A 57,671-nucleotide genomic window follows, 5' to 3' on the forward strand; every position below is an offset into this window, starting at 1 on the left:
ACCTTCTACCGCCTCTTCAGTTGAACAGCTGCTGCCTTTGAAATCGAATTCGCGCTGACTGTCCAGAATTTCAAAGTCGAATAATTCACGGTCAACTAACTGAGATGGTGAAACATTTTGTAAGGCACCAAAGATGCTGTGCAAACGTTTTGGATGCGCATTGTCCCATTCACGTAACATGTCATTGATAATGGCACGTTGAAGATTTTCCTGAGAGCCACATAAATTACATGGAATAATTGGAAATTGACGCATCTGTGCATATTTGATGATGTCTTTTTCTTCCACATAGGCCAATGGACGAATTAAGATATTCTTTTTGTCAGAAGACAGCAATTTTGGTGGCATGGCTTTCAGGCTGCCCCCATGGAACAGGTTCAGGAAGAATGTTGCCAGAATATCATCACGGTGATGCCCCAGCGCCACTTTAGTCGCCCCAATTTCCTGAGCAAAACCGTACAAAGAACCACGGCGCAGACGTGAGCATACTGCACAGTAAGTCTTGCCTTCCGGTGTCAGTTTTTTAGTAATGCTGTAGGTATCTTTTTCCAAGATGTAATACGGAATGTTATTTTCTTCTAAATAACGCGGTAATACATCTTCCGGGAAACCGGGCTGTTTCTGGTCCAGGTTAACTGCCACTACATCAAAATTGATCGGTGCAATGCGTTTAAACTGAAGCAGGATATCAAGCAAGGTATAACTGTCTTTACCACCAGAAATACACACCATGACCTTGTCGCCGTCTTCAATCATCTTGAAGTCGCGAATGGCATGTCCGACCTGGCGGCGAAGCTTCTTCAACAAACGGTAGTAGGCAGAGCTTGTTGGCAGTTCAGGTTTGAAATTAAATCCTTGCTCGGATTCAACTGGCGAGTACATAGACGAGAATAACCCATAAATAAAAATACCGCGCAATTTTAGCTGATTCGGTTCCGTATCGCATCAAAAGAATTTATTTTCATACAAATGCCATATTAGTTTCATTTTCATGTTTTATTTTGATTGATATATTGAACGATTTAGTTCAATTTTTAGGCGAGATGCTTATCTTTTGGACTTTTCCACAGTTGTCCACAAAAGCTGTGGATAACTTTGTGGATTGAAATGGACTTGACAACTTGTTCACCTCAAAATTTAAGGCTTTTCTTTAAATTGATCATTTTTTGATCAATTTATTTTATTATTAAAATCAATAACTTAAACCTGTCAACCCTAAGGTTTTAAATTAAATAAAAAAAATATTTTAGTGTTCAAAATATTGACAGGCGTTCCTGTTTACATACTCGTTTATAAATGCAGCGTATAAGGCTGTGCATTACGTAATTTTTTGTTAAACTCATCCATGAATTTTTCTAGCTTATTATTTATCAAATATAAACAATGAAAATAAAGACGTATTTCTTGGGGTGTCAACTGATGGGTAGCTTGGTTATGCTGAGCTGTAGTCATTTGGTGTATGCCGGTGAAACCATCTATCAGTTGCGTGATAAAAACGGCAGTACCTTATTGACCAATAAGAAGAGCCGTTATAATCATCTTCAGGTCGAAAAGAAGACTTATTATCCGGATAGCAATATTCATAGCTATAGTAACTGGGGCAGCAGCGAGTCGTCGGTTTTGCCTAGCTATAGCAAGAATAAGAATGCTTTTGATTCGATCATTCGTCAGGCCGCACAGACTTATGGTGTGTCTGAAGGTTTAATTAAAGCAGTCATGCATACTGAATCCGGTTTTAATACCCATGCCCGCTCCCCTGTGGGTGCACAAGGTTTGATGCAGCTGATGCCAGCCACAGCACGTCGCTTTAATGTCAGTAATGCTTATGATCCGCATCAGAATATTATGGCGGGTGCTAAATATCTGGCCTGGTTATTAAAGCGTTTTAATGGCAATACCAGCTTGGCACTGGCGGGCTATAATGCCGGTGAAGGCAATGTCAGTAAATACGGTGGAATCCCGCCTTTCCGGGAAACCCAGGATTATGTGCGCCGTGTGACCAGCCGTTTTCAAAACCTGTATACTCATGGCCTGAGTGCAAGTACAACCACGTCTAACACACCATCCAGTGAAGGCCGCATCATTGCCAGTTCAGCGAACTACTCCAATGATAGCAGCAGCACTTCGCACATTCAGGCAGCCAAGTATCAGCGTCAGATTATTATGAATGCTGATGGCAGTTATACCGATGCACCGATGGGTTCTTATGCAACGGCGAATGCAACAGCAGCAGCTAAAATTTATTTAAGTGAATAAAAAAATCAAAATCATTTGATTCTGAATGGCCTTAGCGAAAATGTAGCAAAAAATAAAGCTGTGTTTTGTGATTTAGGGCCATTTTTTTCTTGAATTTTTAGTCATTTCACCCCATATTGATTTCAATGATTTTCATTTTCTAATCAGATTATTTTTTTATAATAAGAGGATTTCTCAATGATGCGGATTGGTTTGTTCTTGCTAACCAACCTCGCGGTACTGGTTGTAGCTGGCATTATCCTGTCACTCTTCGGTGTCGGTAGTTACCATGGCGCGGGTGGCTTGAATCTAGGCAACCTGTTGGTGATCTGTTTTGTGTTCGGTATGGTGGGATCACTGATTTCCCTTTTCATGTCTAAATGGATGGCGAAAAAAACAACCGGTACTGAACTGATTGACCCAAATGCCCCTCGTAACCAGGCAGAAGCATGGTTATTACAAGAAGTTGCGCAACTTTCTCAGCGCGCTGGCATTAAGATGCCGGAAGTGGGTATTTTCCCATCTTATCAGTCAAATGCTTTTGCAACAGGCTGGAACAAGAACGATGCGCTCGTGTCTGTTTCTACAGGTCTGCTTGAACGCATGAATAAAGATGAACTTCGCGCGGTACTGGCGCATGAGATCGGTCACGTTGCCAATGGCGATATGGTGACACTGGCTTTGATTCAAGGTGTGGTCAACGCATTTGTCATGTTCTTTGCCCGTGTAGTTGGTGATTTCGTAGACCGTACAATCTTCGGCCGTGAAGAAGGTGAAGCACCAGGTATTGGCTATTTTGTGATTACCATTGTGCTGGATATCGTATTTGGTATTATGGCTTCTGCAATCGTATTGTGGTTCTCACGCTACCGTGAGTATCGTGCTGATGAGGCAGGTGCACGTTTGGCAGGCAAACAGGCGATGATTTCAGCGTTATTACGTTTACAGGCTGAATCAGAAATGCCGGATGCTATGCCGAAAGAAATGAAAGCCTTTGCGATTGCAGCTGGTCAGGAACAAGGTTTTAGTCTGGCGGCTCTGTTCCAGACTCACCCAACGATTGAACAACGTGTTGCTGCTTTGCAACAACTCGATTGCCCTTAAGCAATATATTAATTGCTTGATAGAAAAAAGCCTGCGAATGCAGGCTTTTTTATTAAGTTTATATTGATAAACCTTCAGGCTTTAAACCATTGAAAAAGCTGCATTGTGCCCCAGCCAATAGCCATAATTAACAGAATCAAGAAGAAAGTTCCTAAAAGATCTGGCAGATGAATCCAGATCCAGGCCACCACAGGATTACGCCAGAAAGCGGATTGCTGTTGTCTGCGTTCCAGACTTTCATGCAGAAATGGATGCACCACATGATGATCGGTACGGATCTGGTATTCGTCCCGGATATGCTGATGCACAATATCCAGTGCCTTACGGCTAGGACGAATGAAAATATCAAATATTGTTCCCGCTACAGGAATAAAGCCGACCACAGCATCCATGACGGCCATTTTCAGGACTGGCTTTAATTTTTCATTCGATACCCCGATCTGACGGGCTTTATAAATCGCATAACTGGTCAATACAAAACCTGCGATATCTCCTGCTACCGGAATGGTACTCAAAGCAGCATCTGCCCCGACGCCCTGCTTGGTAAATGGAATCCGTACCACCGAATCCATCATATTGGCGAACTTGGCCAGATCCCGCTCCAGCCGAATGACATCCTGTTGGCTCAGTTTATTTTTCTGTCCGGGATCAGGCATAGGTTCTTCCAGAAATGAGACTGATGTAATTGAGCATAAAGTATTTTTTCTATTTAAGCTGTAATTGCTAAGTATTTAAAACAATAATTGAGAGGCAATAAACAAGTAAATAATCACCCCGGTGGCATCACAAATTGAAGTCACCAGAGGTGCTGATGCACTGGCTGGGTCCATTTTCAATTTATTGAGAATAAAGGGTAAACTCATGCCGATTAGACATCCCATCAGTACAATACCTAACATACTTAAAGCGAGTACAACAGCGACCATCCAGTCGCCTCGAATATAACCCAGAATTGATACTGCAATGGCCATCGTTCCACCCAGACATAAGGCAACTAGAGATTCACGACCAAGCAAGCTAAACCAGTCCTTAAACTGCACATCGCCTGTTGCCAAGGCACGCACCATTAGGGTGGCAGATTGTGAGCCAGCATTCCCCCCACTTCCCACCAACAATGGCAAGAAAAATACCAGCACAATATGGGTGGAAATAATATCTTCAAAATGGGCAATCCCGATTCCGGAGAGCAGACTGCCAAACACCAGAATAACCAGCCAGAATACCCGTTTCTGATACAGTCTGAGAATCGGTGCAGTTTTCAGGCTCAGCTCATTCAAAGGCGTCACTGCACCGGATTTTAAAATATCCTCGGTGCTTTCTGCCTCTGCAATATCCATGGCATCATCATAAGTAATAATCCCGACCAGCTTCTGGGTCGCGTCGACCACAGGCAAGGCGATAAAATCATAATAGGCCAAGGTACGGGCGACCTGCTCCTGATCCTCATCTACCGTGGCATAGACTACATCTGTGGTCATGACCTCATTAATAGTGGCATCCGGCCGTGCCTGAATAATTTGTCGCAAGGAAATTACGCCGAGCAGATGCTGTTTTTCATCGACAATATAGATCAGATATAAGGTGTCATGATTCCCCGCAATATCACGTAGCGTTTCAATCGCTTCAGTCATGCTCAACTCGGGAGCAAGCGTGACGAAGTCTGAACTCATTAATGCACCGGCAGTTTCTTCCGGATAAGCATGCAGCTCTCGCAGGGTTTGTAGCGACTGGGTGGATAATTTGCCAAGTAACTGCTGCTGCACTTCACAGGGCATCTGCTTGTATAAATCAATGAAGTCATCGGAATGCATGGCATCCATCAGACTGGCCAGTTGCTCCAGAGGAAATTGATAGGCCAGCTGGATTTGCATGGCCAGTGGCAAGTACTCCAGTACTTCTGCCTGACGTTCCAGCTGCCTGAAATGGTGACAGCGTTCCGCTGGTCCAAGTTCAGACAAAATTCTGGCCTGATCGGCAATATTCAGCTTTTGTAAAAGCTGATGAATATTATTTTCCCCTGTCAGCAGAGTCTCATGTAGTTGCTGTATTTTTTCTTGGTGCTGCATTTCCCTACCATCATTCCATGCAGGTATGAAACATACCCGCCCTAGAGTGAGTATTCCTCATTTTCCTGATTGATTTGTATAACTTTATTTGTTGCTTTGACACGAAACAGGTTTCGGATTAACACATACATAAATGGGATAAAGAATAACACCAGAATAGTCGCAAAAATGACCCCGCCCAAAACGCTGGCACCAATTTCCTGACGGCTGATCGCACTGACCCCAGAAGCGAAAATCAAAGGGATTACTCCCGCAGCAAAAGCAATAGAAGTCATGAGAATAGGCCGCAAGCGTAAACTTGCTCCCTCTAAAGCTGCAGCTATAGCTGTTTTTCCTGCTTTCTCTGCCTGTGCAGCAAACTCCACAATCAAAATGGCATTTTTACAGGACAGACCAATCGTCGTCAGCAAGGCAATATGAAAAAAGATATCATTGGCGAAACCAAAGACCCAGCAAAATAAGATACTGCCGCCTACGCCCAATGGGATGGCACTGATCACGGCCGCAGGAATGGTCCAACTTTCATATAAAGCGGTTAAGCACAGGAAAATAAAGGCAATCGAAATCACATAAAGAAAAATCGCCTGACCGCTGCTGCGCTTTTCTTCCAATGCGGCTCCGCTCCAGGCCAGATTCACACCTTCCTGGGCATCTACCAATGCTTCAACATCCTGCATGGTCTGACTGGAAAACTTGTCCTTTGGAATCCCTGCATAGACTGGAACAGCGTTATAGCCCATATAACGGTTAATACTGTTCGGCCCGCCCTGCCAATTCAGACTACTGAACTGGTTAAATGACAGCATTTCACCTTTTTGATTGCGTACATGCCAGAAGGCCAGATCTTCAGGTTTGGAACGGTATTCTGCCTCACCCTGCATAATCACACGTTTAATCTGCCCGCGATCAATAAAGTCATTGATGTAAGTTCCACCCCATGCTGCAGCCAAAGTACTGTTTACATTTTGCTGAGGAATGGAATGCTTTAACACACGTTCTGCATCAAGTTTGATATTCAGCTCAGCACTTTCTTTAGGTTGATCCAGCTGTAAAAATTCAATCGATGATTTGCCTTGGGCACGCGCTTCAATCTGGCCAAATGCCTCCTGTAAAAATTCAGCCCCTTTATAATCCAGGTCTTGCAACCAGAAATCGACTACACGACCATTACTTGACATGGAAGGTGCCATAAAGAAAATTTGGGCATTGGCATGATTGGCAAAGTGTTTCTGTGCTCGATCGACAATAGCAAAGACCGAATCTTCAGGATTTTTGCGCTCAGCCCAGTCTTTTAATACCACAAAAAGCTGCCCACGATACGGACCTACACCGACATTGTTGCCACTATACCAGACACCTACACTCTGAATGCGTTCCGATTCATGTTTCATCAAATAATCTTGTACTTCACGCCCGACTTGTTCGACTTCTGTACGCGGTGCATTGCCAGGCATGACAATCTGCCCCATAGCAAAACCCATGTCTTCAGTGGGCATCAATCCTTCCGGCAAATACTTATATACCCAGCCGAAGCCCATTATGTACACACCAAACAGTGCCAACATCGTGAATTTCAATTGCATGCTTCGAGCTGAAACTTTTTGGTAACTGGCATTGAGCTGATCCATGCCATGGTTAAAGCGCTGTGCCCAGCGAGCCTGATAAGGTTTGCGTTTGAGGAGTTGTGCCGCAAATGTTGGGGTAATCACCAAGGCCACGAATAAAGACAGCAACATCGCTACCACCAAAGTGATAGAAAATTGACGATAAATCACTCCAGTGATACTGCCAAAGAAAGCCATCGGGATAAATACTGCAGTAAGTACCAGCGTAATACCGACCAGTGCCCCGCTCATTTCCTGCATGGATTTTAAGGCAGCCGCTTTGGCATCCAGATGTTCGTCCTGCATCAGGCGTTCAATGTTTTCCACCACTACAATGGCATCATCGACTAGCAGACCGATGGCCAAGATCAGGGCAAACAAGGTAAAGTTATTCAGAGTCATACCCAAGACATACAGCACAGCAAAGGTTGCCAAAACCACAATCGGAATCGTAACGGCCGGAATAATCGTGGCACGCCAGTTTTGCAGGAAGATAAACATCACCACAATGACCAGAATAATGGCTTCAACTAGAGTTTTAGCTACCTGTTCAATTGAGCTGGTGATAAATGGAGTTTTGTCCATGGTCATTTGCAACTGATAGTGCGGTGGCAAATTGGCCTGAGCGTTTTTTAATACGTCTTGAATCTGTTTGGAAACTGCAATGGCATTACTCCGTGGCGCCAAAGTAATCGATAAAGCTGAAGAGAGCTGTCCGTTGGTATAGTTAATGTGGTTATAACTCTCTGCACCTAGTTCTACCCGTGCCACATCTTTTAAGTACAGCAATGAACCGGAATCCGTGGTTTTAACAATAATATTCTCAAATTCTTTCACGCTGCTTAAACGTGAACCCGCACTGACCTTGGCATTGAGATATTGATCCTGCATCGTCGGCAAACCCCCAATTGCGCCTGAAGCTAGGGGTGCGTTCTGGGTTTCAATGGCATTGCGAATATCGCTTGGCATCAGGTTAAACTGCTGCAACTTATGCGGATTTAGCCAGATCCGCATGGCATAACCTGCACCGTACAGGTCAATTTCCCCCACACCTTCGATACGTGACAAACGCGGTTCCACATGCACCATCAAATAATCTGAAAGTTCGGTGACGCTACTCTGCCCACTCTCATCATATAAACTTAACAGTGCAAACTGGTCATACCCTGATTTATAAACATTGACTCCGCCCTGCTGCGTCTCTTCAGGTAAGCGGCTCAATACGCCATTGACGGCGTTTTGAACCTGTAACTGGGCTTGATCAAGATCGACCCCTTGCTCAAATTGCAGCGTAAGTTGAGCCCGTCCCACCGAACTGCTGGAGTGAAAGGTTTCCAGACCTTCAATGCCTTTTATCGCCTGTTCCAGAATCTGGGTCAACGATTGCTCAACTGTTTCAGCCGATGCACCACGATAACCTGCGGAAACGCCTAAAGCTGGCGTATCCATATTTGGCATATGTTCAATGGGAATTTTTTGAAGTGCAAATACCCCAAGGGCCATCATTAAAATTGCAATGACCGCTGCAAACTTGGGACGATAAATAAAAAAGCGCGACAACATAAATTAGAAATCTCCATCAAATGCATCTTTAGAGTGCACACGCCATGAATAGATGATTTCTATAGCAATTTTTACACCATGCTTAAATATAAGCCAATCTTTAGCTCTTTAATTTCGACAAAAAATCCCCGTCATAACGAGGATTTTTGAGCTCAATATTTTGTATTGATATTAGGTACGTGATTTCTTCGTCGTCATTTGGCGAATTAAAACGTACATAAATGGAATAAAAATCAGTACCAGTATCGTTCCGAAGATCACTCCACCAAAAACACTGATTCCAATCTCACGACGACTGGCTGCACCTGCACCAAAAGCAAAGACCAGTGGCAAAATACCAGCACCAAAGGCCAGAGAGGTCATTAAGATTGGACGCAAGCGTAATGACGCACCCTCAAGTGCAGCTTCAACTACCGATTTACCTTTTTCCTGAGCCAATGCCGCAAACTCTACAATTAAAATTGCATTCTTACAGGACAGACCAATCGTGGTCAGCAAAGCAATCTGGAAGTAAATATCATTCGGAAAATCTGCCAGAAAACTAAAAATGATATTCCCACCAATCCCTAAAGGAATCGCGGACATGACCGCAGTCGGAATCGTCCAGCTTTCATATAAAGCAGCCAAACACAGGAAAATAAAACCGATCGATACCAGATAAAGCCAGATTGCCTGATTACTGGATTGTTTTTCCTCAAAGGATAAACCGCTCCAGACCACGTCAATGCCATCCTGTTCTGCCACCAGATTTTCAACATCTTGCATCGCTTCACCAGAACTGGAACCTTTGACCATATCCGCTTGCATTTGTAGCGAGGTATAGCCCATAAAACGGTTGACTACCTCGGGACCACCACTCCAGTCCACCTGAGCGAAATTACTAAAAGGCACCATCTCGTTCAGGTCATTACGTACATGCCATTGTGTCAGATCTTCAGGTTTGGAACGGAATTCTGCATCACCCTGCATAATCACCCGTTTAATCCGGCCACGATCAATAAAGTCATTAATATAATTACCGCCCCAAGCCGCTGAAAGCGTACTGTTAATTGCGGATTGACTCAGACCATTGGCCATGGCCTGTTTCTGGTCAATATTGACTTTCAGTTCGGCTTTTTCCGGATTAGAGCGCTTATCCAGATTTTCAAAGCTCCTATATTGAGCTGCGCCAGCCTGCATATTCTGGAACTGTTCTTCCAGATACTCACGGCCATTACCGTTAATATCACGAATCCAGAAATCCAGGCCGTCGGTTTGACCTAAACCATTCACTGAAGCCGGCATACTGATATTGACTTGGGCATCGCGGTTACTACGGAAATGCTTCATGGCACGTTCACGAATCGCCTGCGCAGTATTTTCTTCTCCTGAACGGTCATCCCAATGCTTTAAGGCTACAAAACCGGTCGCCAGGTTCTGACCGGTACCTGAGAAGTTACGGCCATAACGTAACATGACCAAGTCGATATTGTCCTTTTCTTCTTCCAGAAAATACTGACGAATCTGTTCACCGACCTGAATGGTGTTTTTCATTGGAGCACCTTCCTGTAGCCGGATCTGCAGATTCAGAATACCCTGATCTTCGCTCGGCAAGAAGCTGGTAGGTAAGGCGCGGTAGAATAAAGCAAATACACAGATCAACCCGGCAAAAAGCACCAGGCTAATGGCCTTATGTTGTAGAGTGACATTAGAAACTTTCAGATAACGATGCTTCAAATCATCCAGTTTCTGGTTAAACCAACTCGCCCACTTGGCAGGTTTTGGATTCGGTTTCAAAATCAGCGCACAAAGTGCAGGTGTCAGAATCAGTGCGACCATCAGCGACAGAGACATCGCTGCCACGAGCGTAATCGAGAACTGACGATAGATCACCCCGGTTGAGCCACCAAAGAACGCCATGGGAATAAAGACCGCGGTTAAAACCAGGGTAATCCCGATCAGTGCTCCGCTGATTTCCTGCATGGATTCCAGTGCTGCTGCTTTGGCTGTAAGTTGCTGCTCATGCATCAGACGTTCAACGTTCTCTACCACCACAATAGCATCATCGACTAGCAAGCCAATCGCCAGTACTAAGGCAAACAAAGTCAGCGTATTAATACTCAGTCCCAAAACATAAAGTACCGCCATGGTTCCGAGTAAAACTACAGGCACAGTTACAGTCGGAATTAAGGTCGCACGCCAGTTTTGCAGGAAGATAAACATCACGATGACGACCAGAATGACCGCCTCGAATAAAGTTTTAACGACTTCTTTAATCGATTCTTTGACAAACGGGGTATTGTCACGCGGATAAGCAATTTTATAGCCTTCCGGCAACTGCTGGGAAAGTCGCTCGATTTCAGCCTTGATCAGACTCGACGTCGCAATTGCATTGGCACCGGAGGCTAGTGAAATGCCCAGACCGGCAGAAGGATAGCCATTGGTAGTGCTATATGACTGATAATTTTCCGCACCCAATTCTACCCGTGCAACATCTTTTAAATAGATAAAGCTCCCGTCCCGGGCAGACTTCACAATAATATTTTCAAATTCTTCGACTGTTTTTAAACGGCTGCCTGATGTGACTTTGGCATTCAGATACTGATCATCGACTGTCGGCAAGTCCCCAATTGCACCGGCTGCCACCTGAGTATTCTGTGATTCAATCGCTGCCCGCACATCACTTGGCATCAGGTTATATTGTTTTAATTTTGCTGGATTCAGCCAGATGCGCATCGCGAACTGTGAACCAAAAACATCCACTTCCCCAATGCCATCAATTCGGGAAATATCCTGTTCCAGATGCGTGGTCAAATAATCAGATAGTTCAATATTGCTACTACGCCGTGATTCATCATACAGACCGATGACCATATGGGTATCGCCAAGAGATTTGAAGACATTCACGCCCTGTCGCTGGACATCGTCAGGCAAACGATTGAGAACCCCGTTAATCGCATTTTGAACCTGTACTTGTGCTGTATCTGGATCGGTGCCATTTTCAAAACTGATGCTGATCCGGCTTCGACCTGAAGAATCACTACTGGAGCTGAAATACAGCAAGCGGTCGATACCTTTAATTTGCTGTTCCAGCACCTGGGTCACGCTCTCTTCTACCGTTTCTGCAGATGCACCAGTATAAGTTGTTGCCACAGTAATACGTGGCGGTGCAATATCCGGATAACGTTCGACAGGTAAATTCATCACCGCAAAAAGTCCAATGGCCATGACCACAATGGCCAGTACACCTGCAAAAATAGGACGATGAATGAAAAACTTAGACAGCATAAGTCTGAATCACTTTGAATTTAATGAATTATGGAAAGCGTTGCATTATTGAGTCAGCTTAAGGATATTCAGGCAGTGGCCTAGGGAATGCAAGGCTTGATCACAGAAAAATATGTATAAAATTGAATCATGAAGAAAATATGAAGCTTTTGCCTTTCATCTAGCTGTTTCAACAATTTATAGGGTTATTCATTTTATGTTAGGCATAAAAAAACCCTGCTTGCGCAGGGTTTTTTTAGAATCGATTCAGAGCTGATTAAGCAGAGAATTGGTTCATTGTGTTTTTCGCATCGTCACCCGCTTTAAGCGCGTTGTCACCAGCGAAGATTTCTTTGTGGTCGTCACCGATGTCAGAACCAGCCATTGCTTGGTGTTTCACACAAGCGATACCACCGCGGATTTCTTTACGTTGTACGCCAGCAACATAAGCCAACATACCTTCAGAACCGAAGTAACCTTGAGCAAGCTCATGAGTAGAAAGAGCAGCTGTGTGGTAAGTAGGCAGAGTGATCAAGTGGTGGAACACGCCTGCTTCACGAGAAGCGTCTGCTTGGAATGTACGTACTTTTTCGTCAGCTTCAGCAGCCAATTCAGAATCGTCGTACTCAGCGCTCATCAATTTAGCGCGGTCGTATGCAGATACGTCTTTACCTTCAGCAACCCAACGGTCGTACGCTTGTTGACGGAAGTTCAGTGTCCAGTTGAATGATGGAGAGTTGTTGTAAACAAGTTTCGCATTTGGCACAACTTCACGTACACGGTTAACCATGTGAGCGATTTCAGCAACGTTTGGAGTCGCAGTTTCGATCCAAAGTAGGTCAGCACCGTTTTGTAAGCTAGTTACGCAGTCAAGTACAACGCGGTCGATTTGCGTGCCTTCACGGAACTGGTATAGACCAGAAGCAAGACGTTTAGGACGGTGAAGTTTACCATCACGCTTGATCAGGATTTCGTCTTCTTGTGCTTCAGAGATATCAATTTCTTGAGTGTCTAAGTAGCTGATGTATTGAGAAGCGATGTCGCCTGGCTCTTTAACCACTGGGATTTTTTGAGTCAAGTCAGCGCCTTCAGAGTCAGTACGTGCAACGATGATACCGTCGTCAAGACCCATTTCAAGGAATGCATAGCGAAGAGCGTGGATTTTCGCGATGAAGTCTTCGTGTGGAACTGTTACTTTACCAGCTTGGTGACCACATTGTTTCGCGTCAGAAACCTGGTTTTCGATTTGAAGTGCACAAGCACCCGCTTCGATCATTTTCTTAGCTAATAAGTAAGTTGCTTCTTCGTTACCGAAACCAGCGTCGATGTCCGCAATGATTGGCACAACGTGAGTTTGGAAGTTGTCGATTTGTGAAGTGATTTCAGCAGCTTTAGCTGTATCACCAGCGTCTTGAGCTTTTTTAAGTGCGCGGAACAGGTCGTTCAGTTCTTTCGCATCAGCTTGACGTAAGAATGTGTAGATTTCTTCGATCAATGCAGGAACAGAAGTTTTCTCGTGCATAGATTGGTCAGGAAGAGGACCGAATTCTGAACGAAGTGCGGCAACCATCCAGCCAGAAAGGTAGATATAGCGACGTTCAGTTGTACCGAAGTATTTTTTATTCGCAATCATTTTTTGCTGAGCGATGAAACCGTGCCAGCAGCCTAATGATTGAGTGTATTTGCTAGAGTCGGCATCATAAGCAGCCATATCACGACGCATAATCGCCGCTGTATATTTAGCAATGTCTAAACCAGTTTTGAAACGGTTTTGCATTTGCATACGCGCAGCATCTTCAGGACTGATGTCTGCCCAAGTGTTACCGAATTTCGCTTTTAATTCGCGGATTGCATCAATCGCTGTTTGGTATGTAGTCATGATATATTCCTGTATTAATATTAGGATTTTTCTGCAACGAACCGCTCAAATCACACCCTCAATGACTTGTTCAGATTTTCGACGATCCGTTGGGATAGCTAAAGATTAGTGGGCTTCGAAAAATTAATCCAATATTCTGCAAGAATTATCATTATTTATTTAAAAAATATGTAGATGAAAGTCTAATTATATATTGACCAATATTTTATAAGTTATTGTATTTTATATTTTATATTTGAATTTTTAAAATTGAATTTTGTCTAAAACATCAACAAAAAGAGCAAAAAATATTCATTAGACTTAAGTCTTGCAGGACTTTAGCAGCGCTTAATTTCAGCAATTTTTGTCTATTTTCTAAGCCTTAAAACTTGGAACACTTATTTCGAAGGAATTATTTTTCATTTATTTGTGGAAATATTTTTAGTCAAATCTGGCACATTATTTGCTAATTTCCTCTGTTTTGCAGAAATACCTTTCTTTCGTTTTTGGATGCAGCCAGATTTGCTTTCTGCTCTTAAAAATAGAGGAGGATTCAGGCTGGCAAAATCTACAGTGAAAGAGACTCTAAAAAGGTATTTCAGTACAATCAGCTGGGCTTTTTTTCATCAGTTGCGTACACAAGCTATAGTAGTTATGGCATAATCCATATAATTTCATAATTTTATTTTCGGTATTTTTTTTATGAATCTGGAGCGGGTCGATCTTAATCTCCTCATTTATCTTGACGTACTTTTACGTGAAAAAAATGTCACGCGTGCAGCAGAACAACTTGGGGTAACCCAACCTGCGATGAGTAACATTTTACGTCGCTTACGAAATTTATTTAATGATCCCCTCTTAATTCGCTCTTCTGAAGGTATGACTCCAACAGAACGTGCACTAGAACTCCAACCTCGTATCCGCGACGCCTTAGCGGATCTTTCCATGATTCTGGAACCGCGTACCGAGTTCCGTCCTTATACCTCAAATCGTGTCTTCCGTATCATGACTTCAGATTATGCTGAAGCCACACTGGTACCACGCTTGGTGAAAGCATTACGTTCAGAAGCACCGAATGTGGTTCTCGACTTCTTAACGCCAAGTGATGTGTCCTATCGTGACATGGAACAAGGTAAAGTTGATCTGGCGATTAACCGTTTTAATGAAATTCCACAAAGCTTCCACCAGGTACTGGTTTGGCGTGACAGCTTTTCTTGCCTGTTAAATAACAAGCATCCGGCTGCGGGCAACCTGAATCTGAAAAGTTATCTGGATGCACAGCATATCTGGGTATCAAAAACTGGTATGGGCGTTGGCTTTGGGGTAAACCCTGAGAAACAGGCAGGTCTCGGCTGGATTGACCAGGCCCTTGAGCGTATTGGTCAGAAACGTAAGATTTCGGTATTTACCCGTCATTATCAGATGCCCGGTCTTCTGGCTGCCAATGTAGATCTTGTAGCAACATTACCGACCCGTATTGCACGTCTGCAAGCCAAAAACCAGAACTTGCTCATTAAAGACCCACCATTCTATATTCCTGAGTTTGAATTGAAGATGGCGTGGTGTCCTTTATTGCATCATCATCCCGCCCATCGCTGGTTACGCCAGCTGATTCTATATGTAGCGCGTCAGATGATCGAAGAAGAAAATCGTGAATTTTTAATGAATAATTCGCAATTTTCGCATTATTAAATTGAATATTAGCTAAATTGCTCATTTTTAAGCTTATACTCTAGAGACTTGAGTTGCTTTATTTGTACCTCAAGTCTTTTTTTGTGTTAAAAATATTTTTAGCTAGATCATATTAATCCACAGGTGGATTCGTGAGCCTCTTTCAAAACATCGTGATTATCTTATTACTCATCGCGGGGGCCGGTTTTTTATCATTAACAGAAATCGCGCTTGCAGGTGCTCGTAAGGTCAAATTAAAAATTTTGGCTGAATCGGGAGATATTCGCGCTCAAAAAGTTTTAGATTTACAAGAAAACTCTGCTGACTTTTTTGCAGCTTCCCAAATCGGCTTAAACGCCGTTGCCATTTTAGGCGGTATTTTAGGTGAAGGCGCCTTCCGTCCTTATATCATCAATTTACTTTCCAGATTTTATCAAGGTCCCTGGACTGAAACGATTGCGTTCAGCTTATCCTTCACTGCAGTTACTTCATTATTTATTCTGTTTGCGGACTTGATGCCAAAACGTCTGGCCATGATCGCTCCAGAAAAAATTTCTGTCTCGGTAATTAATCCGATTCAGGTATTTATCAAAATCTGTAAACCATTGGCCTGGTTCATCAATGCCATTGCGAACCTGTTATTCCGTTTATTTAAAGTTAATACCATTCGAGATGACAATATTACCTTTGCTGATATTTCTGCGGTAATGGATGCGGGTGCTCAGGCAGGGGTGTTACAGAAACAGGAACATCACTTTATTGAGAACGTGTTTGAGCTTGAAGAACGTAATGTTCCTTCCAGTATGACGACTCGTGAAAATGTGGTGTTCTTTACCTTGAAAGAATCTGAAGCCAGTATTCGCCAGAAACTGGCTGAATTTCCTTACTCCAAGTTCCTGGTCTGTAATGAAAATATCGACGATGTAATTGGATATGTCGACTCCAAAGATATTCTGGTTCGTATTCTGAATAATCAGTCTTTACTTCAGTTGAATGAAAATACCATCCGTACGGTTCTGACCATTCCAGATACGCTAACCTTATCTGAATTACTTGACCGTTTTCGTTCGACCAAGGAAAAGTTTGCAGTCGTTATTAATGAATATGCCTTGGTCGTAGGTGTCATTACCCTTTCCGACATCATGATTACCGTGATGGGCGACTGGGTTACTCCCCTGGAAGAAGACCAGCAGATCATTAAACGTGACAGCAATTCATGGCTGATTGATGGCAGTACGCCTATTGAAGACATCAAACATGCGCTGGAAATTGATGAAATGCCGGATGAAGAGAATTATGAAACTCTGGCTGGTTTTATGATGTTCAAGCTGCGCAAGATTCCACGTCCTGCAGATATTGTGCTACATGCGGGTTATAAGTTTGAAGTTGTCGATGTTGATCATTTCAAGATTGACCAGTTACTGGTTACACGTATGCTGGAAGTGAAAAAACCACCGACAGAAGAATCAGAATAACCTGGTTCTTCTTCAATTTTTTTAAAACTCCAAAAACAATAATAATGAGACTTTTATGAATCTTGCTGCGCTACTCGCCTGTCTGAGTTTTTATTCGGCCTTATATTTATTCTATTTCTTCTTTATGCAAGATCAACAGCCTGTATTTCTGATCATAGCAATTGTGCTTATTTTACTTTCAATCTGGCTGACTCCCTATCCTTATGAACGGCGCCGGCAAGGATTTGATTCGACTTTAAGAATAGGCGAATATTTTTATTATCCGCTCATCACTTGGTGGCGGCTGTTTATCCTTCCTATGCACTGGCTACTTTCCCTATTTTATTCTCATTAAAAAAGCACCCGAAGGTGCTTCTTTACATTCAATTCAGCTTAAATTTTTGATAAAAGCGCTTCAAGGACTGCCTGATAATGGATCTGGATATCTTCCTGCAAGATTTTGTAGGCATTATCAAATTGCACCATTGGCCAGCCTTCTTTCCAGAATGGGAAAATATTATGCAGGTCATGAGTCACGACAGCATCTTCACGTAGAATCGCCTGTGCAATCTGCGCCAGTACAAAGGCAGTTTCCGCGCCATCAATCGCCAGGTAATCAATACCACGGGCTTTTAAAATACGGATACGGTCTTTCTTATAACGGATTTTTTTGATTTGTGCTTCATTCAGATTCAGAGCCAGAGAAACCGCTTCAACAAATTTTTCTTCAAATGACTGATTCAATACAACCAACGCCTGCTTATGCGCTTCCTGACGACCCGCTTTACCACTCTGACGAATGACTTCTTTTGCTTCTGTATCTAGCTCATCATTCTTCATGGTTTGAAGGATGTCTAAAATTTCGATGTCGCTTAGCGTCGCAGGAGATTGATCAGTCATAAACTGTCCCTAAAAAATAAATATGCAATGGACTATTTTCGCATAAATCCTTACTAAAAAATTAAAATCTTTAGCTTCAACTCTAATAATTGCAAAATCCGGATCATCTCTATCATTCTTGCGTAAATTGGCTATAGTAGGCGGCAAGTTTCTGATTTACTTTTTATTATGCAAACCAAACAGATTGATCTTTTATTGCAGCAACTTAAACTGCTTTATCCGGCTGCCTTTAAAAGAAATTATCTGTTTTATGGTCAGATCAAAACCAAGGGTATTTTAAGTGATCTCAAGGAACTAATTCCCTGGGTGCTGGCTGCCATGATGTTTGTACCAATTAGCCTGGTTCTCAAAGATGTTTACTCCTCTAAGCTACCAACTGTCCAAGACTTTCAGGCGCAAGCTTATGCGATTCTGACTATTCTGCTATTTCTGATGCTGGTGGTTCCACTGGTGATCAAGCAGATCCGGCACTCTTCTCATTCCCTCTATCAATTTTTAAGACATACACCGATTAAACTCACTGTAGTCATTGTACTGGAAGCGCTGAATCTGGTTTTTCTACAAAGCAGTACGACCATGTGGATTCTATTCTTTTTCGGGATAAGTTTCGGTTTTGTACGGTTCTATAAAGAAAATATGTTCCGCCCTGCTATCAATAGCACTGAACAATATCAACTGCAGCAGTTACGTCGCATCTGTTTCTGGGCTTATCAACAAACCTGGAAACTGCGTCTGAAATTATTTTTTCATTCCAAGCCGACCTCCCCAAATGAAGAATTGAAAAATCAGCTTCAGCACTATGCGGATTTGCATACCCGTTTGTTTAAACTGGAACATGAGCAGTGCAAGAAGATTAAATACATCGATATCGATACTTATCTGGATGAGCACCTGTAAAAAGTTTTTTTTAAACACGTCCTGAAATAGAAAATTACATGACTTCTCACGCTTATCATCCAGCACTATAGAATTAATAGAATTAATTTCTAAATTTAAGCTACTGAATTGCTTGAAAATAAAGCAAACGTATTGAAATTTACTTGCCAAGCTTTATTTCGTCCTCTATTATTGCGCACATGCCCGAGTGGTGAAATCGGTAGACACAGGGGATTTAAAATCCCCCGCCCACAAAGCGTGCCAGTTCGAGTCTGGCCTCGGGCACCATTTTAATTCTGATTAGAATGGTGCAATGAAAAATCTCCAGCATTCAGCTGGTTTTTTTATGCGTGATTATCACCAATAGAATGTGCCCTCCCCATGTCTGCACCCCGTTCTTTTGATCTAGCCAGATTGCAATTACGCCATCCTGATGCATTCTTCTGCAGCCTCAGCTATGGCCGTTATAAATATTTGAACCAGACCACTGATCTATATCTGTATTTACGTATCGGTATTCTGATCATGATCACAGGTTTTTGCTGCCTGTGCTTTTCGCTGCCGTTTTATCCTGACTTTGTCACTTCAAAATATCAGGCGCTCAGTGCTGGTACCGTTGTCATGATTGGCATGCTTTATCCTTATATCTGGCGCGCCCAGTTTCAGGCGAAATACAGTTCTGCCCGCTATGCCAAGCGTTTACAACTCTGCCTGTATATGCAAACCCTGATTGCGATTCTGTCATTTATAAATTATCAGTATTTTCACTCAGCATTTATTACCTTGCCTTGCTTGGCCCTGCTTGCTTTCAGTAGCCTTGTACCAGTTTTAGTCGAGCCTTGTTTTAGAGTTTCGACTCGCAGCACCCTTCTGGTACGTTTGCAGAAAATCCGTCAACTGGCTTACTGGTCTTATCAGCAGTCGCAAAGCAAAGAGCCGGAACCAGTGCCTTATCACAAAGATTTAAAACAGTATTATCTGGATTTACATCATAGCTGCATGCGGGAAGAGCAGAAATTACTGGAAGAAATTCATTATAAAAATTTAAAAGACGTATTTTCAGATCATTAAAAAAAGCCCTGTTTAACAGGGCTTTTTCTACCATTCACGAGTCGCGACCAGCTCTTCCATTTCAACTTCGAAGTATCCCTGTTCCTGTACCACTATCATCATGGCTTCAGCAATATAATCTGCTGCGGTATCATCTAAAGAGGAATCCAGGTCTTCGAACTGCGGCTTCATTTCATTGATTTCTGCCACAGTCGCATTGGCAAACTGATAAATCTCATATTCAGATAAACCAGATTTTATCACCTTTTTGGCAAAACGTTCGATGTGCTGCTTTACTTCAGCAACCAGAATATCGGGATAATATTCATCATCGAACATTGGGAGAAGTAAATCTGCAAACATTACAGGCACTCTAAAACTATAACTAAAAATTAAGCGTGCCCTATATACCATATTGCCGCTTAAAAGCCAAACAGCACGCCGCCTGACATACAATCTAGCCAACAATTAAACTGCGGCTTGCATTGCCTTCCAAACCTTAATCGCATCTGCTGTCGCTTTGACATCATGTACACGTACCATGCAGGCACCTTGTTGAATACTTAGCAAGTGTGCTGCTACTGACCCCACTGCGCGTTCTACGGCTTCTGCTCCACCCAGCACCTGTCCAATGAAGCGTTTACGTGACAACGCCGACAATATTGGATAACCAAGTTGAGTCAGTTTGTACAATTCGTTCAATAGTTTCAGGTTCTGTTCAGCATTTTTGGCAAATCCAAAACCGGGATCAATCATAATATGCTCAGCTTTCACCCCGGCATCTAAAGCATCCTGCACCCGCTGTTTTAATTCCGTAATGACATCAAGCGTGACGTCTTGATACTGATCCAGATTATTCATCGTAGTCGGCTCACCACGCATATGCATGATGATCACCGGAATATTCAGTTCTGCTGCCGTCTCTAACGCTTGTGGACGAGTGAGCGCGCGTACATCATTCCAGATATGTGCACCCGCTTTCACGGCTGCTTTAATCACTTCTGGCTGTGAAGTATCAATCGAGATGATAACATCATGTTTAGATAGTTCTTCTACAACTGGAACCACACGACGAAGTTCTTCTTCAACGTCCACGACTGATGCACCCGGACGTGTAGATTCCCCCCCGATATCAATCACAGTGGCACCATCAGCAATCATTTCCAGGGCTTTTACTACTGCCTCATCTTTCTGATTGTGCAGCCCCCCATCGCTAAAGGAATCCGGAGTCACATTTAAAATTCCCATCACATGCGGCTGAGACAAATCCAGTTTCAAATGACCGAAAGTCCAGATCTGTGGTCGTAGTGGCTTCAGCTGCATGGTTCAATCCTAGTTCACAATAACCCCGGTATTGTCTTATGGAAAGATCAATAAAGCAAAGCTCAATCTATTCAATAGCTAGATTTCAAAATAGTTCTTATTGGAATATTGCATCAGCTTGGATTGCAGTAACGCTTTTACATCAACCCATTCGCTTTTTAAAATACTATAGATATAACTATCTCTGAGTGTCATGCCATCTTTACGCAGCATATGACATCTAATGATGCCATCCTGTTTGGCACCCAGAGCTTCAATAGCTTTTTGACTTTTAAGATTCAGATGATCAGTCCGAAAGCCTACCACGTGAGCATTCAGCTCTTCAAATGCATGCTGCAACAAAAGATATTTACAGACCCGATTTACATAGGTTCGTTGATAAGGTTTGGCATACCAGGTAAAGCCAATTTCAACGCGTGGAATTTCCGGCCTGATATCATGATAACTGGTGGTGCCAATCGCTCGGCCCGAATTCAAATAAATCACGGCAAAAGCCATTCTTTCACCTTTGGACTGCTGTTCAAAAGCTTGGATAAAGTAGTGTTTAAGTTTATGTAGGTAAGGCACCGAATTATATAACACTTCCCCTAAGTCACCTTCGGCACATGCAGTTTCTAAATCTGCAAAATGCTCCCAGCTCAGTGGCTCCAAACGTAGCTGATAAATATCGGATTCCAGAACAGGTAAATTCATTCTTATTTTTACTCATTGATTTTTATAAGTTGACTATAGCATTCAACTAGATATGACAAAATAATAGCCATAAAAAAAACCACCCGAAGGTGGTTTTAATTGTTAACTTAGTTCGCTGGTAATGGCGGAGGAGTCATTGGACCATCAGTCGGTGTTACATCAATCACTGGATTGTCTGAAACATAAACTTTAGGTGGTTTTGGCTCACGACCTTCCATAATGTCACGAATCTGTTCACGATCAATTGTTTCCCACTCAAGTAGCGCTTTCACCATGGCATGGGCAATATCTTTGTTATTTTCAAGGATATCGCGTGCAACCTTGTATTGCTCATCGATGATGCGACGAACTTCCGCATCTACCTGTTGTTGGGTGGCCTCAGAAATCGTACGGGTACCAATGCTACCCATAAATGACTGTTGAGAGTCATCTTCATAGACCATGACGCCTAACTTGTCCGACATACCATATTTGGTCACCATCGCACGTGCCATTTTAGTTGCACGTTCAAAGTCATTCGAAGCACCAGTCGACATCTGGTTAATAAATACTTCTTCTGCGATACGACCACCAAACAGGATTGAAAGTTCATTCAACATCTTGTCTTTATAATGGCTAGTCTGGTCAAACTCAGGCAACTGCCAGGTGACACCCAATGCCCAGCCACGCGGCATGATGGTGACTTTATGCACAGGATCTGTACCTGGAAGCATTTCTGCCACAATTGCATGACCTGCTTCATGGTAAGCCGTAGCACGACGCTCTTCTTCACGAAGTACCATCGATTTACGTTCAGGGCCCATGTACAGTTTGTCTTTCGCATCTTCAAAGTCATGCATATCGACGGTGTTCTTGTTACGACGTGCAGCAAATAATGCCGCTTCGTTTACAAGGTTGGCCAACTGTGCACCTGAGAAGCCTGGTGTACCACGAGCAAGCACTTTGACATCTACACCCGTAGTAGAAGGCAATTTCTTCAAATGTACATTCAGGATTTGCTCACGACCTTTAATATCTGGCAGACCTACCATGACTTGACGGTCGAAACGGCCTGGACGAAGTAAAGCTTTATCCAGTACATCAGCACGGTTAGTTGCAGCGATCACGATAATGCCTTCATTGCCTTCAAAACCGTCCATCTCTACCAGCATCTGGTTCAGAGTCTGTTCACGTTCATCATGACCGCCACCTGTACCTGAACCACGATGACGACCGACTGCATCAATCTCATCAATGAAGATAATACATGGTGCATGGCGTTTTGCCTGTTCGAACATGTCACGTACACGAGATGCACCGACACCGACAAACATTTCAACGAAGTCAGAACCTGAGATACTAAAGAATGGAACTTTTGCTTCACCCGCAATGGCTTTAGCCAGCAGGGTTTTACCTGTACCTGGAGGACCCACCATCAAGACGCCTTTAGGAATAGTCGCACCCAGACGTTTGAATTTTGCAGGATCTTTCAGGAAGTCAACGATTTCGACCACTTCCTGTTTTGCTTCATCACAACCCGCCACATCAGTAAATGTTACTTTGATCTGGTCTTCAGATAGCATTTTCGCTTTAGATTTACCAAAGCTCATTGGGCCATTCTTGCCGCCTGCACCGCCACCCATGTTGCGCATAAAGAACATGAATAACAAAATGATTAGAAGCACAGGGAAACTTGCAATCAGCAATTGCATGAGCAAGCCTTGACGTTGAGGCGCTTCACCTTCAACGACTACATTATTTTTAATCAGGCTTGGCATCAGTTCTGGGTCTTGAACTGCCGGGCGAATGCTTTCAAACTCTGAACCGTTTGATTTTTCACCGCGAATTCTTTCGCCATCAATTGTAACTTGTTTAATTTGGCCAGCATTGACCGCGGCAACAAACTCCGAATAGTTCATTGTAGTCGGTTGATTGCGGTCACTGACGTTGCTGAAGATTAACACCAGCACACCCAGTATCACGAGCCACAATACGGCATTCTTAAAAAGATCGCTCAAAGCTTTATTTCCCATTCCAATCTAATTTGATCATGCCCTCGAAGGGTGACCTTAATCAATAAGCTGCAAATCAATTTGCAATAATGTAAAAACCTACAAAATGCACAATTTTTAACGTGTTGGCAAGTAAACTTTATTTCAAAGCCTTCTTGCGTCCCTGTCCGACCAAAAACACTTCTTTCGAACGGGCACGTGATGCAGCAGGTTTAATCGTCTTCAATACATCAAAACTGTTAACGACTTCTTTACGAAATTCATCAAAACCTGAACCCTGGAATACTTTCACTACAAACTGTCCTTTCGGACCGAGTACCTTGTTGGCAAAATCCAGAGCAAGTTCACATAAATAAATCTGACGTGGTTGATCTACAGCTCTATTACCTGATGTATTGGGGGCCATATCTGAAATTACAACGTCTACTGTGCGTCCGTTTAAAATATTTAACAATTTATCGAATACTTCTTGTTCACGGAAATCGCCCTGCAAGAAAGTCACATCAGGTAGCGCATCCATTTCCAAGATGTCTGATGCAATCACCAGACCTTTGTCACCGACCAGTTTTCCGGCAATCTGGGACCAGCTTCCTGGGGCAGCACCCAAGTCCACTACAGTCATGCCGGGTTTAATAATGCCGTATTTTTCCTGAATTTCTAGCAACTTGTACGCAGCACGGGCACGATAACCTTCTTTTTGTGCTTTTTTCACATAAAAGTCATCAAGATGCTCTCTCATCCACGCACGACTACTTTTAGATAACTTTTGGTTGGTAATGCGTGTTGCCATAACTCTCTAAATAAAAAAAACTTCTAATGATTCATTGTACGTGAAAAACACATTTTTTGCAGTATACATGTGTATCTAAATCTGAGTATTCCGGTGTGATTTGCGATTATTTACAAGTGATTATTTCCTGAGAATTTACAGCGTTTATTTTTCGCTTTTGCTATACTAAGCCGTTTTAAAAATCAGGTTATCTCTCATGGCGTCTTTATCTATTCAGGAACGTAAGCGTTTACGTCAAATTGGACATGCATTAAACCCGGTTGTAATGCTTGGTGACAAAGGCTTAACTGAATCTGTAGTTGAAGAGCTAAATCGTGCCCTTAATGATCACGAACTCATTAAAGTAAAAGTGGTGGCTGAAGACCGTGAAGCACGTGCAGCACTCATTGCTGAACTTTCAGAAACTACAGGTGCTGAAGTGGTACAAACTATTGGTAAAATTGCGCTGCTTTACAAGAAAGCTCCAAAGCAAAACCAGAAGTTATCCAATCTTGTCCGTTTTGCCCATCTTTCTAACTAAGTACAGGATTTATGGCCAGTTACGAACTCAGCGCATTTGATCGCCGTTTTCAGGCAATCTCATTGGTCGGTGCCATCGAACAGCAAAATCCATGCAGCTTGAATGTCGGATTTTGGTTGCGCGATCCCAACCAGTACGTGCTGTGGCCAGAAATGGTTACTGCACATCCCCGTCGTGATTTTTTGTGGGAACAGACCTGCTTTGAAATCTTTATCGGGGTTCAGGGTGAAGATTATTATCGCGAAATCAATCTCTCCCCTTCTCAGGCCTGGCAAGCCTATCAGTTTGAGGAATATCGCTATCCGGAAGATATGCCGCCACCTGCTGCATACGATATCGAACTGAATCAGCTTAAACGCACCCATTATGGTCTGAATGTCAGTCTGGATCTGACCGAGTTTATGGTTGAGCACAAACTTAAATGGGCAGACCTGTTTATTGGTCTGACAGCAGTATTAAAAACCTCACAAGGTGATCAATACTTTGCAATGCAGCACAGCAGTCCAGAAGCAGACTTCCACAATAAACGGGATTGGCTGCATGTCTTTTAATGCAGATTAAAAGCATTTGCTGGATAAAAAAGATATTAAAAAACGTGAGCATTAAAGTCTCACGTTTTTTTATGGGCTTTTCCAGTTCATGCGTTCAAAGCTGGCTGTTATAGCTTGAGGAAAATATTTACCTGTATTTTCATTACATGGATTCAGGTCAATTAGCATTAAATTGATACAACTAGCCTGCTCTCTATACTTAGGGCTGGCTACTTTAATAATAATTTAAATGATATTTAAGCTGATAGACTAAGAGTTCGTTTTAATTGTTTTCGACATTTTAGTGATGTAAGCGGTGATTGTCCTGCACTGATTTTACCGCGGCATAAAAAATTACAGTTAACGTGAAGATGATCAGAATAATCGTTCCAAAAGTTAGTCCAAAGAATCCCAAGCATAACATCATCACACCCAGATAAAGTGCACGCATCAACCAACTTTCCAGATTAAGCATCATAATCAGCGTCAGTAAACCAAGTACACCTGCAAAATAATGCTGCTGCATCGTGACCCCCTTTCATTATTATTGTGAGTCCGTTTGCCTCAAAAAGACAAAGGAGAACGTATCCAGTTCTCCTTTCATGCAATTTAAGTCAGCGTATTCCCTTAATTCTTCAGCTCAGGGCTTTTTTCTGAACTTTCAGCTTTTACCATGGGTTTGACCTTTTTCAGGACCTCAATGGTGCTGTCTTTTGAGCGCTTGAATGTACCAGTCAGATGCTCTTTATGTTTGGTCGAGATCTGGCTGACATCTTCTTTCAGTTCTTTACCCATATTGGATAAGTCTTCAATCACTGCGGTAAATTCGGTTTTGATAAAACTGGTTAATTCAGTCAGTTCTTTTTGCGAACCAAATAACTGCTCTTTCAGAGTATCTATCCGTTGTAACAGATCCTGTTTTAACTGGCGTAACTGTTCCTGCACAGTATCACCCAGCTGTTTCGCTTCGACTTCAAGTTTCTCTTTGCTTTCTTCGATAGTTTCTACCACCTGTTCTTTGGCTTCAGCTGCTACTTTTTCAAGCTGTTCAGTCGTTTCTGAAACCACGGTATTGATCTTTTTCTTGGATTGGGAAGATTTCGCTGCTGTAGTCATGTGTCTTATTCCTATAGTTATATTACGACTCATTCATATTAGTAGTTTTGATAAAAATTAAGATTTGATTTGTTAGACAATTCTTAATTGCTTACATTTTTTTACGTTGTTCGTAAAACAGACTTTCAAGCAAAAAGCAAGCCATTTATCTCATACTTTTGCTGTAAAGCTATTGGACTTGGGGGGTGGTTCTGCGTATAATGCCGTGTTAAGTTCAAGCGAGCAGACATAGGAGGGTAGGTTTAAAAATTAACCTTCCTTTTTTTTCGTCTACTCGCTTTTTTACAGCCTAAATTTCAGGAGCTTTGGTTTGAGCACCCCAGCAATTTTAGCCCTTGCCGACGGAACTATCTTTAAAGGTACTTCAATTGGCGCATCGGGTTGTACGACTGGTGAAGTCGTTTTCAACACTGCCATGACTGGCTATCAAGAAATTTTGACTGATCCTAGTTATGCACAGCAGCTTGTAACGCTGACTTACCCACATATCGGTAACACAGGTTGCAACGAAGAAGACGCTGAATCAGGTCGTATTCATAAAGTATGGGCAAACGGTTTAATTATCCGTGACCTTCCTTTACTACATAGTAACTTCCGTGCGAATCAATCACTTGGTGATTATTTAAAACAGCACAATGTAGTTGCCATTGCTGACATCGACACGCGACGATTAACTCGAATTTTGCGTGATAAAGGTGCACAAAACGGTTGTATCCTTGCGGGTGAAAACATCACTGAAGAAGAAGCAGTCGAAAAAGCACGTGCATTCGGTGGTTTAAGTGGTTTAGACCTTGCGAAAGAATGCTGTGATCCGACCGGTTTCGAATGGACTGAAGGCTCATGGGCACTTGGCAAAGGCTTTACTCAACCTGAACTTAAATTCCATGTGGTTGCATACGACTACGGTGTCAAAACCAACATCTTGCGTATGCTCGCAGACCGCGGCTGTAAATTGACTGTGGTGCCTGCACAAACTCCTGCTGAAAAAGTACTTGCGTTAAATCCAGATGGCGTATTCCTGTCAAATGGTCCTGGCGATCCAGCTGCATGTGACTACGCAATTGAAGCTGTAAAAACAATTGTTGAAACAACTGAAATTCCAGTATTTGGTATCTGCTTGGGTCACCAGATTCTTGCTCTTGCATCGGGTGCTAAAACGGTAAAAATGCCGCACGGTCACCATGGCGCTAACCATCCTGTACAGAACATCGAAACTGGTACAGTGATGATTACTTCTCAAAACCACGGCTTCGCAGTGGATGAAAGCACCTTGCCTGCGGTATTGCGTGTGACTCATCGCTCACTGTTTGATGGTACAAACCAAGGTATCCATCGTACAGACAAACCTGCGTTCAGCTTCCAGGGTCACCCTGAAGCAAGCCCTGGTCCACATGACTGCGCACCATTGTTCGATCATTTCATCGAACTTATCGAAGCATCTAAGAAGTAATTAAGGAAGCATCATGGCTAAACGTACTGACATTAAAAGCATCTTGATCATTGGTGCTGGTCCGATCGTCATCGGTCAAGCATGTGAGTTTGACTACTCAGGTGCTCAAGCATGTAAAGCGCTTCGTGAAGAAGGCTACCGCGTTATTCTGGTGAACTCTAACCCAGCGACCATTATGACCGACCCTGCAATGGCAGATGCGACGTATATCGAACCGATTACCTGGCAGACTGTTGCAGCAATCATTGAAAAAGAGCGTCCAGATGCTGTCCTTCCAACGATGGGTGGCCAGACTGCACTGAACTGTGCCCTTGCACTGGATGCCAATGGTATTCTTGAAAAATACAACGTTGAACTGATTGGCGCGACCAAAGAAGCGATCGAAAAAGCAGAAGACCGTAAACTGTTTGACGAAGCAATGCGTAAAATTGGTCTCGAGTGTCCAAAAGCTGCAATTGCTGAATCTATGGAAGAAGCACTTGAGATTCAAGCGCGCTTCGGCTTCCCTGTGATTATCCGTCCATCATTCACTATGGGTGGTTCAGGCGGTGGTATTGCTTACAACCGTGAAGAATTCCTGGAAATCTGTGAACGTGGTTTCGACCTCTCTCCTACTCACCAGTTATTGATCGATGAATCATTGATTGGCTGGAAAGAGTACGAGATGGAAGTTGTTCGTGACAAAAACGACAACTGTATCATTGTATGTACCATTGAAAACTTCGACCCAATGGGCGTGCACACAGGTGACTCGATCACTGTTGCGCCTGCGCAAACGCTTACAGATAAAGAATTCCAGTTACTACGTAACGCTTCTCTAGCTGTACTTCGTGAAATTGGCGTAGAAACAGGTGGTTCTAACGTTCAGTTCGGTATTAACCCGAAAGACGGCCGTATGGTTGTGATCGAGATGAACCCGCGTGTTTCTCGTTCATCTGCTCTTGCATCTAAAGCAACAGGTTTCCCGATTGCGAAAATCGCAGCGAAACTGGCTGTGGGTTATACGCTTGATGAGTTGAAAAACGACATCACTGGCGGTACAACACCTGCATCATTCGAACCTGCAATCGACTACGTTGTAACCAAAATTCCTCGTTTCAACTTTGAAAAATTCCCACAAGCTGATGCAACTTTGACAACACAGATGAAATCTGTGGGTGAAGTGATGGCCATTGGTCGTAACTTCCAGGAGTCTATGCAAAAAGCGCTTCGTGGTCTTGAAGTGGGCGCTTCTGGTTTTGACGAAAAAATTGAAGTGGGTGCTGAAGGCGCGCGCGACAAAATCTTGCAAGAGCTTAAAGTGCCAGGTCCTGAGCGTATTTGGTACGTGGGCGACGCATTCCGTCACGGCTTTACTTTAGACGAAGTATTCGCTGCAACGAACATTGACCGCTGGTTCTTGATTCAAATCGAAGACATCATCAAAACTGAAAACCAGATCAAAACTTTAGGTTTTGGCGACTTGAACGCAGACAACATCCGTGCATTCAAACGTAAAGGTTTATCAGATCTTCGCATTGCGGACTTGATGGGCATTTCACAAAAACAATTCCGTAAACACCGTTGGAACCTGGGCGTCACTCCAGTTTACAAACGTGTGGATACATGTGCTGCAGAATTCGAATCTGATACTGCTTATATGTACTCAACTTATGATGAAGAGTGTGAATCTAATCCATCTAACCGCGACAAGATCATGGTGATTGGTGGCGGCCCTAACCGTATCGGTCAAGGGATCGAATTCGATTACTGCTGTGTACACGCTGCCCTTGCAATGCGTGAAGACGGCTATGAAACCATCATGGTGAACTGTAACCCTGAAACTGTTTCTACGGATTACGACACATCTGACCGTTTGTACTTCGAACCAATTACACTTGAAGATGTGCTTGAAATCGTACGTATCGAGAAGCCAAAAGGCATTATCGTGCAGTACGGTGGTCAAACACCTTTGAAACTGGCTCGTGCTTTAGAAGAAGCGGGTGCGCCGATCATTGGTACATCTCCTGATGCGATTGACCGCGCAGAAGACCGTGAACGTTTCCAGCAAATGATTCAACGTCTGCAACTTCGTCAACCAAATAACAGCATCGTAAAATCTGCTGAAGAAGGTATGGCTGAAGCATCTAAAGTAGGCTATCCACTTGTTGTACGTCCTTCTTACGTCCTTGGTGGTCGTGCGATGGAAATCGTGTACAACGACGAAGAACTCAAACGTTACTTACGTGATGCGGTTCAAGCATCAAACGAAGCACCTGTTCTGCTTGACCGCTTCCTGGATGATGCAATTGAAGTTGACGTAGACTGCGTATCTGACGGTAAAGACGTAGTAATTGGCGGCATCATGCAGCACATTGAACAAGCAGGTATTCACTCAGGTGACTCAGCATGTTCGATTCCTCCTTATTCTTTGTCTAAAGAGATTCAGGACGAAATGCGTCGTCAGACAATTGCAATGGCAAAAGAACTTGGCGTAATCGGTTTGATGAACGTTCAGTTTGCGGTTAAAGGCAAAGACGTTTACATCCTGGAAGTGAACCCACGTGCATCACGTACTGTGCCGTTCGTTTCTAAGTGTATCGGCGAATCTTTAGCGAAAGTGGCTGCACGTTGTATGGCGGGTCAATCTCTAGAATCTCAAGGATTCACTTCAGAGATTATCCCTGAACACTTCTCTGTAAAAGAAGCAGTGTTCCCATTCAACAAATTCCCTGGTGTTGATCCGATCCTTGGCCCTGAGATGAAATCGACTGGCGAAGTGATGGGTGTTGGTAAAACATTCGGTGAAGCATTTTATAAAGCTGTTCTAGGTGCGAACGAACGTCTACCTGGTCTTCCGACAGAAGGTGAAGTGAAACACGCATTCATTTCTGTACGTGACTCAGATAAACCTCGTGCAGCAGGCATTGCGAAACAATTGATTGACCTAGGCTTCAAGATTCTTGCAACTGATGGTACATTTAAAGTGATTAGCGAAGCTGGTCTTGAATGTGAACGCGTAAACAAAGTAACTGAAGGTCGTCCAAATATTGTGGACCGTATTAAAAACGGCGAAATCCACCTTGTAATCAATACGACTGAAGGTAAAAAAGCGCAGGAAGATTCATTCTCGATCCGTCGTTCAGCGCTACAAGGTAAAGTGTATAACACAACTACCTTGAATGGTGCTGATGCTGTATGCCAAGCTTTAGCAATTAAATTGCCAATGGATGTATATCGTTTGCAAGATTTAACAGTAGGTTAATTCGTTACTGAGAAGTCCCGTCACCTTCTCGGTGGCGGGCTTTTTTTCATTTATAGACTTTCATTTTTATTACTGAGGGACAACTATGCAACGTTATCCTATGACTCCCGAAGGCAAGCTTGCCTTAGAGAAAGAATTACACCAACTGAAAACTGTGGATCGTCCACGTATTACTGCAGCGATTGCAGAGGCACGTGAGCATGGGGATTTAAAAGAAAACGCAGAATATCATGCAGCACGTGAGCAGCAAGGTTTCTGTGAAGGCCGCATTCAGGACATCGAAGGTAAACTGGGTGCTTGCCAAGTCATTGATGTTAAAGAACTGGAGCAAAACGGTCGTGTAGTTTTTGGCGTCACTGTGACTATTGAGAATCTGGACACTGAAGAACGCAAAACTTACAAAATCGTAGGCGATGACGAAGCAGACTTTAAGATCAACAAGATCTCTGTAAACTCTCCGATTGCGCGTGGTCTGCTGGGTAAAAACGAAGGCGACGATGTGAAAATCGTAACTCCACAAGGTGAAGTTGAATACGAAATCGTAAGCGTTGAATATATCTAATTTTAAATAGATAACCTGAGTTCGATGAAATATTTTAGCTTTTTAGCAAGTTTTGGAAAGTTGGCTTATTTGGATTTAAGCAATAAGCCACTATAGCAGCCATAATATTCACCATAAAGTTATTCACCGAACGATGACGTGAATGGTCAATTTGATGTAAGTTTTTTAACTGATCATTCACTGTTTCGATCAATCCTCTTCTGCAAAGCAATTGTTTTTCTTCTTCAGTTTGGATGGGTTTATTTTTCATATTCTTGCGTGACGGGGTTAATAGTCTGAGCCCCCTTGCTGCTAAAGCTTCAGTTTTTGCTTTACTCAGATAGCCTTTATCGCCCAGTAAAATACCTTTTAACTCTTGGGTTAAAGATTCAAGTACAGCAACATCATGAACACTTCCCGATGTAATCTTGAGATTAATAATTTCACCCAAGTTGTTGATAACAATATGGACTTTAAATCCATAAAACCAACCTGTGCTACTTTTACCACGACCAGCTAAGCCTTTAAATACACGATGTCTTTTAATTCTAAGATTATGGCAAACGACCAATTTAGTCGAATCAATAATACAAATTCCGGTATCTTCTCCTTTAACTTGATGGAAGAAACTACTCAAAGCTTGCAAACAACGCGGCATAATTTCAATAAAACGATTGTAACTAAGAAGCTTGGGAAAAGCTGATTTCCAAAATGGGATGATCATATGACAATAAAAATATTTGAAAAATCTAAACCCGGATTTATGAAATAAAATGACAATGGTCATGACTTCAGACAAGCTTAAAGCTGACTTTTTCATTGTTGTTTTTTGATCAGAAATTAGAGCTTTCTCTAAAGATTCATTAAACTTTTTGCAGAAATCATCCAAGATACAAAATAATTCGGTAATATAGTCCATGAAAAAGCCTTGCTCTGAAATGTTTTGTCTTCGTAACCAAGATATTACAGATGCTAAGGCTTTTTTTTATTTATTTTTTATGTCGAACTCAGGTTAGATATTTTAGGCTGTAAGACCCCTCAGATGAGGGGTTTTTTATTGAACCTAGAAATTTCTATCGGCTTTATTTTAAAAATCCAGACGCCAATGCTTCAAATGCCTGTAAAGCCTGAGGTAAGACCTGTGCAGGTTCCTCACTAGAAGCAACCCACAGTGCTGCATTCATTGCTGCACCATTTAGCAAGACTGCCGCAGCAAGTGCATCGACTGGTTTCAATCTATCTTCAGCCAGTAACTGTTCTACGCATTCACGTGTCGACTGCAGGCATTTACTTTGACTTGGCCAATGTGCGGGATCTCCTAATACTGCCGGACCATCACGTAGCACAATCTGTTGAAACTCAGCATTCAAAGCATTTTCAATATAAGTACGCCCTTCCAACATCAATCCTTCCCATAGATCATCAGGCTGCTCCAGATGTTGCCCGGCATATTCAGCCATTTCTGAATCAATCTGATCGACCACGGCGGCAAACAAGCCTTTTTTATCTCCAAAATGATGGTATAGCGCACCCCGGGTCAGCCCTGCTTCTGCCGTGAGCTTATCCATTGAAGTATCCGCATAACCATATTCAGCAAATGCACGACGTGCGACTTCTATGAGTTTTTTGCGGGTTTCCGCCATTTTTTGTTCACGTACAGACATATGTTGTTTCCATCAGCATTGTGAAAAATTTTAATTGACATACGTCTCGTATGTCAATTATGTTTACATACGATACGTATGTGAAGATCTAAACAGCTTTCTAAAATACGTATAAATTAAAATTGAGCGAGAATTATCATGACTAGAACTGCAATATTTCCCCAAGATCGCCATGCTTTGTATGAACAGCATGGTTATTCTGCTGCCATCAAATCAGAAGATTTATTATTTGTATCCGGTCAGGTTGGTAGCCGTGAAGATGGCAGCCCCGAACCTGACTTTGAGAAACAGGTAGAACGAGCCTTTGAAAACTTGGCTGCTACATTAGATGCAGCTGGCTGTACTTTCGATGATATTGTCGATGTCACAACTTTTCATACTGATCCGGAACGGCAGTTCGAAAGCATCATGAAAGTGAAAAGTCGGATATTTACAGAGAAGCCTTATCCTAACTGGACAGCAGTAGGTGTCACGTGGTTAGCAGGTTTTGATTTTGAAATTAAAGTGATTGCTCGTATTCCTACAGCATCCCCACCAGTCTAATCATTTGCGTTATTCGCAGTCGCTTGAGCGTCTTTTAGATATTATTCAGCAAGTTTAAACACCGATTAGGTATAATTTCTTATTCACTATTTTTTGTATCCCCCTTATGGCTGAAAAGTTAATTAATTCTCCGGTAAATCATTGGTGTGAATTCGAGTTCATTTCTAAAACGGTGAAGAACCCAAATATTCATATCAAAGGGAATTATTCCTACTATTCAGCTTATTGGGATCAGGGTTTTGAGCGTTGTGTAGTGCGTTATTTACATGATAAGCCTGCAACGCCTGAGAAGCCGATTGATCAGCTCTATATCGGCAATTTCGTCTGTTTCGGCGCAGAATGTGTGATTATGATGGGTGGCAACCAGTTACACCGTACCGATTGGATTTCAGCATTTCCGTTCGATACACGTAGTTTTGTGCCTGCTGGGGACACAGTCATTGGTGATGGGTGTTGGATTGGCTCTCGTGCCATGATTATGCAAGGGGTGAAGCTTGGTGAAGGTGCTGTAGTCGCTACAGGTGCAGTAGTCACTAAAGACGTACCGCCTTATGCTGTTGTAGGTGGTGTACCTGCAAAAATTATTAAATACCGCTTCCCACAAGAAGATATTGAAAAACTGCTTTCCCTTAAAATCTACGATATTGATGAAAAGCAGTTTTTAAAAATGCGTGAGCAGTTGCAGACGGATGATGTGAATAAAATTGTCAGTTTTTTTTAAATGCAAATAATCGTATTTATTAAACTTTACGAGCTAAAGCTTCTTCTTTATTGATGATTTCACATTTTGTATCTATATATACTTGCTCTGTTTCACAGTCAATATTGCTATAAACATTACAAGATATATATTGCTCATATGACCTACCGTATATATCTTGATATACGACTTTAAAAAGTCTCGAAAAATCGAATTTCCCTTCTAAAAACTCATATGCGCACTGACCATCAATTTCAAAAGTAATATTGCATGTCTGTGAGTTTTCAAACTTATAAAGTCTTTTTTGAATATCGGGTTGTCCTTTTCGTGATCTAACTATCAAATTCCTAGCAAGTTCTCCCAAATTAGTAATTTTTAATTGAAACTCTATTCTTTTATCTATGTAAGTATCGATAATATTATCATTTTCATCATAAATAGGTTCATCAACTTCATAGTTGTTAGACATATTAAAATCATATTCAAAATATGGTTGAACCTCAAAATGCTTTTGTTTCAACTCTTCTTCATATACTGCAGCTAGACGTGTTTGTTGCTCTACAGAAGCTTGCATTTCCTTTACTTGAGCTAGCAATGCTTTACTACTAGTATTTAATTCTTTCGCTTGCATTTTTAAAGCTTCAGAATTTTGCCTTAAACCTTCGCCTTGTTGGTAAAAACCTGCGACAAGCCAAAAAAATCCAAGTGGTGCAAATGTTCCAGCAATAAAATCCCCTATCGCATTTAGCTCAAGACCCGTTAAAGTTCCTCTTTTTATGATCAATAGGCAAAAAATAAATACGATCCATAAAATAGAAATACTACCAACAATATTTTTAGAGAAAATTTTATCCATATGAAATTTATAAATCTTTTATCAATCTAAAAAGTATATCTATTAGCTTAATAATTTAACAGGCATAAAAAAACCCACTCAATCGGAGTGGGTTTTTCAGAATATGGTGGCTATGACGAGACTTGAACTTGTGACCCCCGCATTATGAGTGCGGTGCTCTAACCAACTGAGCTACATAGCCTTAAACTGTGGGCGCATTATGGGTTTTTCTGTTTAGAACGTCAAGCCCATATTGTGCTGATTGATCAAAATTTGGTGAAGTGAGCCGATAAGCCGGGTTCTGTCGAGAACGATCATTCCTCTAGGCGTACAATCACTCATACGCTCAAGCGACCTACCCGGATCCAGCATGGGCCATGCCTAAAGGATCCCTATTTGGTCTTGCTTCCGGTGGGGTTTACCATGCCATGAACTGTTACCAGTCATGCGGTGCGCTCTTACCGCACCCTTTCACCCTTACCTCCGATTCCGATTGCTCGAAACCATAATGAAGGCGGTCTACTCTCTGCTGCACTTTCCGTCGGCTCACGCCGCCCAGGCGTTACCTGGCACCTTGCCCTATGAAGCCCGGACTTTCCTCCCCTGCTTCAATCACGGAGATCTCCACAGCAGCGATCGTCTGGCTCACTTCGAGCCGCATAGTACCAAATCTGGCGACTAATTGCTTGATGTTTTTTGAGCAGTCAGTTTTTCATACTTGGCCTGAAGCTCCTCACGGGTCTCGGCATGGTTCGGATCAAGCGGGATACAGTCCACAGGACAAAATAACTGGCACTGTGGTTTGTCGTGATGTCCGACGCATTCTGTACACAGGTTTGGGTTAATTTCATAGATGACGTCACCCATGAAAATTGCCTCATTCGGACAGACAGGTTCACAGACATCACAATTGATACATTCATCGGTGATATATAAAGACACTCTACCAACCTTGTTGAAGTTTACGCTCGAAGGCTTCAACCACGTTTGGCGGAACAAACTTGGTCACATCACCTCTTAAACGAGCAATTTCACGCACCAATGTGGATGAAATAAAAGAATATTGCTCTGAAGGGGTTAAAAATACCGCTTCAAAATGAGAATCCAGTTGACGGTTCATGTTGGCCAGCTGGAATTCATACTCAAAATCGGACACTGCACGTAAACCACGCAACACCGCTGTCGCATTCTGCTCGCGGAAGAAGTTCACCAGCAGGCCATCAAATCCTACAAATTCAACATTGTTCAAATGGCTTAATGACGTTTGGGCCAGTTCAACTCGTTCTTCCAGACTAAATACCGGGTTTTTGTGATGTCCGATGGCAATCGCAACTACAACTTCATCAAACATCTTTGCTGCGCGGGTCACCAAATCAATATGGCCATTGGTGATCGGATCAAAAGTTCCCGGATAAATTACACGAGTTTTAGTCATCCATTTGTACTCTGTTTATTGTGTAAGTTTCCATTTTAACAAAATCTTCATTTTTTAGTGAAGAAACTCCATCAATTTAAACACTTCAACTCAATAAAAGTTACGGTACAATAGCTGTAACTTTGGAAGTGTCTGATTATGGCGAAAGCAACTGTAGTTAAAAAAAATAACGGCGGAACGATTGCTCTGAACAAACGTGCCCGTCACGATTATTTTATTGAAGAAAAATTTGAAGCTGGACTTTCCTTGCAAGGCTGGGAAGTAAAATCCCTGCGTGCCGGTCGTATGAGTATTGTGGAGAGCTATATCACCTTTAAAAATGGTGAAGCCTTCCTGTTCGGCGCACAGATTCAGCCTTTACTGAGTGCATCTACCCATGTTGTCCCTGAAGCGACGCGTACCCGTAAACTGCTGCTGAAACGCCGTGAAATTGAAAAACTCATGGGCGCGATCAACCAGAAAGGTTATTCCTGTGTACCACTGGCCTGTTACTGGAAAGGCCCGCATGCCAAGCTGGAAATTGCGTTGGTAAAAGGTAAACAGTTACACGACAAGCGTGCATCTGAAAAAGACCGTGACTGGCAACGTGATAAAGCGCGTATTTTCCATAAATAATGCCAGCAATAAAAAACCTCCAATGAATGGAGGTTTTTTTACAGATCGAATTAGGCTTTTAGATTCAGACGAGCTAGTGTCAAGGCAATATATTCACCAAACCAGATCGCGGTTTGTAAATCCCCTTCCGGTGGTGTTACTTCAACAGGTGCATTGTCAGATTGGGTCATAAGGCCCAGAAAGCTCGACATACGATTCAGATCGGTAGTGGAACGACCTGTCGGCATTAACGGTAGACCTGACCACAACATGCCATGTTGCATCGCAAACAGATTAATCTGCTGCAAGACAGCCAGCTTGTCCCCACTTAAACCACCACCATTGGTGAAGGCTGCTGCCAGCTTGCCTTGCCAGCTACGTGCCAGCCAGCGCTTGGAAGACTGCTCCATAAACAACTTCATGGCAGAGGTTAGACTACCCATATAGGTTGGACAGCCAAATACAATCGCATCGGCAGCGTCCAGCACCTCCCAATCCACCTGTTCCACATTCATCATATACACCTGGACACCAGTTTTTTGTGCGCCTTCGGCAATGAAGTTTGCCACTTTAGCCGTGTGTCCATAAGGACTGTGATAAACAATCGCAACAGATTGGGAAGATAGGGACATAACAATCAAAAACCAAGAATTTCAATCAAGTTTAACATTTTCATGCTATAAACACGAATGTTGCCATACGTCCGGTTTTGGCTTCACGGCGATAAGAAAAGTATTCATTCGCCTGACGATATGAACACTGATCGCCACCTAAAACAGTCTCAACGCCCTGCTGCTGCAAGATGTAACGCGCTATCGCATACAGATCCGCATAGTATTTTCCGGCCTGTTCCCCTGCCTGAAATGCACTGTCCAGTTCAGGATATTTGGAACAGAAAGCTTCTCTTACTTCTGCGCCAATTTCAAAACAAGGCTGGCTGATGGCCGCACCAAGCCACGCCCAGGTAGGCTTGGTTTGCATCGCGGCAATAGTATTTTCAACGATACCGCCTGCCAGCCCACGCCAACCCGCATGCAGATTGGCCACTTCAGTGCCTTCGGTATTACCCAGCACCACTGGCAAGCAGTCTGCCGTCATCATCATCAAGGCATGGGCCTTGCGCTGTGTGACCAGACCATCACCGATCAGCGCATCGAAAGGCATCTGCTCATTGATGGTATGACAAATGGTGCTATGCGTCTGTGTCATCCAGGTAATTTTGTCCACACCAAAAGGCTGGAAGTCTTTCAACAGCTGGATGCGGTGCTTCTGCACTCGCACCGGATCGTCCTTGACATGCAAAGCCAGGTTAAAGCCGGCCAGTTCTGGCTGGGCTGAAGGCTGTACCTGTTCATGATGAACACGGGTCTGACCCACATAAACGCCTTGAGGCAAACCTTGTACAAATTGCATGTCGCTTCCCTTTTAATGACTGCTAATAGAATGAAAAATTAATAGGCCTTGTTTTCGCTACGCAGCACTTCAACCAGATTGGCGAAGTCTTCTGGCCATGGCGCATTAAAGGTCATTTCTTCTTTAGTGCGTGGATGCTTCAGACCTAGAGTCGCTGCATGCAGTGCCTGACGTTTAAAACCACGCAAGGTGTCATCTAGCAATTGCGAAGCACCGGCTGGCATACGCACACGTGGCATATAGACCTGATCACCCACCAGACCATAGCCCAGGTAGCTAAAGTGCACACGAATCTGGTGCGTACGACCGGTTTCCAGACGTGCCTGAATACGGGTGAAATGCTGGAAGCGTTCTTTCACATTGTAGTGCGTCACCGCTTCCTTACCGCCTGGCAGGACTGCCATTTTCACACGATCAACCGGATGACGTTTAATCGGTTCATCAATGGTACCGCCGGCAATGATGTTGCCATAGACAATCAGGTCATACACACGGTAAACGGTCTTTTTCTCAAGCTGCTTACTAAGCGCAAACTGCGCTTCCAGATTTTTTGCGACAACCAATAGGCCACTAGTGTCTTTATCGATCCGGTGCACTAAACCTGCACGCGCCAGTTCAGAAGATTTCGGATAATGATGCAGCAAAGCATTGACCAGTGTACCAGTCATATTACCTGCACCCGGATGCACCACCATGCCTACTGGTTTGTTAATGACAATGATGTCATCATCTTCATAGACGATATCCAGTGGAATATCTTCAGGCAGACTACGGGTTTGTGCCTCCAGTTCAACGTTTAAAGTCAGGGTTTCAAAACCGTCACTTTTAAATTTTGGCTTAACTGGTTGACCATTCACTAATAAATTGCCGTCTTTGATCCATTGCTTGAGCTTTTCTCGAGAAAAATCGCTCCAGACCATGGCTGCAATCTGGTCGATACGTTGCCCGATATAACTTTCATCCAATTGAAATTGCAACGATAAACGTGTTGCAGTTGCGTCTGAAGTATGGTTATCTGCATCCTCAGAATCTTCAAGTAAATTGAAATCAGTATCAGGGATATTAGAATTGGAAGATTGTGCTTGACTCATTTGCTCATTCAGACAAAAGTGGTTTAATAGTGCAATTGTAGCTCATTGCCCGTATTAACAGAGGAATTTTTATGTCGCTACCACATTATAAAATGACAATGCTTGCTGTGACGTTAGGCATTGCATCGGCAATGGTAGGCTGTAGCAGTAATCCAAAAAAAGAAGTCGTGGACAAAGGTCCAGAATCTAGCGAACAGGTTTATATCCAAAAAGCGCAGAACGCGCTAGATCGCAAACAATATACTGATGCAGCAAAACAGCTCGAAGCACTGGAAACCTATTATCCAACCAGCCAGTATGCACCGCAGGCGCAACTGGAACTGCTCTATGTCAAATTCCAACAAAAAGATTATGAAGGTGCAGTCGCACTGGCAGAACGCTTTATCCGTCTGAATCCGCAACATCCAAATGTCGACTATGCTTACTATGTTCGTGGTGTAGCGAATATGGAGCAGAACTATAATGGCCTGCTGCGTTATACCTCACTAAAACAGTCGCACCGTGATGTGAGCTACCTGAAAGTGGCTTACCAGAATTTTGTCGATTTCATTCGTCGCTATCCATCAAGTACCTATGCTGTAGACGCTGCACAGCGCATGAAGTTTATCGGTCAGGAACTGGCAGAAAGCGAAATGAATGCAGCCCGTTTCAATATTAAGCGTAAAGCATATCTGGCTGCTGTTGAACGTGGTTTATGGGTAATTGAACACTATCCACAAACTCCACAGATTCCAGAAGCGCTGGCAACCGTTGCTTACGGCTATGACAAGGTAGGTGACAAAGCCACAGCACAGCAATATATCGAAGTACTGAAACTGAACTATCCAGGTCTGGTGAATGCTGATGGTACTGTGAACCTGCGTGCAGCACGTAGTGAAGGCAGTTTCTTCAACCGTGCGACTTTGGGTATTTTCGGTAAAGAAGCCAAAACCGTGACCGATACGTCTAGCCAGTCGTCTGAAGTCCAGGCAGAAAAACGCAGTCTGACCAATCGTATGACGTTTGGCCTACTCGATCGTCCTAAAACTAATGAAACTGAGCTACCTGAACCGACTGCTGAATAAGCCAACTGTTACAGGTGCATTTTTGCGAAGGGCAAGTTATCATACTTGCCCTTTTGCATTTTCTGAGCAATGCTTGAACAAATTGTACAAACAGGTTATACCAATTAATTCATCTATAGCGTTGGATGAATCATCCTACTCTTAATTTTCAATGATTTAACACCTAAATAACGCAGCACGAGAAGCTTAGCAAACCATGGCCATTCCTCAACATACGATTGATCAGATTCTCGATCGCACCGATATTGTCGATGTGATTGGTCAATACGTGAAACTAAAAAAAACTGGCCGTACTTATTCCGGCTGTTGCCCTTTCCATCAGGAAAAATCGCCTTCTTTCCACGTGTATCGTGATAAGCAGTATTTCCACTGCTTTGGCTGTCAGGCCAATGGTAATGCCATCCGTTTTTTAATGGATATTGGCAGCCGTAATTTCATTGAAGTGATGAAAGACCTGTCTAGCCAGACCGGGATTGAACTGCCTAAAGATAATAAAGATTCCAACCGCTTAAAATACAAACGCGAAGCCAAACCGAAACCGATTGCAGCACCACCAGCAAAAACTGCGGATACATCTACAAATCCAGCGCCTGAACAGTCTGCTTATTTTGATCCATTTGCTGAAATTCAGGCACCTGAAGCTGAATTTTATACAGATGACCCTTTTGCTGCTTTTGAGCAAATGCCTGCAGCAGAAGCACAAGCAGATGGCAACTTATACGACCTGCTGGAGAATATCGCGCAGTTTTATGAGCGCCAATTACCCAATAGTCCAAGTGCCCAGCAGTATTTTAAACAGCGTGGTCTGACCGCAGAAACGATTGCCTACTGGCGACTCGGGTATGCACCGGAAGACTGGCAACATCTGGAAAAAGCCTTTCCGCAGGATATTGAAGGTCTCAAACTTTTAGGTCTGATTCGTACTAGCGATAGTGGCCGGGATTTTGACCTGCTCCGTGATCGGGTCATCTTCCCGATTCGTGATAGCAAAGGTCGCGTGGTTGGTTTTGGTGGTCGTGCGCTGAATGACGAGATCAAACCGAAATATATCAACTCACCCGATTCAGAAGTTTTCCATAAAAACCAGTTATTGTATGGCCTGTATGAAGGTCGCAAGCAGAAAGCCCAAGACTGGTTAATGGTAGAAGGCTATATGGATGTCATTGCCTTGCAGCAATATGGCATTCATGGTGCAGTAGCTACTTTGGGAACAGCAAGTAATACTGATCACCTAAATATTCTGTTCAAGCAGAATAACCGGATTACCATTGCTTTTGATGGTGATGCGGCTGGACAAAAAGCGGCACGCCGTACTCTGGAAATTGCCCTACCCCTGCTCAATGATGGGCGTGAGCTAAAATTCTTTGTCTTGCCGAATGACCATGACCCAGACTCCCTGATTCGTCGTGAAGGCATTGAAAATTTCCGCCGCCTGCTGGATCAGGCACCGCTACTCTCTGACTTTGTCTTTGCCCATCTCACTCAGAATCATGATATTGCAACGCCTGAAGGTAAAAGTCAGGTGATGGGAGAACTACGTCAGCTAACCGAATTGTTACCCAAAGCTGGCTCATTCCGTTATCTGCTGCAACAGTTCTTTCGGGAAAAACTCGGTTTTAGCCGCAAATGGCAACCCAAAGTTAATAATGATGCATCTCTAAGCTTCAGTACTAAAATTGATGCCGAAGAATATGTCATTGCAATTCTGTTGAATCATCCATATCTGTATATCCATTTTGAACCATTACGCGCATTAGTCAGTGAAGATCAATTGCTATTCAAGATCCTGAATATATTTAATGTGATTTTCGATGAATTGCCGGATGATCCGGAACTGTCGACCTATTATGTACTCGGTGCCTGTGCTGCACATCATCATGAGTTACAGCATATCTTGCAACACGCCAATGTCAGCGATTACACCTCTTCTCCTGAGCAGGCAGACAAACTGGCGGCAGACTTCTCGATCAAGCTGCAATATCAGTGTCTACAACACAAATTAAAATCGAAAAAGTTTAGTAGTATTGCGGAGATGAAAAATCTCAAGATGCGGATTTATGAAATTGATAAAAAACGTTCCATGACCTTGCTCGAAGATTAAAAACCAAGAAATAAAAAAGGCGTTTATTTTAAACGCCCTTTAAATATCGGGAAGTTAACTCAATATAGTCAAACTACTTTATTATTCATACAGGATTCGAAAAAAACTTGAAATAACTCATCGACTGAGTCGATCAACCATTCTTTACGCTTACGTTTAACCCATGCCCACATCTGTTCTATAGGATTTAAATCAGGGCTGTATGCAGGAAGCCAAAGGATTTTATGCCCTTGTTGTTCCAATAACTCCTGAATATCTGCTCTTTTATGAAATGCTGCATTATCCATAACCACTACACTATTTTCTGGTAATGCTGGTATGAGGAATTGCTCAATCCAAAAATGAAAAACATCTGAATTGATTTTGCAGTCAAATAAACCGACTGAAAATAACTTACCCTCATGGATTGCTCCAATGGCATTGGTCTGATTCTTTAATTGCCAATTATATTGCCCTAAACAGGGTACTCCTTTTCGTGAGTAGCCATGAGGTCTGTAATCATGTGACTTAAAACCACTTTCATCCACATAAATAATCGGGTGGTTTGTTTCTAATTCATTCACTTGCTGAATAAATTTATCCCTAAGCTTTGTATCTGCTTTAGGATGGCTTAACGTCTTTTTTTAACTGTAATATTTAAGCGCTTTAATGCAGCACCAATAGATGAAACACCACAATTAAAACGTGCAGCACGTTCATATTGATAAGCATCAGGATACTTTTCAACATCTTCACGTAAAGCATCATCGTTAATTTTAGAAGGTTTACGTACACGAGTTTTTTTAATCTCTATACGTTTCTTCCATTCAACAATGGTATTTTTATTAATTTCAAATTGTGCAGCTACCGCTCGAATAGAATAACCTTCCTCAAGTTTAGCTAAAATTTTACGTCTAAAATGTTCTGAATAACTCATTGCACCATTGTATTGGTTTTATAATGATTTGACTATATCATCTTAATGTTTAACCTTACGGCGATGCTGTACCACGTCCTGTAAACTATTCTGTAGCATTTCAAAATAGCTTGGATCTTCAGCTTTGGCAGCTTCACGCAGCATGATTGAGGTGGGATGCAGAAGTTTTTGGGTCAAACGATGCGAAAATTCGGCCAATACTGTTTCAGCACTTTCACCTTTGGCAATACGTTGCATAGCAGTTGCCAGTTCTTCCTGACACAGGCTTTCCCCATAATCCCGATAAGCATGAATCGTACTACCCGCCTTACGCAGCTTCTGCTGAGTGATCAACTCGGTCGCCAGTTGATTAACCATGACTTCCGCTTCGACCGCTGCCTGACGACGCTGCGCCAGGTTTTCATCGATCACGCTTTGCAGATCGTCTACGCCGTAGAGATAAACTCCATCCAGCTTTTCAACTTTTGGATCAATATCACGTGGGACAGCCAGATCGACCAACAGCATTTGCTGGTAACGGCGCTTCTTTAAAGCGGCTTTAACATCCGGATAGTGAATAACTTGATGCAAACTGCCGGTACAACTAGAAATCACATCTGCACGATGCAGGTTTGCTGCCAGCTGATCAAAATCAATAATTTCTACATCTGCACGATGCGCAATTTCCTGCGCCAAATTCTCTGCACGAGCACGAGTGCGGTTACAGATAATGATTTTTCCGACGCCCATTTCTGCCAGATGTTTGGCCACCAGAGTGTTCATTTCCCCGGCGGCTACCACCATCACAGTCAATTGCTCAGGTCGGCTAAATACTTGCAATGCTAATTGTGCGACTGCATAACCCATTGATACTGCATGACTACCGACCGCTGTTTCCGAGCGCACACGCTTGGCCGCATAAAAGGCATATTCAAAGATACGATTCAGGTTTTGCGAAACGGTCTTGGATTCTTTGGCAAGGGAAAGTGCAGTTTTGACCTGTCCCAGAATCTGCGGTTCACCAAGCATCAGGGAGTCGAGACCACTGGCGACACGCATCAGATGAGTGACGGCTTGCGCATTCTCATAGCGATAAACGTGATTCTGCAATTGCTTGGAATCAATACCATTGGTCTGGGCGAGCCAGTTCAGCACCATGTCGACATTGTCCGACATAGCGTAAACTTCAGTCCGGTTACATGTAGACACCACCACCATATCATTCAGTACAGGGTGCTGGCTTTGCTCGGCAAGTAAAATGCTTAACTTTTCAGGGTTAAAAGCAATCTTTTCGCGCAGCTCTACAGAGGCAGTTTGATGGTTGACACCCAATGCAAAGAAAGACATATCAGGTCATCATTTCACTAAATTTATGCTATTGTGCAACATCGGTGTCATAAAAAGCATTACTTGGATAAAGAAAAATTGCGTCTAACAACTAGCCGTATAAACGGCCCTACCATTAAGCAATATTCTACCACATTCTTGCTGGTGGTTAGCATGGCTTCAACTGCTCATCTTTATGCAGCAGAAGCAGTTTACCATGCAAATCAAAATTATGATGCGATAAAACAAAGTATGATAGCCGAGTTCGCACTCGCCTATCGCGATATTCCAAACGCTTTACACAACTATACTGTGCTGGCCATTAAAAGCAATTCCACCGCGGTTAAACAGCGCGCGCTCAATATCGCCCTCGAACATGAAGACCTGAATGCAGCGCTGGATATTTCTACCCACTGGGTCGTCCAAGAACCGCAAGATGTTCCGGCATTATTCTATCTGGCACATATTGCTTTAAAAGCGCATGAGTACGAACTGGCGGCAGAAACGCTAGAAAAGATCCTGAAAATTGATGATAACGCCGATCTGGAAGAAATTCTGGCCGGGATTGCCCCGGATGAGCCAGATGACCGTGAATATTTAATTCAGGCTCTAAGTACCAGTAAAGCTAAAGACAATCCTTCGATTCTGGTGCTGGTCGCCGGTCTGGAAGCACAAAAAGGTCAGTTAGAGCAGGCTCTCAATACCATCAACCGTGCATTAAAAAAACGTCCAAAGTCGACTGGCTATATCCTAATGAAAGCCAATCTGTTGGCAGCATTGGGTAACAATGAGGAAACGCTGAAATGGTACGAGAAGGCCAGTCGCAAACATCGCAACAACATGGATATACGTCTGGCTGAGGTCAAATACCTGATCAAGCTGAATGAAGCTGAAAAGGCCTTACAGAAACTAGAAACGATCCTGAAAAAATCACCACAACACGAAGAAGCGTTGTTTATTGCCGGCTTAACCAGTATTGACCTGCAGCAATATGAACGGGCCGAAAAATATCTGGTGGAGCTCCGTTATTCGGCTCAGTACCAGAATGAAGCCTATTACTATCTGGCGGTCAATGCAGAACGCAAACAACATTATGAAACTGCCAAAGCCTATTACCGCCTGGTGGATGGCAGCCTGTATACGGTCTCACGACGCAATATCATTGCTATCTTTGCCGAGCAGGATAAACTGCATGATGCGCTGCGCTTTCTGACTCAGGAACGGGTCAATTATCCGCAACATGCCAGTTTCCTGTATCTGGCTCAGGCGGATATTTTGAAACGCATGAATAATAAGAACGCAGCGATCCGGATTCTGGAAGAAGCCAGCAAAAACCTGCCGGATGATCCGGAACTGGTCTATGCTCAAGTCTTATTGTTAGATCCACATGAAGATCGTGATCAACTGGATCAGCTGTTAAAAACCCTGCTTAAAATCGAGCCGAATAGTCCAACCTATCTGAATGCTTATGCCTATACGCTGGCTCGTCAAAATCGTCGTCTGGATGAAGCACGGCGCTATGCTGAACAGGCACTGGAATACGCACCAGAACAGGCTTCTATTCTGGATACCTATGGCTACATCTGTTACCTGCAGAATGACTTTGCCACAGCTGCCCAGGTGCTGCTTAAAGCCTATGAACTAAATCCAAGTGCGAAAATTGGTGTCCGTTATGCACGTTCGCTTTATATGAAAGGCGATCTACAACAATTCCATCAAGTGTTACAACAATTACAACAAAACCATCCAAATGACCCAGAATTAAACCAACTTAATTCGCTATTGTTAGCACCACAATCCTGAACGAGTCCATTCTTTTATGCGCAACATAAGTACTTTAGGCTGCTGTTTCCTTGCTTCTACTGCCCTACTCATGAGTGGCTGTCAGCAGATGGTTCAGCAAAAAGCTCCTGTCACGCCATCGGTACAGGCTAAAAACCAGTTCCAGCTGCAAGGTAAAATCGGGGTACGAACCCCTCAGCAAAGCGGCAGTGCCTTTTTTACCTGGGTTCAGCAGCAGGAAGAGTTTGATATTGAACTGACTGGTATTTTAGGTGCCGGAAAAACCCAGATTTCAGGTACTCCTGGTCAGGTAACTTTGAATAGTGCCAAAACCGGCCTGATCAAGGCAGCAACAGCAGAAGAATTACTGCAACGTGCAACCGGCTGGCAAGCTCCGATTAGCCATTTAGTCGATTGGGTACAGGCACGTCCCGCGACACAATCTGCCCAGATCCAGAAAGACAGCTCACAGCGTATCAGCCAGATTATTGAACAAGGCTGGACGGTAGACCTCAGTTATAACCAGCAGGCAACTGTTCCAAACCGCTTGATTTTAAAGCAGTCGCTTGAGAATGGGGGTGAAAACCGTATTACAATGGTGATTCAAAACCGTTAACTGGTCTGATGCAAGCCTATGATGATTCGTGTTCCCTCACCTGCAAAACTGAATTTGTTTCTCCATATCACCGGTCGTCGTCCGGATGGTTATCACGAGCTGCAAAGTATCTTTCAATTGATAGATTTGTGTGACTGGCTAGAGTTTGAGCAAACAGATGATCGGCAGATTCAGATTGAAGGTTTGTCCTCAGTCGATCTGGAACAGAATCTCATCTATCGTGCAGCGCAGATTTTGCAGCCTTATGCCAAAGCGCCTTCTGGTCTGATCATTCGACTGGAGAAAAATATTCCTATGGGTGCAGGTCTTGGTGGTGGCTCATCCAATGCCGCAACAACCCTGATTGTGCTGAATCAGTTATGGTATTGTGGCTTAAATTCCGAGCAACTGGCAGAGCTCGGTGTCAAACTGGGCGCGGATGTGCCCATTTTTGTTCATGGTCGCAATGCTTGGGCTGAAGGTATTGGTGAACACTTAACATTCATAGACTTAGATCAAAAACAGTTCATTGTGTTAAAACCTGACTGTTTTATCAGCACTCAACAGCTTTTTTCACAAAAAACGTTGACAAGAGACACGAAGAGCTCTAAATTTTGCGCCTATCAGATAAAGCCATCTGATTTCGGAAATAACTTTGAGCCAGTGGCAAGAAGCCTATATCCAGAAGTCGATGAGGCAATGCAATATCTCGACCAGTTCGGTGTTGCAAAGCTTACAGGTACAGGTGCTTGTGTTTTTATCGAGGTAACTGATGATATGAATGTGACCGACATTCTTGAGAATGCACCATGTAAATCTTACCTGGTGAACAGTCTGCAAGAATCGCCATTACATCATTTCAAGGTTCAATAGGGGTATCGCCAAGTGGTAAGGCACCGGGTTTTGATCTCGGCATCCGTTGGTTCGAATCCAGCTACCCCTGCCATTATTCACCTGTAGATGTACTGTATTAGGGGTATCGCCAAGTGGTAAGGCACCGGGTTTTGATCTCGGCATCCGTTGGTTCGAATCCAGCTACCCCTGCCATCTTACAGTTCATCAAATTTAGGGGCGTCGCCAAGTGGTAAGGCACCGGGTTTTGATCTCGGCATCCGTTGGTTCGAATCCAGCCGCCCCTGCCATTTTCTCGAAAAAAGACAGAACATCATTTGCTGTAAGACTGTTAATTTACCTTGACACAATACCGCAAAAATATTAAAGTTCTGCCGCATTAGGGGTATCGCCAAGTGGTAAGGCACCGGGTTTTGATCTCGGCATCCGTTGGTTCGAATCCAGCTACCCCTGCCATCTACTTCCATACATACCAACCGCCAAGGGTGCTTCATGCCCAATCTTGTCGTTTTTAGTGGAACCGCGCATCCACAATTCGCTCAAAAAGTCGTAAGTCACTTACATATTCCTCTAGGCGCTGCCTCTGTAGGCCAGTTCTCTGATGGCGAAATCGCTGTTGAGATTACTGAAAATGTTCGTGGTAAAGACGTATTCATCGTACAACCTACTTGTGCACCGACCAATGATAACCTGATGGAAATCCTGGTCATGGCTGACGCGTTACGCCGTGCAAGTGCTGGTCGTATTACTGCCGTGATTCCTTACTTCGGTTATGCCCGTCAAGACCGTCGTCCCCGTTCAAGCCGTGTGCCGATTACTGCAAAAGTTGTTGCAGATATGCTGACCACTGTAGGTATTGACCGTGTGGTGATGATTGATCTTCACGCCGACCAGATCCAAGGTTTCTTCGATATTCCTGTAGACAACATCTACGGTACGCCAGCCCTACTTGCTGACTTACGCCAACAACAGCATCATAACCTGATGGTTGTTTCTCCTGACGTAGGTGGTGTAGTTCGTGCTCGTGCTGTTGCGAAACAGATGGGTGATATCGACCTGGCGATCATCGATAAACGTCGTCAAAAAGCGAATGAATCACAAGTGATGCATTTGATTGGTGATGTGAAAGATCGTGACTGTGTGATCGTTGATGACATGGTGGATACTGCTGGTACGCTTTGTAAAGCTGCTGATGCGTTGAAAACTTTCGGTGCCCGCAAAGTGGTTGCTTACGCGACTCACCCAGTATTGTCTGGCAAAGCACTCGAAAATCTGAAAAATTCTGTGATCGATGAGCTGGTTGTGACTGACACCATCCCTCTTTCAGAAGAAGCTTTAGCTCTTGGCAAGATTCGCCAGGTTTCAGTTGCAAGCATGGTTGCTGAAACAATTCGTCGTATCAATAACGAAGAATCTATTAGCGCAATGTTCGATTCTTATCTATAATAGTGCGCTGAATTTCCAAAGCCCTGCCATTTGGCGGGGCTTTCTATCACCGGATCGGTCGCAGGTCCGGTTCATTTAAAACTTAAATAGGATGTCTATCATGGCAAACTTCGTATTAAACGCAGAAGCACGTGAAGTAGCACAGCAAGGGAAAGGTTCGAGCCGCCGCCTTCGTCATGCTGCTAAAGTTCCAGCTATCATCTATGGTGGCGAAGCTGCTCCTGTAGCTGTTTCTCTTGAACTTCGTCAGCTTGTTAAATTCTTAGAAAGCAACTCATTCTTCGAAGAAGTAATCGAAATTGATGTAAACGGTAAAGTTGAAAGCGTTAAAATCCAAGCGTTACAACGTCACCCAGCTAAAAACACTCCAATGCACGCTGACTTCAAACGCGCATAAGTGTTAATGGTGTAGATTAGTGTCAAATATTTCACTGATTGTAGGTTTGGGCAACCCAGGTTCTGAGTATGCTCAAACCCGCCATAATGCAGGCTTCTGGTTTGTAGAACGCCTTGCAGATCAATATGGCATTAGCCTTAAAAAAGACCCTAAATTCAATGGATTCAGCGGTCGTGGCAATATCGAAGGTCAAGACGTCCGTCTCCTTCTACCTACAACATTCATGAACCTTTCCGGTAAAAGTGTTATTCCTTTCGCCAAATTTTACAATATCGCACCCGAATCAATCCTGATTGCCCATGATGAACTGGATATGAATCCAGGCATTATTCGCCTGAAGACTGGCGGTGGTCATGGCGGACATAACGGTTTACGCGATATCGTGCCGCATATCGGTCCGAACTTTCATCGTCTACGCATTGGTATTGGTCACCCAGGTTCTAAAGACCGTGTTTCTGGTCATGTCCTGAGTAAAGCACCAAGCAGTGAACAAGAGTTAATGGACGATGCAATTGCCCATGCACTTGCTCGCGCCAAAATGCTGGTGAACGGTGAAGTACAACAGGCAATGAATCAAATCAATGCTTATAAACCGAACTAAACATTCATAAATTGCTGGACAATTCCGCTTGCCTTGCTGGCCATTTAGGCGCAAAATGCGCAAGCCTACCCACTTATCCAGTGTCGTAGAAATTGATTCAACCATAAGATCAAAGTCTTAGGTCAACTAAGGGGACGCTAGCCATGCTATCTCGTTTATTAAAATGCAAAATTCATCGCGCTTTTGTTACACATGCAGAATTACACTATGAAGGTTCATGTGCAATTGATGGCGTTTTGATGGATCTAGCTGGCATTCGTGAATACGAAGAAATTCATGTTTGGAACGTGACCAATGGTAAGCGTTTTACTACTTATGCCATTCGTGGTGAAGATAATTCAGGGATTATTTCTGTGAATGGTGGTGCTGCGCACCAGGCTGATGTTGGCGATATCGTAATTATCGCAACATTTGGTGATTTCACTGAAGCTGAAGCCAATGCTCATAAACCACGTCTGGTTTATGCCAACCCGGATAACACTGTGAATCACACTGCAAATTGCATTCCGGTACAAGTTGCCTAAGCTGGTTCTACAAGATTCTAAAAAGCTCGCTTCTTGCGGGCTTTTTTTATGGGTTGATTAAAATAAAACTAATTCCCCTGCCACCAGCTTTTTCGGTTCTCACAGTTTAAGGACTTAAGATTTTGATCTACCAGGTCGGCTAACAAAGCTTCTCCATTTTCTTTTAGCTTTAATTCAGCCAATTTGGCATCGCGATAACAAGGCTCAAGTCCTTCGGCAAACATAAAACTGTTGGTAGCCGGATATAAGCCTTCAAAGGTATTCTGCGGATTTTTCAGAATTAATTGCGCTGAGCGTGGCTGATCTAACGCACTTCGATCAAAACTGGATCTGACAACTCTTCCTTTCTCATCAAGCTGTACATAGCTTAGTACACGGGACTGATTTTCGAAATCTTGAATACTGATTTTAGGTTCTGATTGTTCTAATCTCTTCTCCGCTGCTAGTGCACTAAAATGCAGATCATAATTCAGCGCCATATAATCGCCTTGCAGAATTGATCGCGGATCTGCTGGTGCCAGTTCTACATAAATACTTTGGCTATCTCGAAGATGCCATTCATGTTGCGCAATCAATCCACAAAATAAGGCGATACTGAAAATAGCCAGATGCAAAGGAAGAAACTTTTTCATCTTGCCTCTCCTTCCTCATGTTGTAGTTTTGACTCCTTTAAAATATAGGTCAGTAACAAGACCAGTATCCCTGAAGCAAAGATACTAATACTTTTAAACAGAAAGCTTAAACCCAGATTGTAATACAGCATCCATAACCAGAAGATCAGCAATAAAATGGTAAGTGTCTGTATAAGTCGTTGCTGATAAACTACTGCCCATGCCATAAGCAGCATAATGATAAAAATCTCAAAATAGCCCAACAGAATAAGTAAGATGCTAAATACAGGAATTAACCAAAGCCATTTTTCATTAAATTGCTGCCAGTTTTGCCAAATAAAACTCAGTAGTAATAAGCTCGGAAAAACATAAAACAGCAGAACGTGGTCAAAGCTGATCTGCCCGATGCCCTGCCAGTGCTCTAATCCAGTCACCGATTGAACCACGGCTGAACCTGTCAACATAGCGATGATCCAGAGCAGAATACTTTTCTGATAAATTGAGGACTGCCAATATCTAGCGGTTAGGAATAGCCCGATATAAATGACATAGTTCAAGCTTAGAGCAAGCGTGATTACAATATCATCATGCTTAAAAGAGTTCTCTAATGCCAAAACGACAATTGCTAAAGCATGAGCTATCAAGAGTTGTAAGGTCAGAATGAACCAGTGCATCCGTTTGATCACAGTCAGAGCCAGCATCATTAATTGCAACAGCCACACTATAAACAGACTATTGGTGAGCAGTTCCGTATGAATTAATACCGCAGCTTGCCCGCAAACCCAAAGACAATAGGCAAACTGGCGTAAAAATATGGAATTCTTTTGACTTAATAATTTCCAAGCGATACCAATAAAAATGAGACCTAAAACAATTGAAACCGCTTTCCAATAGGTCAGCAATAGGATTGCCAGAATAATCCCAGCAATCCAGGCACCGAGTGCCAAAGGAATGACGGAGAATTTGGTTTGAGGAAATATTTTCTTGAGCGCAAAACTGATCAGCGCAAACCAGCCAAAGATCAGCATTGCCAAGATAAATAAACCAGCTGCTGAATTGGTAAGCCGATCGTCCAACAGTTCAAACAGCCATAGGCTCACACTGGCAGCCAAGCCTGCAATCAATAAAATGGTTTCTAATGCCTGATGCTTACGATAAAAATAAAATGCAGCACCTGCTGGTAGAACAACTGAAGAAGCCAGATAGATCAGCTGAAAATGATGGGTAAACTGCATCATACTGCTGATCGAAATCATGATGATGAATGCAATAAACAGATATCGCAGCAACGGGTAATAACGTATGACAAAGGCAAAACTAATGGCTGTAAGTAGATTCAAAGTCAGTAGATACAACCCTTCTGCCCGTATCATCCAGAAACTTTGTTTAAAGTAAAAATACAATGCCAGCTGAGTGACCACACAAAGCATGGCAAAAATACCGATATTGGATCGATATAGCCACGGCAAGAGTAATACAGCCCAGAGCAGAAATAACTGATAACTATCGGCACCAGTCTGATAGATCTGCCCAATCACAGCCAGACTTAAGCCCAGCATCAGGCCAGACAAGGTATCCAGACTCTGTCTGATCCATTCCCGCTGATTAAAGTAAATACTGGCTATTGCACTACAGACTAAAACCAGCATTGGAATTGCAAGTTGAACCTGATTCGGTAGCATCCACCAGTTCGCAGCCATTAAATACAGCAAACTGACTGCAATCAGCGCAACGCCCAAAATATTGAGATAACGCAAAACCTTTGCATCACAAAACAGCAAGGGAGAAAATGGATTATTATGGATCAGCTCGGTTTTCTTCATTGTCTGAATGATTGATCAATTTCTATTCTTAATAGCAACATAACATGTTTCCAGTTTTTTGCTAAAAGGCTGTAGTAATTCAAATAATCTGTTTTGCTTATCTGAAATTCTGCAAATTCGTGACTGGCCAAACTATACCATCTTTTAAAAACCAGGACTATAATGATCCCACATCGCTTCAGGGCGGGGTGAGATTCCCCACCGGTGGTAATTTCAGGGTAGTAAATCTTTCTATTTCTGAATCAGCCCACGAGCGGTCAATTTCAATTGATCTGCAGATCTGGTGTAAATCCAGAGCCGACGGTATAGTCCGGATGAAAGAAGACGAAAGCAGTACATCCTGTTTTATGCCTGGCATGAAACTGTTTTGCTATAAGCCTATTTTCACTATGTCCTGAAATGTTCAATCGTACTTTTACTTTACGTGAGCGTTTCAATGTCAAGTTTAATTCAACCCGAAATTTTCTTTTCCGCTTTAGCTCCCGCTGAACAGCGCATCCAACAAGCACTCGAAGACATCCGCCAAGGCAGACCTGTTCTGGTGATGGATGACTTTGACCGCGAGAATGAAGCCGACCTCATTGTTGCTGCAGAGACTTTGACTGTAGAAACCATGGCACGCATGATTCGCGATGGTTCCGGTATTGTCTGCCTGTGCCTGACTGATGAACTGGCCAATCATCTAGAACTGCCGCCAATGGTGCAGGATAACTCTAGCCAGTTTAAAACTGCCTTTACTGTAACGATTGAAGCTGCGGAAGGTGTGACGACTGGTGTATCTGCCAAAGACCGTACCACTACGATTAAAGCAGCCATTAAAGACGGTGCTGTCGCCAGTGATCTGAATCGTCCAGGTCATGTCTTCCCTTTACGTGCCCGTGAAGGCGGTGTGCTGACCCGTCGTGGTCATACCGAAGGTACGATTGATCTTGCACGTCTGGCGGGTTTAAGACCTGCCGGTGTTCTGTGTGAACTGACTAACCCAGATGGCACTATGGCTTCTGGCATTCAGGTATTGTCTTATGCACAGACACATCAGCTGACCGTGATCACCATTGATGAACTGGTGCATTACCGCCAGCAGCACAATGTCTAAGGCGTAAAGATAAAAAATCCCGGCTTAAGCCGGGATTTTTATTTTATATAAATATTTTTAGATGAGTACAGATAATATTCCATAGACTGCGACTACCAATAAAATCAAACCGCACAAACCAAGCAAATAAGGATACAGCTTGGATTTAGCAAAGCGTTGAAAGCCTAAATAAACTAATGATAGGGTCAAAAAATCCAGAACAATCCAGCTGATCGTTAGAATTACTAAACTGGAATCTAAGTTTGGAGTAATGCCGATGAACTGCGGGAAAAATGCAGCAAAGAAAATAATATCTTTGGGATTGGAGATCCCCACCAGAAAACCGGTTCGAAATCCTCCCTGTACTGGTTGCAAACCTTGTGAACTGGTTGGACCCTGCCCTTTCCAGACTTCCCGGAAAATCTGGATTCCTAGCCAGGCAATATATAAACAGCCAAGCAGCTTGATGCCATTCAGCCAGTTTTCATTAATGACTAATAAGCCTTTTAAGCTAAAAATAGATAAGGTGATCAATACCAGAGAAGCAAAATTCGTCCCGAAAATGGTCTGTAAAGCATGTTTATAGCCACCTTTCAGTCCAGTACTGGCAACTAGTAGCATAACAGGCCCAGGTGTGGCAATCATGATGACGACGGCCAGACAATAGAGAGCATATTCACTGATATTCACGCCATTTCCTCAGCTATCATGATTTTTTAATAAAAAAGAGGACTTATTCGTCCTCTTCCTGCATCTGAATCAGGTGCTGGCTCATCCCATCCGCCCGTAAAAAGGCCAAGTCATAACTGGCTTTGGCGAGTGCCAGTACCCGACGCTCGAATTCATCCCAAAGCGGACGTACCTGTTTGTAATGAATGCCTAAACCGCTTTCATCAGTAAAATGACGGTTCTTTTCACAGAGTTTCAAGGCATGGTAAAGCTTACGGCCCTTAGTCGCATCTTCACGCAGACGCACCCGTTTAGACAGGACAAATGTTTCCACTTTGGCCAGGTTTGCCATCGGCAGCATCGGGACCAAAATCTGATCTAGCTGTGCATCCAGCCGCTGCCAGACCGCAGTATGTTGATCTGCGTTATAACTGTTCCAGTGAATCACTTCATGATTAAAACGGCGGCAACCACGACAGACCGCATCACCAAATACGGTTGAGCAACGCCCTGCGCAAGGGGTCAAAGATGCAATACGACGATCCGAACTCAAAACTTACTCCAACTGTGCTGCAACTTCCAGCATCTGCATCATTGCATCAAAATCCTGGGTCGGCATGACTATACATGTTCTCCCTATCGATTTGAAGTCCGTTAAAACCCGGCCTTTTACTCGCTTATTCATTCAAATCACGTTAAAATATGCGCCTTTCAAATTATCATGCTACGTTGGAGTATTCCATGAACGCTACTGTAGAACAGCTTGCACCTGTAGAACAGCAAGCGACGACTGGTTGGGTTGTTGCCGCACTTTATCAATTCAAAGAAGTTCAAGACCCTGAGGGTCTGCAACAACGTCTTTTAGACTTGGTAAAAACCATCAACCTTTGCGGTACTCTAATTGTGGCAGGTGAAGGCATTAACGGTACCGTTGCGGGTAACCGTGAAGCCATCGATAAAGTACACCAGTTCCTGCTGGATGAAGGCTTCAACGAAATGGAATATAAAGAGTCGCATAGCTCTGACAAACCATTCCGTAAAATGAAGATCAAGCTGAAAAAAGAGATTGTGACTTTAGGTGTGCCGGTTAAGCCACGTGATCTGGTTGGCCATTATCTTGATCCTAAAGAATGGAATGAGCTGATTGCACGTGATGATGTGATTCTGGTGGATACTCGTAATGATTACGAATATAAAGCCGGTACCTTTAAAGGCGCAATCGATCCGAAAACTGAAACTTTCCGTGAATTCCCTGAATACGTGAAAAAGAATCTGGAACAGCACAAGGACAAGAAAATTGCCATGTTCTGTACCGGTGGTATTCGCTGTGAAAAATCAACTTCTTTATTGCTTCAGGAAGGCTTTAAAGAGGTATATCACCTGAAAGGCGGTATTCTGAAATACCTGGAAGAAACCCCAGCTGAAGAAAGTCTGTGGGAAGGTGAATGTTTCGTATTTGATGGCCGTACTGCGGTTACACATGGTGTGGAAGAAGGTCAAAATACCAAATGTCATGCGTGTGGCTGGCCATTAACACCTGAAGAAGCAGCGCTGCCAAGTTATGAACACGGCGTATCTTGTGTGTACTGCATCGATAAAACCACCGAGAAACAAAAAGAAGGTTTCCGTATGCGTCAATCGCAAATTCTGGCTGCAAAACGTAAACGTCTCTAACTCCAGTTTTGTAACCAAAAATATCTAAGCCCTCTTCGGAGGGCTTTTTATTTACATAAGCATTACATCTGCAATAAAAAACTTACCAATCCCTTACCAAGAACAGCATATTTTTACAGCCAAGCTTGATAGTCTT

The 57,671-nt window shown here is 43.2% G+C and carries 56 protein-coding genes, 6 tRNA genes, 1 other RNA gene and 1 riboswitch (1 of these 64 only partly in view); of the genes, 31 read left to right on the forward strand and 32 right to left on the reverse strand.

The features are described from left to right. On the reverse strand, positions 1-882 hold the 5' portion of the coding sequence (gene ttcA, locus ACWM1W_RS11205; RefSeq protein ID WP_004784760.1) for a tRNA 2-thiocytidine(32) synthetase TtcA. Its footprint begins 48 nt before the window's first position; 882 of the gene's 930 nt are visible here — the first part of the coding sequence; it begins with the start codon at positions 880-882; its stop codon lies beyond the left edge, outside the window. 501 nt (positions 883-1,383) lie between these two features. Between ttcA and ACWM1W_RS11210 the strand changes: the two genes are divergently transcribed. Together ACWM1W_RS11210 and htpX are read left to right on the forward strand one after the other, a co-directional pair. Beyond that, a complete protein-coding gene (locus ACWM1W_RS11210; RefSeq protein ID WP_034170191.1) occupies positions 1,384-2,256 on the forward strand; it encodes a lytic transglycosylase domain-containing protein in 873 nt (290 codons plus the stop codon). Between the two features lie 177 nt (positions 2,257-2,433). After that, positions 2,434-3,339, forward strand: a complete 906-nt coding sequence (htpX, locus tag ACWM1W_RS11215) for a protease HtpX (protein ID WP_004784764.1) — start codon at positions 2,434-2,436, stop codon at positions 3,337-3,339. A gap of 74 nt (positions 3,340-3,413) precedes the next feature. On the opposite strand, the gene ACWM1W_RS11220 is transcribed toward htpX, so the two are convergent. The 5 genes from ACWM1W_RS11220 to ACWM1W_RS11240 form a co-directional block, all read right to left on the reverse strand. Beyond that, positions 3,414-3,995, reverse strand: a complete 582-nt coding sequence (locus ACWM1W_RS11220; RefSeq protein ID WP_004784766.1) for a DUF4112 domain-containing protein — start codon at positions 3,993-3,995, stop codon at positions 3,414-3,416. Between the two features lie 75 nt (positions 3,996-4,070). Then, positions 4,071-5,405, reverse strand: coding sequence for a magnesium transporter (gene mgtE / locus ACWM1W_RS11225; protein WP_004784767.1), 1,335 nt, complete (start codon positions 5,403-5,405; stop codon positions 4,071-4,073). 41 nt (positions 5,406-5,446) lie between these two features. Further along, the gene (locus ACWM1W_RS11230; RefSeq protein ID WP_004784769.1) at positions 5,447-8,572 is read right to left on the reverse strand and encodes an efflux RND transporter permease subunit; all 3,126 of its coding nucleotides are present in this window, start codon (positions 8,570-8,572) and stop codon (positions 5,447-5,449) included. 171 nt (positions 8,573-8,743) lie between these two features. Next, a complete protein-coding gene (locus ACWM1W_RS11235; RefSeq protein WP_286716560.1) occupies positions 8,744-11,839 on the reverse strand; it encodes a multidrug efflux RND transporter permease subunit in 3,096 nt (1,031 codons plus the stop codon). Positions 11,840-12,095: 256 nt separating this feature from the next. Next, entirely contained in the window at positions 12,096-13,697 is a 1,602-nt protein-coding gene (locus tag ACWM1W_RS11240) for an isocitrate lyase (RefSeq protein WP_004784773.1), read from the reverse strand. A gap of 681 nt (positions 13,698-14,378) precedes the next feature. Between ACWM1W_RS11240 and ACWM1W_RS11245 the strand changes: the two genes are divergently transcribed. From ACWM1W_RS11245 to ACWM1W_RS11255, 3 genes are all read left to right on the forward strand, one after another. Next, the gene (locus tag ACWM1W_RS11245; protein ID WP_004784775.1) at positions 14,379-15,368 is read left to right on the forward strand and encodes a LysR family transcriptional regulator; all 990 of its coding nucleotides are present in this window, start codon (positions 14,379-14,381) and stop codon (positions 15,366-15,368) included. Positions 15,369-15,499: 131 nt separating this feature from the next. Next, positions 15,500-16,822: a polyamine export protein PaeA gene (paeA, locus tag ACWM1W_RS11250; protein WP_004784777.1), complete on the forward strand. Its 1,323-nt coding sequence runs from the start codon at positions 15,500-15,502 to the stop codon at positions 16,820-16,822. 55 nt (positions 16,823-16,877) lie between these two features. Beyond that, on the forward strand, positions 16,878-17,156 hold the full coding sequence (locus ACWM1W_RS11255) for a hypothetical protein (protein WP_312307520.1): 279 nt from the start codon (positions 16,878-16,880) through the stop codon (positions 17,154-17,156). Between the two features lie 38 nt (positions 17,157-17,194). Here ACWM1W_RS11255 and ACWM1W_RS11260 read toward each other — a convergent pair whose 3' ends face one another. Next, positions 17,195-17,701: a hypothetical protein gene (locus ACWM1W_RS11260; protein WP_262735888.1), complete on the reverse strand. Its 507-nt coding sequence runs from the start codon at positions 17,699-17,701 to the stop codon at positions 17,195-17,197. 168 nt (positions 17,702-17,869) lie between these two features. Here ACWM1W_RS11260 and ACWM1W_RS11265 point away from each other — a divergent pair, with 168 nt between their 5' ends. From ACWM1W_RS11265 to ACWM1W_RS11275, 3 genes are all read left to right on the forward strand, one after another. Beyond that, positions 17,870-18,598: a hypothetical protein gene (locus ACWM1W_RS11265; RefSeq protein WP_262735887.1), complete on the forward strand. Its 729-nt coding sequence runs from the start codon at positions 17,870-17,872 to the stop codon at positions 18,596-18,598. A gap of 181 nt (positions 18,599-18,779) precedes the next feature. Next, positions 18,780-18,865: transfer RNA gene (locus ACWM1W_RS11270), tRNA-Leu, on the forward strand. A 93-nt stretch (positions 18,866-18,958) separates the two neighbouring features. Then, positions 18,959-19,648 (forward strand): hypothetical protein, encoded by a 690-nt coding sequence (locus tag ACWM1W_RS11275; RefSeq protein WP_262736138.1) that lies wholly within the window; start codon positions 18,959-18,961, stop codon positions 19,646-19,648. A gap of 27 nt (positions 19,649-19,675) precedes the next feature. Here the strand turns inward: ACWM1W_RS11275 and ACWM1W_RS11280 are convergent, their stop codons facing one another. From ACWM1W_RS11280 to rlmE, 5 genes are all read right to left on the reverse strand, one after another. Beyond that, a complete protein-coding gene (locus ACWM1W_RS11280; protein ID WP_286716554.1) occupies positions 19,676-19,990 on the reverse strand; it encodes a DUF5713 family protein in 315 nt (104 codons plus the stop codon). Between the two features lie 105 nt (positions 19,991-20,095). Next, entirely contained in the window at positions 20,096-20,950 is an 855-nt protein-coding gene (folP, locus tag ACWM1W_RS11285; RefSeq protein ID WP_262736140.1) for a dihydropteroate synthase, read from the reverse strand. Positions 20,951-21,028: 78 nt separating this feature from the next. Next, positions 21,029-21,643 carry a GNAT family N-acetyltransferase gene (locus ACWM1W_RS11290; protein ID WP_286716552.1) on the reverse strand — a complete coding sequence of 205 codons (615 nt, stop codon included), beginning with the start codon at positions 21,641-21,643 and terminating at the stop codon, positions 21,029-21,031. 107 nt (positions 21,644-21,750) lie between these two features. After that, a complete protein-coding gene (gene ftsH, locus ACWM1W_RS11295; RefSeq protein WP_034170205.1) occupies positions 21,751-23,640 on the reverse strand; it encodes an ATP-dependent zinc metalloprotease FtsH in 1,890 nt (629 codons plus the stop codon). A gap of 133 nt (positions 23,641-23,773) precedes the next feature. Continuing rightward, complete coding sequence (rlmE, locus tag ACWM1W_RS11300) at positions 23,774-24,424, reverse strand: 23S rRNA (uridine(2552)-2'-O)-methyltransferase RlmE (RefSeq protein ID WP_004784794.1); 651 nt, start codon at positions 24,422-24,424, stop codon at positions 23,774-23,776. 196 nt (positions 24,425-24,620) lie between these two features. Here rlmE and yhbY point away from each other — a divergent pair, with 196 nt between their 5' ends. Together yhbY and ACWM1W_RS11310 are read left to right on the forward strand one after the other, a co-directional pair. Then, positions 24,621-24,944: a ribosome assembly RNA-binding protein YhbY gene (yhbY, locus tag ACWM1W_RS11305; protein WP_004784797.1), complete on the forward strand. Its 324-nt coding sequence runs from the start codon at positions 24,621-24,623 to the stop codon at positions 24,942-24,944. Positions 24,945-24,955: 11 nt separating this feature from the next. After that, the gene (locus ACWM1W_RS11310) at positions 24,956-25,495 is read left to right on the forward strand and encodes a DOMON-like domain-containing protein (protein WP_034170177.1); all 540 of its coding nucleotides are present in this window, start codon (positions 24,956-24,958) and stop codon (positions 25,493-25,495) included. Positions 25,496-25,775: 280 nt separating this feature from the next. Here ACWM1W_RS11310 and ACWM1W_RS11315 read toward each other — a convergent pair whose 3' ends face one another. Both ACWM1W_RS11315 and ACWM1W_RS11320 read right to left on the reverse strand, forming a co-directional pair. Then, on the reverse strand, positions 25,776-26,000 hold the full coding sequence (locus ACWM1W_RS11315; protein WP_175967996.1) for a hypothetical protein: 225 nt from the start codon (positions 25,998-26,000) through the stop codon (positions 25,776-25,778). A gap of 101 nt (positions 26,001-26,101) precedes the next feature. Further along, a complete protein-coding gene (locus ACWM1W_RS11320; RefSeq protein WP_175967998.1) occupies positions 26,102-26,590 on the reverse strand; it encodes a hypothetical protein in 489 nt (162 codons plus the stop codon). Between the two features lie 310 nt (positions 26,591-26,900). Here ACWM1W_RS11320 and carA point away from each other — a divergent pair, with 310 nt between their 5' ends. The 3 genes from carA (at position 26,901) to greA (ending at position 31,846) form a co-directional block, all read left to right on the forward strand. Next, positions 26,901-28,040: a glutamine-hydrolyzing carbamoyl-phosphate synthase small subunit gene (carA, locus tag ACWM1W_RS11325; RefSeq protein ID WP_005236823.1), complete on the forward strand. Its 1,140-nt coding sequence runs from the start codon at positions 26,901-26,903 to the stop codon at positions 28,038-28,040. 13 nt (positions 28,041-28,053) lie between these two features. Then, positions 28,054-31,284 carry a carbamoyl-phosphate synthase large subunit gene (gene carB, locus ACWM1W_RS11330; protein WP_034170174.1) on the forward strand — a complete coding sequence of 1,077 codons (3,231 nt, stop codon included), beginning with the start codon at positions 28,054-28,056 and terminating at the stop codon, positions 31,282-31,284. An 85-nt stretch (positions 31,285-31,369) separates the two neighbouring features. After that, entirely contained in the window at positions 31,370-31,846 is a 477-nt protein-coding gene (gene greA / locus ACWM1W_RS11335) for a transcription elongation factor GreA (protein ID WP_005236827.1), read from the forward strand. Between the two features lie 34 nt (positions 31,847-31,880). Here the strand turns inward: greA and ACWM1W_RS11340 are convergent, their stop codons facing one another. Both ACWM1W_RS11340 and ACWM1W_RS11345 read right to left on the reverse strand, forming a co-directional pair. Then, on the reverse strand, positions 31,881-32,744 hold the full coding sequence (locus tag ACWM1W_RS11340; RefSeq protein ID WP_004729973.1) for an IS982 family transposase: 864 nt from the start codon (positions 32,742-32,744) through the stop codon (positions 31,881-31,883). A gap of 163 nt (positions 32,745-32,907) precedes the next feature. Further along, positions 32,908-33,489 (reverse strand): TetR/AcrR family transcriptional regulator, encoded by a 582-nt coding sequence (locus tag ACWM1W_RS11345; RefSeq protein WP_175968000.1) that lies wholly within the window; start codon positions 33,487-33,489, stop codon positions 32,908-32,910. A gap of 138 nt (positions 33,490-33,627) precedes the next feature. Between ACWM1W_RS11345 and ACWM1W_RS11350 the strand changes: the two genes are divergently transcribed. Beyond that, complete coding sequence (locus ACWM1W_RS11350; protein WP_175968002.1) at positions 33,628-34,032, forward strand: RidA family protein; 405 nt, start codon at positions 33,628-33,630, stop codon at positions 34,030-34,032. A 106-nt stretch (positions 34,033-34,138) separates the two neighbouring features. Further along, positions 34,139-34,753 carry a CatB-related O-acetyltransferase gene (locus tag ACWM1W_RS11355; RefSeq protein WP_004784815.1) on the forward strand — a complete coding sequence of 205 codons (615 nt, stop codon included), beginning with the start codon at positions 34,139-34,141 and terminating at the stop codon, positions 34,751-34,753. Between the two features lie 19 nt (positions 34,754-34,772). Here ACWM1W_RS11355 and ACWM1W_RS11360 read toward each other — a convergent pair whose 3' ends face one another. The 5 genes from ACWM1W_RS11360 to coaD form a co-directional block, all read right to left on the reverse strand. After that, positions 34,773-35,588 carry a hypothetical protein gene (locus tag ACWM1W_RS11360; RefSeq protein ID WP_004784817.1) on the reverse strand — a complete coding sequence of 272 codons (816 nt, stop codon included), beginning with the start codon at positions 35,586-35,588 and terminating at the stop codon, positions 34,773-34,775. Positions 35,589-35,692: 104 nt separating this feature from the next. After that, a tRNA-Met gene (locus ACWM1W_RS11365) sits at positions 35,693-35,769 on the reverse strand. 72 nt (positions 35,770-35,841) lie between these two features. Beyond that, an RNA gene (gene rnpB / locus ACWM1W_RS11370) (RNase P RNA component class A) lies at positions 35,842-36,219 on the reverse strand. A 26-nt stretch (positions 36,220-36,245) separates the two neighbouring features. Then, positions 36,246-36,509, reverse strand: coding sequence for a YfhL family 4Fe-4S dicluster ferredoxin (locus tag ACWM1W_RS11375; RefSeq protein ID WP_034590121.1), 264 nt, complete (start codon positions 36,507-36,509; stop codon positions 36,246-36,248). A 1-nt stretch (position 36,510) separates the two neighbouring features. Further along, entirely contained in the window at positions 36,511-37,002 is a 492-nt protein-coding gene (gene coaD, locus ACWM1W_RS11380) for a pantetheine-phosphate adenylyltransferase (RefSeq protein WP_004784820.1), read from the reverse strand. Between the two features lie 138 nt (positions 37,003-37,140). On the opposite strand from coaD, the gene smpB reads away from it, so the two are divergent. Continuing rightward, positions 37,141-37,617 (forward strand): SsrA-binding protein SmpB, encoded by a 477-nt coding sequence (gene smpB / locus ACWM1W_RS11385; RefSeq protein ID WP_004784822.1) that lies wholly within the window; start codon positions 37,141-37,143, stop codon positions 37,615-37,617. Between the two features lie 50 nt (positions 37,618-37,667). On the opposite strand, the gene ACWM1W_RS11390 is transcribed toward smpB, so the two are convergent. The 3 genes from ACWM1W_RS11390 to rluD are packed head-to-tail and all read right to left on the reverse strand — an operon-like array spanning position 37,668 to position 40,100. Beyond that, positions 37,668-38,228 carry a flavodoxin family protein gene (locus tag ACWM1W_RS11390; protein ID WP_004784824.1) on the reverse strand — a complete coding sequence of 187 codons (561 nt, stop codon included), beginning with the start codon at positions 38,226-38,228 and terminating at the stop codon, positions 37,668-37,670. Between the two features lie 40 nt (positions 38,229-38,268). Next, complete coding sequence (gene pgeF, locus ACWM1W_RS11395; protein WP_004784825.1) at positions 38,269-39,009, reverse strand: peptidoglycan editing factor PgeF; 741 nt, start codon at positions 39,007-39,009, stop codon at positions 38,269-38,271. A gap of 38 nt (positions 39,010-39,047) precedes the next feature. Then, complete coding sequence (gene rluD / locus ACWM1W_RS11400; RefSeq protein WP_004784827.1) at positions 39,048-40,100, reverse strand: 23S rRNA pseudouridine(1911/1915/1917) synthase RluD; 1,053 nt, start codon at positions 40,098-40,100, stop codon at positions 39,048-39,050. A 71-nt stretch (positions 40,101-40,171) separates the two neighbouring features. Here rluD and ACWM1W_RS11405 point away from each other — a divergent pair, with 71 nt between their 5' ends. Both ACWM1W_RS11405 and ACWM1W_RS11410 read left to right on the forward strand, forming a co-directional pair. Then, positions 40,172-41,164: an outer membrane protein assembly factor BamD gene (locus ACWM1W_RS11405; RefSeq protein WP_004784828.1), complete on the forward strand. Its 993-nt coding sequence runs from the start codon at positions 40,172-40,174 to the stop codon at positions 41,162-41,164. 196 nt (positions 41,165-41,360) lie between these two features. Further along, a complete protein-coding gene (locus ACWM1W_RS11410) occupies positions 41,361-43,265 on the forward strand; it encodes a DNA primase (RefSeq protein WP_004784830.1) in 1,905 nt (634 codons plus the stop codon). Positions 43,266-43,333: 68 nt separating this feature from the next. On the opposite strand, the gene ACWM1W_RS11415 is transcribed toward ACWM1W_RS11410, so the two are convergent. Genes ACWM1W_RS11415 through hemA form a run of 3 tightly spaced genes read right to left on the reverse strand, consistent with a single transcriptional unit; the run spans position 43,334 to position 45,507 of the window. Beyond that, entirely contained in the window at positions 43,334-43,828 is a 495-nt protein-coding gene (locus ACWM1W_RS11415; protein WP_004785793.1) for an IS630 family transposase, read from the reverse strand. A gap of 47 nt (positions 43,829-43,875) precedes the next feature. Further along, positions 43,876-44,181: an IS630 transposase-related protein gene (locus ACWM1W_RS11420; protein WP_000122230.1), complete on the reverse strand. Its 306-nt coding sequence runs from the start codon at positions 44,179-44,181 to the stop codon at positions 43,876-43,878. A 42-nt stretch (positions 44,182-44,223) separates the two neighbouring features. Beyond that, positions 44,224-45,507: a glutamyl-tRNA reductase gene (gene hemA, locus ACWM1W_RS11425; RefSeq protein ID WP_004784832.1), complete on the reverse strand. Its 1,284-nt coding sequence runs from the start codon at positions 45,505-45,507 to the stop codon at positions 44,224-44,226. Between the two features lie 78 nt (positions 45,508-45,585). On the opposite strand from hemA, the gene ACWM1W_RS11430 reads away from it, so the two are divergent. From ACWM1W_RS11430 to panD, 11 genes are all read left to right on the forward strand, one after another. Continuing rightward, positions 45,586-47,289, forward strand: a complete 1,704-nt coding sequence (locus ACWM1W_RS11430; protein ID WP_004784833.1) for a tetratricopeptide repeat protein — start codon at positions 45,586-45,588, stop codon at positions 47,287-47,289. 16 nt (positions 47,290-47,305) lie between these two features. After that, a complete protein-coding gene (gene lolB / locus ACWM1W_RS11435; RefSeq protein WP_004784835.1) occupies positions 47,306-47,884 on the forward strand; it encodes a lipoprotein insertase outer membrane protein LolB in 579 nt (192 codons plus the stop codon). A 21-nt stretch (positions 47,885-47,905) separates the two neighbouring features. Beyond that, complete coding sequence (ispE, locus tag ACWM1W_RS11440; protein WP_034590165.1) at positions 47,906-48,736, forward strand: 4-(cytidine 5'-diphospho)-2-C-methyl-D-erythritol kinase; 831 nt, start codon at positions 47,906-47,908, stop codon at positions 48,734-48,736. Beyond that, a tRNA-Gln gene (locus ACWM1W_RS11445) sits at positions 48,735-48,809 on the forward strand. The genes ispE and ACWM1W_RS11445 overlap by 2 nt, the downstream gene beginning before the upstream one ends. A gap of 26 nt (positions 48,810-48,835) precedes the next feature. Then, positions 48,836-48,910: transfer RNA gene (locus ACWM1W_RS11450), tRNA-Gln, on the forward strand. Positions 48,911-48,930: 20 nt separating this feature from the next. Next, positions 48,931-49,005 (forward strand) — tRNA-Gln (locus ACWM1W_RS11455). 91 nt (positions 49,006-49,096) lie between these two features. Further along, positions 49,097-49,171: transfer RNA gene (locus tag ACWM1W_RS11460), tRNA-Gln, on the forward strand. A 36-nt stretch (positions 49,172-49,207) separates the two neighbouring features. Beyond that, positions 49,208-50,161: a ribose-phosphate pyrophosphokinase gene (locus ACWM1W_RS11465; protein WP_004784839.1), complete on the forward strand. Its 954-nt coding sequence runs from the start codon at positions 49,208-49,210 to the stop codon at positions 50,159-50,161. Between the two features lie 100 nt (positions 50,162-50,261). Further along, a complete protein-coding gene (rplY, locus tag ACWM1W_RS11470; protein ID WP_004784841.1) occupies positions 50,262-50,558 on the forward strand; it encodes a 50S ribosomal protein L25 in 297 nt (98 codons plus the stop codon). Positions 50,559-50,577: 19 nt separating this feature from the next. After that, positions 50,578-51,159, forward strand: a complete 582-nt coding sequence (pth, locus tag ACWM1W_RS11475; protein WP_004784843.1) for an aminoacyl-tRNA hydrolase — start codon at positions 50,578-50,580, stop codon at positions 51,157-51,159. Positions 51,160-51,302: 143 nt separating this feature from the next. Continuing rightward, positions 51,303-51,683 (forward strand): aspartate 1-decarboxylase, encoded by a 381-nt coding sequence (panD, locus tag ACWM1W_RS11480; RefSeq protein ID WP_004784844.1) that lies wholly within the window; start codon positions 51,303-51,305, stop codon positions 51,681-51,683. 68 nt (positions 51,684-51,751) lie between these two features. On the opposite strand, the gene ACWM1W_RS11485 is transcribed toward panD, so the two are convergent. Both ACWM1W_RS11485 and ACWM1W_RS11490 read right to left on the reverse strand, forming a co-directional pair. Then, complete coding sequence (locus ACWM1W_RS11485; RefSeq protein WP_461603259.1) at positions 51,752-52,315, reverse strand: GDYXXLXY domain-containing protein; 564 nt, start codon at positions 52,313-52,315, stop codon at positions 51,752-51,754. Then, entirely contained in the window at positions 52,312-54,117 is a 1,806-nt protein-coding gene (locus tag ACWM1W_RS11490) for a DUF2157 domain-containing protein (protein WP_004784848.1), read from the reverse strand. The genes ACWM1W_RS11485 and ACWM1W_RS11490 overlap by 4 nt, the downstream gene beginning before the upstream one ends. A gap of 171 nt (positions 54,118-54,288) precedes the next feature. Next, positions 54,289-54,447: riboswitch (FMN riboswitch) on the forward strand. 106 nt (positions 54,448-54,553) lie between these two features. On the opposite strand from ACWM1W_RS11490, the gene ribB reads away from it, so the two are divergent. After that, entirely contained in the window at positions 54,554-55,213 is a 660-nt protein-coding gene (gene ribB, locus ACWM1W_RS11495) for a 3,4-dihydroxy-2-butanone-4-phosphate synthase (protein WP_004784851.1), read from the forward strand. A 57-nt stretch (positions 55,214-55,270) separates the two neighbouring features. On the opposite strand, the gene ACWM1W_RS11500 is transcribed toward ribB, so the two are convergent. Genes ACWM1W_RS11500 through ACWM1W_RS11510 form a run of 3 tightly spaced genes read right to left on the reverse strand, consistent with a single transcriptional unit; the run spans position 55,271 to position 56,546 of the window. Continuing rightward, the gene (locus ACWM1W_RS11500) at positions 55,271-55,882 is read right to left on the reverse strand and encodes a LysE family translocator (RefSeq protein ID WP_004784853.1); all 612 of its coding nucleotides are present in this window, start codon (positions 55,880-55,882) and stop codon (positions 55,271-55,273) included. A gap of 43 nt (positions 55,883-55,925) precedes the next feature. After that, positions 55,926-56,414 (reverse strand): DUF1289 domain-containing protein, encoded by a 489-nt coding sequence (locus tag ACWM1W_RS11505; RefSeq protein ID WP_004784856.1) that lies wholly within the window; start codon positions 56,412-56,414, stop codon positions 55,926-55,928. A gap of 3 nt (positions 56,415-56,417) precedes the next feature. After that, positions 56,418-56,546, reverse strand: a complete 129-nt coding sequence (locus ACWM1W_RS11510; RefSeq protein ID WP_262477638.1) for a hypothetical protein — start codon at positions 56,544-56,546, stop codon at positions 56,418-56,420. Between the two features lie 56 nt (positions 56,547-56,602). Between ACWM1W_RS11510 and trhO the strand changes: the two genes are divergently transcribed. Continuing rightward, positions 56,603-57,535: an oxygen-dependent tRNA uridine(34) hydroxylase TrhO gene (trhO, locus tag ACWM1W_RS11515; RefSeq protein WP_004784858.1), complete on the forward strand. Its 933-nt coding sequence runs from the start codon at positions 56,603-56,605 to the stop codon at positions 57,533-57,535. The last annotated feature ends 136 nt before the right edge of the window (positions 57,536-57,671 follow it).

Source organism: Acinetobacter sp. TW_SC_4, from assembly GCF_054861205.1.

Bases quoted from the DNA above. Each gene is read 5' to 3' on its own strand.
- ACWM1W_RS11210 (WP_034170191.1), top strand. From the start codon at position 1,384: ATGAAAATAAAGACGTATTTCTTGGGGTGTCAACTGATGGGTAGCTTG.
- htpX (WP_004784764.1), top strand. From the start codon at position 2,434: ATGATGCGGATTGGTTTGTTCTTGCTAACCAACCTCGCGGTACTGGTT.
- ACWM1W_RS11220 (WP_004784766.1), bottom strand. From the start codon at position 3,995: ATGCCTGATCCCGGACAGAAAAATAAACTGAGCCAACAGGATGTCATT.
- mgtE (WP_004784767.1), bottom strand. From the start codon at position 5,405: ATGCAGCACCAAGAAAAAATACAGCAACTACATGAGACTCTGCTGACA.
- ACWM1W_RS11230 (WP_004784769.1), bottom strand. From the start codon at position 8,572: ATGTTGTCGCGCTTTTTTATTTATCGTCCCAAGTTTGCAGCGGTCATT.
- ACWM1W_RS11235 (WP_286716560.1), bottom strand. From the start codon at position 11,839: ATGCTGTCTAAGTTTTTCATTCATCGTCCTATTTTTGCAGGTGTACTG.
- ACWM1W_RS11240 (WP_004784773.1), bottom strand. From the start codon at position 13,697: ATGACTACATACCAAACAGCGATTGATGCAATCCGCGAATTAAAAGCG.
- ACWM1W_RS11245 (WP_004784775.1), top strand. From the start codon at position 14,379: ATGAATCTGGAGCGGGTCGATCTTAATCTCCTCATTTATCTTGACGTA.
- ACWM1W_RS11255 (WP_312307520.1), top strand. From the start codon at position 16,878: ATGAATCTTGCTGCGCTACTCGCCTGTCTGAGTTTTTATTCGGCCTTA.
- ACWM1W_RS11260 (WP_262735888.1), bottom strand. From the start codon at position 17,701: ATGACTGATCAATCTCCTGCGACGCTAAGCGACATCGAAATTTTAGAC.
- ACWM1W_RS11265 (WP_262735887.1), top strand. From the start codon at position 17,870: ATGCAAACCAAACAGATTGATCTTTTATTGCAGCAACTTAAACTGCTT.
- ACWM1W_RS11275 (WP_262736138.1), top strand. From the start codon at position 18,959: ATGTCTGCACCCCGTTCTTTTGATCTAGCCAGATTGCAATTACGCCAT.
- ACWM1W_RS11280 (WP_286716554.1), bottom strand. From the start codon at position 19,990: ATGTTTGCAGATTTACTTCTCCCAATGTTCGATGATGAATATTATCCC.
- folP (WP_262736140.1), bottom strand. From the start codon at position 20,950: ATGCAGCTGAAGCCACTACGACCACAGATCTGGACTTTCGGTCATTTG.
- ACWM1W_RS11290 (WP_286716552.1), bottom strand. From the start codon at position 21,643: ATGAATTTACCTGTTCTGGAATCCGATATTTATCAGCTACGTTTGGAG.
- rlmE (WP_004784794.1), bottom strand. From the start codon at position 24,424: ATGGCAACACGCATTACCAACCAAAAGTTATCTAAAAGTAGTCGTGCG.
- yhbY (WP_004784797.1), top strand. From the start codon at position 24,621: ATGGCGTCTTTATCTATTCAGGAACGTAAGCGTTTACGTCAAATTGGA.
- ACWM1W_RS11310 (WP_034170177.1), top strand. From the start codon at position 24,956: ATGGCCAGTTACGAACTCAGCGCATTTGATCGCCGTTTTCAGGCAATC.
- ACWM1W_RS11315 (WP_175967996.1), bottom strand. From the start codon at position 26,000: ATGCAGCAGCATTATTTTGCAGGTGTACTTGGTTTACTGACGCTGATT.
- ACWM1W_RS11320 (WP_175967998.1), bottom strand. From the start codon at position 26,590: ATGACTACAGCAGCGAAATCTTCCCAATCCAAGAAAAAGATCAATACC.
- carB (WP_034170174.1), top strand. From the start codon at position 28,054: ATGGCTAAACGTACTGACATTAAAAGCATCTTGATCATTGGTGCTGGT.
- greA (WP_005236827.1), top strand. From the start codon at position 31,370: ATGCAACGTTATCCTATGACTCCCGAAGGCAAGCTTGCCTTAGAGAAA.
- ACWM1W_RS11340 (WP_004729973.1), bottom strand. From the start codon at position 32,744: ATGGACTATATTACCGAATTATTTTGTATCTTGGATGATTTCTGCAAA.
- ACWM1W_RS11345 (WP_175968000.1), bottom strand. From the start codon at position 33,489: ATGTCTGTACGTGAACAAAAAATGGCGGAAACCCGCAAAAAACTCATA.
- ACWM1W_RS11350 (WP_175968002.1), top strand. From the start codon at position 33,628: ATGACTAGAACTGCAATATTTCCCCAAGATCGCCATGCTTTGTATGAA.
- ACWM1W_RS11355 (WP_004784815.1), top strand. From the start codon at position 34,139: ATGGCTGAAAAGTTAATTAATTCTCCGGTAAATCATTGGTGTGAATTC.
- ACWM1W_RS11360 (WP_004784817.1), bottom strand. From the start codon at position 35,588: ATGGATAAAATTTTCTCTAAAAATATTGTTGGTAGTATTTCTATTTTA.
- coaD (WP_004784820.1), bottom strand. From the start codon at position 37,002: ATGACTAAAACTCGTGTAATTTATCCGGGAACTTTTGATCCGATCACC.
- smpB (WP_004784822.1), top strand. From the start codon at position 37,141: ATGGCGAAAGCAACTGTAGTTAAAAAAAATAACGGCGGAACGATTGCT.
- ACWM1W_RS11390 (WP_004784824.1), bottom strand. From the start codon at position 38,228: ATGTCCCTATCTTCCCAATCTGTTGCGATTGTTTATCACAGTCCTTAT.
- pgeF (WP_004784825.1), bottom strand. From the start codon at position 39,009: ATGCAATTTGTACAAGGTTTGCCTCAAGGCGTTTATGTGGGTCAGACC.
- rluD (WP_004784827.1), bottom strand. From the start codon at position 40,100: ATGAGTCAAGCACAATCTTCCAATTCTAATATCCCTGATACTGATTTC.
- ACWM1W_RS11405 (WP_004784828.1), top strand. From the start codon at position 40,172: ATGTCGCTACCACATTATAAAATGACAATGCTTGCTGTGACGTTAGGC.
- ACWM1W_RS11410 (WP_004784830.1), top strand. From the start codon at position 41,361: ATGGCCATTCCTCAACATACGATTGATCAGATTCTCGATCGCACCGAT.
- ACWM1W_RS11420 (WP_000122230.1), bottom strand. From the start codon at position 44,181: ATGAGTTATTCAGAACATTTTAGACGTAAAATTTTAGCTAAACTTGAG.
- hemA (WP_004784832.1), bottom strand. From the start codon at position 45,507: ATGTCTTTCTTTGCATTGGGTGTCAACCATCAAACTGCCTCTGTAGAG.
- lolB (WP_004784835.1), top strand. From the start codon at position 47,306: ATGCGCAACATAAGTACTTTAGGCTGCTGTTTCCTTGCTTCTACTGCC.
- ispE (WP_034590165.1), top strand. From the start codon at position 47,906: ATGATTCGTGTTCCCTCACCTGCAAAACTGAATTTGTTTCTCCATATC.
- ACWM1W_RS11465 (WP_004784839.1), top strand. From the start codon at position 49,208: ATGCCCAATCTTGTCGTTTTTAGTGGAACCGCGCATCCACAATTCGCT.
- rplY (WP_004784841.1), top strand. From the start codon at position 50,262: ATGGCAAACTTCGTATTAAACGCAGAAGCACGTGAAGTAGCACAGCAA.
- panD (WP_004784844.1), top strand. From the start codon at position 51,303: ATGCTATCTCGTTTATTAAAATGCAAAATTCATCGCGCTTTTGTTACA.
- ACWM1W_RS11485 (WP_461603259.1), bottom strand. From the start codon at position 52,315: ATGAAAAAGTTTCTTCCTTTGCATCTGGCTATTTTCAGTATCGCCTTA.
- ACWM1W_RS11490 (WP_004784848.1), bottom strand. From the start codon at position 54,117: ATGAAGAAAACCGAGCTGATCCATAATAATCCATTTTCTCCCTTGCTG.
- ribB (WP_004784851.1), top strand. From the start codon at position 54,554: ATGTCAAGTTTAATTCAACCCGAAATTTTCTTTTCCGCTTTAGCTCCC.
- ACWM1W_RS11510 (WP_262477638.1), bottom strand. From the start codon at position 56,546: ATGAATAAGCGAGTAAAAGGCCGGGTTTTAACGGACTTCAAATCGATA.
- trhO (WP_004784858.1), top strand. From the start codon at position 56,603: ATGAACGCTACTGTAGAACAGCTTGCACCTGTAGAACAGCAAGCGACG.